The organism is Halorubrum saccharovorum DSM 1137 (assembly GCF_000337915.1).
Classification (GTDB): Archaea; Halobacteriota; Halobacteria; order Halobacteriales; family Haloferacaceae; genus Halorubrum; species Halorubrum saccharovorum.
The window spans coordinates 1-48,216 of sequence record NZ_AOJE01000051.1; the positions used below are offsets into that span (position 1 = coordinate 1).

The following is a 48,216-nucleotide window of genomic DNA, read 5'->3' on the forward strand; positions in this document are numbered from 1 at the left end:
CGGCGTACCGCTTCAACGGCCCGATGACGGGCTCGGGGAGTGACGCCTCCTTCCACTCGCGACTCTTCCGGAACACCGTGACGCTGCTGTCCGTGAACGACACGTCACGCCACCGGATGCCGTTGCGGCCCTCGCGGTCCTCCTTCGGCGCGGAGAGGAACTCTGACCCACGCAGGCCGGTGTAGGCGACGACGTACACGAGCGCCTGTTCGCGACACCGCTGGTAGGCCTCGAACCGCGCTCTCTGTTTGGCCTGCCACGTCTCGCTCTCCGGGTCGCCCCGGTCGGCGTGGGAAACCTCGATCGCGCCGAGGGCGTCGAACGCCTCGGAGACGCGCCGGTCGACGAACTGCGTGATCAGGTCGCGGTGGATCGGCTCCCANGCGTCGAACGCCTCGGAGACGCGCCGGTCGACGAACTGCGTGATCAGGTCGCGGTGGATCGGCTCCCACGCCTGCTGGTCGCCCGGTCGGCGCCCGTCGTTCTCCGGAAGCGGGTCTTCGGCGTCGGACTCGCGGGCGTAATGCCGCGGGATGTACCCCTGCGCGTGCGCCCACCCACACCACGAGGCGACGTGCGCGTAGTAGGTGAGGACCGTCCCGGCAGCGTAGCCCGCGGTCGAGAGGTACCGCGCGTAGTCCGAGAAGACCGTCGTGTCGAGGTCTGCGAACCGGACGGTGTCGCCGTCGACGACGCCCGCCCACGACTCCGGCGGCGAGGCGTTCGCCGAGTCGGCGGTCTCGCCCAGACACCAGCGCCGGAATCGATGCAGCTCGCGCTCGGCGTCAGTTCGGTACGCGCCCTGCTCGCCGGCGTCGCCCTTCCCCTTGTCCGTGAGGTACTTCGTGAACGTGTCGTCGATCGCTGTCTCGACGGAGCGGCGGCCCGTCATTGGCCCTCCGTAGTGTGGGGGTTGTGCCGTCGGAACGCCACTCCAGCAGCGCCGATCGGGCTGGAGCGGGCGTCGATGGAAGCGTCGGCCATGATTCTGATTCTGCCTCGTTTGGGGCCACGGGTGGGGGCCACTAAGAGTTTACTCTGTCTTACTCAGGTAAGACGATGTAACGTATTCGGGACTATTTGCGGGACTGTTTCGTCAGAAATCCCGATTTCGGTGTTCTGGCGGTTCGTACCTCCGGTCAAGAATCTCATAAACCGTATGTCGCTAATATAGAATACAGGCGCTCTCGCTTAGGCTCGCGAGGGTTTGAGCCACGCCTCTCGCTCGGCGACCTCGCGAAGCTCCTCACGAGACAGTCCTTCCACGTCAGCGTGGCACTGGAAGCAAACTGTGATCAGGTTCGAGAGGGCGTGACGGTCGTCGGGGTTGGAGAACTGGTCTCTCGGGATGATATGGTGGACTTCCAGCGATTGTCCGGTGAACTCTACGTGGTGCGCGTTCCGGATGCTACAGACCTGACAGCGGTGATTATCGCGTTCGAGCGCCTGCATCCGGCGCCGTTTCCACAACCGCGTCTCGCCCGTGTGACCGCCGCCTCGGTACGAGCGACCGGCCGGCAGATCGCGATCCCACGGGTCGACGCGCTCGGTAAACTCGGGGAGCCCCTTCGCGCTCGGATCGGCTTGTCGACGCTCCAGTTCTCGACGAAGGCCGGCGATCGGGTCGTCGTCGGTCACGTCCCGCAGGCCGGCGAAGAGGTCGACCGACTCGCCAGCGTCCATCGAGGAGCCGCACTCGGGGCAGGCCGCCGGCTCGCCACGCGAACGCCACTCGTGGGCGCACTCGCCGCAGGTATTGTCGAACGGCGAGCCCCACGCGATCCCGTTCCGGGCGTCGCGATCAGTCCGCACGGTCGCCTCCGTTCTCGGGTTCGGCCGGCTCGTCAAACTCTTCGGTGAGCGCGCGACTCGCTTCCCACACGCTCGCCATGGCGTCAGCAACCGCGTCGTCGGCCTCCGGGTTGTCCGCCGGAGGATTGCCCGTCTCGACTTCAATCAGCGTCTCCGCCGTCTCACGCGCTTCCTCGACCATTGCTTCAATCTCTTCGATCGAATACCGCCCCGAAAGGACGGCGTAGAAGAACGTGTTGGCAGCCGTCTGCGCTTTCTCGTCGTACGAGTACCGTGCCTGATTCACGGCCTGCGGCGAGTAGGTGTCCGTCATGAACGGGACCAATTCGGGAAGGTTCTCACCGATGAACGTCATCCGGACGCCCGTCTCGGTCTCGAAGTCGCGGCAGAGACACGCGATCGCCCACTCGCGAGCCGTGATCGTCGTGTACTCGCGAAGGAACTCGTTGGCAACGTCGTACTCGACGCTGTCGATCCGGGTGAATCGCTCGTACTTTCCCGGCTCGTCGAGGTCGGGGAGCTGGTCGTCGACGCCGTCCGCGTCGCCGCCGGTGCGCTCGGCGTCACTCATCGGAACCACCTGCGAGCGCGGAACTGCGAGCCGAGCCGTCGCTGATCGTGGACTGTGCCTTCCGGGACCCACCGCTGCGGTGGCGACCCGAACTGTCTTTACCGGAGGGGTAATTCGTACTCATGCCGTTTGCGCGGCAGGTCGGGGGCGTTCCTGCGCCCGCGGCCATTCTGAGACCAGTATCCTGCTCTCGTGGCCGACTTCCCGCCTTAGTTACACCGACGCCCCGGCGCCCCTTAACCCCCGGTTAACCGGAGTGAAAGTGAAGGGGTGGGTGCCGATCGAGGGCGCCGTAGAGTTGTCACTTGCCCCTTTTACCTGCGAGGACGGGCTCTGGATAAACGCGCCCGTAGTAGGCCAGCACGACCAACACGACCCACAATCAGCCAGCAGTCCGGTGCGCTCGGCGGTCACGTCGACCGCGGGGGAGTACCGAAGGCGACTCGCTCAGTAGTCTCGAAAACCCGTTGTTGTGACGAGACGCCGCGTGCCGCCACACGCGATCGTCAGTGACGCGCGACCGAGGCGACCGGAACAACGTCGAGGGAAAACTCGCCGTCGACGGCGCCGGCGACGCGCCCGGAACGCTGTCACGAGTGGCGATCCACGATCTACAGCGAGCCCCTCTTGATCCGGCAGAAAGCGTCGCGGTGCAACCCCGACGACGCCGTTGCCGGCGCTCGTGCGGATGGGATCGCGCATGGTGGGCAGTCGCAGTCGTGCGGTCGGGGCGGGTGTTTCTACGTGGTGAGGTCGACGTGTACGGTGTCGAGCGTGGTGTCGGCGTGGACCCTAACTCTTTAAGACGATTCCGTGAATAGACAGAATTGGTTGTAGGTGGAGACGCCCTAGTTGGCGCGCTCCACTACCTCACCCCGATGAGCCGCGCGGCCAGCATGACGATCTCGGCTGTCATCTTGATCGTCCGCAGCACGTCGAGGGTGTGCGGAGACTCGTCGTCCCCGTCCGACTCGTCGTCAGTGTCGGCATCGTCGGCCGACTCGATCTTGTCATCGTTGCCACTCATGAAGCGGGCTGATGCGAGGAACAGGAACGAACGGTGGTTGTAGGCGGAGACGCCCCGTTCCTCGTGCACAACCCTATGGCGCTATCACCTAAAAAGGCACCCGATCGGACCGGCACGGAAACGCCGATATCGAGTAGTTGGTAGGTCGCTACCTGCCGGCCAGCTCGTCGTACTTGTCGAGGACCATGTCGAGGTACTCGTCAGTCATCCGACGGGGGTTCTGGACGGTGTGAAAGTCGTCGAGGATGAACGCAACCTGATCGCGATCGAGTCCGTACGCGTGGAACGCACCAGCATCAAGTTCGGCCTGGAGACGCTCGCGTTCAGACTCGTCCGTCGCGGCTTCGATATCGAGTCGATCACGCATCTCCGCGAACGCGTCGCCGTAGCAGTTGAGCTTCGCCGCACGAGTCCAAATGTGCTCAAACCACTCGTCTCCAGCGGTGAGGCGGGGGACCTGAGACTCTGTTATTTTGTACATGACAAGGTTGCTATCAACTTTTGTCCTCATCAGAAAGTCAAACGGGATGCTGTTTATTGCTCCAAGAGCGTAGAATAACTCCTCATCAGAGAAAATGCGTTCGTAAACAGAATGGAGTGGAGACTCTGATAAATCGTCCTCTTGCGGATTGATTTCGAACAGCTCGAATGTGTTAATCGCATGGTGGCACACAATACCGGGAGGCAATACAGATGCGATCATTGTCCGTTCATCCGAAGAACGTGCGATATTGCGGATTACAATACGGTAATCGGTACAATCTAAAAGTACATCAGATGGGTTAAGCGGTTCACCCCTGCGATCTTCTAGGAGATCATTCACAAAACTAACCTGAGATCCGCTCCCATCAAACGCGTCATAAAGCCTGCTCTTGAGTCCCCGAACTTTCTTTTCTCGGATCCTTCTCTTCGCACTTTTTTCAGGGTTGGTGTCCTCGTCGACACTCCAAAACTCAGGAGATTCAATTTCGAAGAATGATGGATCATACTGGAATTGGAATATATTGCTTCCACCATACACAGGGTAGTCGCCAGACGACTCAGTTTCAACAAAGCGGTCTGAGTCGTTTGTACGGTCTAATTCTCGATACGGAGAGCAATACCACGGTGAGTTCTCAGATTCACCAATTGGAGAATGTGAGAGAATTGTGTCTAATACGCCAACTTCAGCCTGTTCGTTAATATATGGAAAGATACGAGCTTCGGGAGAGTATTCGCGGAGGACCCTCCGAGAGAGAATGAGTGCTTGTTCCTCAAAGTTTTCTAGAACTTCAGTCCCGATTTGCTGGAAAGTTGCCTTGAGTTCATCGGTTCGCCCGGAATTTTTGAATGCAATAACACCAAAGTTGTATCGTGTGTCTATTTCATCAAATATTCCTCTGTTTTCAAATGTGACAAGCGAATTAATAGTTGTCTCATCCAGTAAATGCATACGGAGATCCTTGGTTGAAACACCATTGAAAATCGCACCAGGAAGAACTTGAGATACATGCCCACCATCTTTTGCTAGTTGGAAAATACGCTCTAAGAATAGAGCAGAGAGATCGTTTTCGGTACCCTGTGTCTTGCCAGCAATCGAGGGGTGCTGCATCTGGTAGTCAGGAGATTCATGGAAATATTGTGTTACAATCTGGATTTCATGTTTGTAATTTTCCCACCCCTGTCTAATCTCACTGTCTTCAAGGAGGCTGTCTTGGCGCTCCTGTTTAGCTTCGGGCAGAAGCCCGGAGAATGATTCATCATATCTTGTAAAGTAGTCATCTCGATCAGGAGTAAGCATATCCCACGGCGGATTCCCCACGATCACGTCGAAGCCGCCTTCGGCGTACACCTCTGCAAACTCTAACACCCAGTGGAACGGCGTATAATTGTCAAGATCGTCTTCGGTAACGTCGTCGACAACGTCCCGAAAGTCCTCCAGAATCTCGTTGTCGAGGTCGGCACGATACTCCTCTAACAACTCGTTCGCGTTCTGACGGTGCTGCTCGGCGCGCTCCGGGAACGCATGGTACTCTTCGTGAAGTTCTATCTCCTCGATCACATCCTCATACCGAGACCGAACGCTATCCTCGCTCCACCGCTCGAACGTGGCGACGCCGTCTTCGGTCTCCTCGGGGAACCCGACGTAGCCGATCAGCGAGTTTCCCTGTCGAACGTTGAACGTGATATTCGGGAGCGCCAGCTCGTCGGTGTCGAGTCGTTCCACGTCCTCGGCCTGCAATTCGGCGACGAGCGAGAGCCACAACCGGAGCTTCCCGATTTCGACAGCCGGTTCCATAATGTCGACGCCGTAGATATTGTTCTGGACCGTCGCCTGCTTTACGCGGTGTCGGTTCGGATACTCCTCAGTTTGCGCCCATAGCTCCTGGCGAATGTTGGTGATTTCCTCGACGACAGACGTGAGAAAGTGCCCGCTCCCCATACTCGGGTCGACGACGTAGAAGTCGTCCACATCGGCGAGCAATTCCGTGATCAGATTCGTAGAGCCGGGGAGGGCGTCGATCAGCTCGTACAGCGTCTCGTACTGTCGCAGTTCGGCCTCGGGCCAATCGCGCTCCTCCATGAGCACGGCCTCGAAGCGTTCTTTCAGCGCCGGTCGGACCGTCTGTTCGGCGCTAAATCGGGTAATTTCTTTCGGGGTGTAGTACGCGCCCAGATCGGCGTTCTGGTCGCCGGGATCGGTCGTGAGGTAGTTGATCGTCTTCTCGAAGACCGAGCCGAGGACGCTCGGGTCGATATCCGTCGGGCCACCGTCCGCGGAGAATTGGTAGCGTTCGAGCAGATTGATTATCGAGAGGAGGACGGAGTCCTGTACGTCGAACTGGCGCTCGTCCACGTCGGAGTCCGAGTTAAGCTCCGGACGGAAGAGCCCACCATTCAGGTAGGGAATCTCGGCGTAGAGGTCGATATCGGAGACCTGATCGGAGCGTTCGTCGGGTTTGACGTTGAGTACATCGTAGAACAACGGATCGAAGAACGACTTGTAGAGCGACTGCGGGTAGATACCGTCCTCGTACGTCTCGACGATCGTGCTCAAGAGCCCCGGACGGACGATTTCCTTGTCTTCAAGGAATTTGATGAAGATGAGGCGGTTCATCAGGTCGACGGAGAACAGCCGAGTTTCGTCGCCTGTTGCGTCAGAAGGTGGTTGGACGCCATCACCCACCAGCGATCGCGCACGGCGTTCGTCTTCGCCCTCAGCGACGCCGAACACGTACTTGATGTAGTCGTCGTAGAACTCGTCCGTTATCGCTTCCTGCTTCTCCTTGATGACCTCCTGGGCGTCGTCGACGATCGACCGAAAGTTGTCGTATGCGAAGGTGCGGATGAGTGTCGCAATTCGCTCGCGATCGTCGTCGGTGACGGCGTCCGTTGGTGACGCAGTTCCCGTGGTCGCGTTTTCGTAGAGCGTGAGAAAGACCGGGCGGAGGTCGACTTCGGAGATGACGTTGTGGGTGTACGAGTCGGCGTCGTACCGGATGAAGATCCACCGGATGCCGTCCGTCGCGAACCCGTAGTCGGACTCAAACTCGCGCTGACTGAGCCACGATTTGACCTGATCGAGCCCGTGACCGCGATTTTCGAGCGGCTTATTCAGCGGCTCGGCTTCGATCAGCAGCCGCGACGAGTCGATATTCGGAATATCGCGTAGCGAGACTGCGTAGTCCGCCTGTTCGCCACGGGTCGTCGAGAAGTCGCCGGCCTCAGAGCCGTAATCAGTGTAGCCGAGTGTGTTCAACAGCGGTTCGATCACGCGGTCCTGTGTGATCGGTTCGGGATCGAGGCGGTCCTGAGAATATTCCGACTTGAGGATGTACGAGCCGGGGTCAGAGGTAAACACGCCGTCGAGAATGTCGTCGTCGATCTGCTCACGAAGCCGACTGATCGAGTCGGCGATCGTCTCGATGAGGGCGTCTTCGTCCTCGCGGGTGACCTCGGTCTCGAAGTCGTCAAAGTCAAATTCAGTCTGAACGTCCCGAGCCGACATGGTGGTTGTCCGGTTCTACCGCGGGCACAAGAAAGTATAGAATCAGGTGGGAGACAGCTAGTTCGAGGAACACGGTCAGAGTGGTTCGACTCGCTATTCGTCCAGAGATAGATCAGGGAGATCGAGCGTTTCGGGGATATCTATCGGCACGCCTTCTCGGCCCACAGAATGGAACAGTGGCCGAAACAGCTCCTTCACGTACTCTGTGCGGAGGTCGTAGGTATCCCCGTCCTCCGGATCGTGGGCGGGGAATGAGAGAACCGGCGCTTGAATATAGTCATCAGTCACGGGAGATGTGGGACGGTTCACGTTAAATTGGGCTCCGTCAAATCCAACATACGTAGCAGTCATTAGCACCTTCTGATCCTCCCGTTGGTCAGCAAGCAGCGATAGAACGACCGCCAAATTCCCCGTAATAGCGTTTGTTAGTGAGCCGCCCGAGATGAATTGACTGTTCCCCTTCTCGTAACTTGCACGAGAGGTGATGAACTCAAGCGTGGCATTTTCATATAAACATACCTCGCTACCACCCTTCCCGCGTTCTGGGGCAGGATCAGTTGTAGAAGCTATGCGATCAGTCATTAGTTCTGGATGACGTGGACGACTAGAACCAGAATTAAGACGTACATCACGATCTAATAATTCCGGGACAGGAAACCTCGTTGCTGCCTTTGAAAACGCTAATTTCGGAGCAATATGGATAATCGCGAGCGGATAATTCTCTTCAGATCGCACGTCATGCTCCGGGTCAATACGCTGTTCGTGAAATTCTGCAAATCGTTCGGTATTATCCAGATACTTGTTCCGAATTTCGCGGATAGGGTGTCTGTTCTGGTGCACAACAGAGTGTCACTAGAGAACCAAATTAAATGGTGGCCGTAAGGTGAAAATGAACACGACGACGAACAGATTTGATAGGCCTCATAGTCGTCTACAACTCGTCGTCCCGCCATTCGCCCGTCAGCGGGTGGTCGTACTCGTCGGGGTGGAAGCGCCCCGTCCGCATGACCCAGTGCGAGCCGTTCGCTTCGAGCGCGTCGTCACGGGCGAGCGCGTCATCGAGGAGGTCGCCGACGGCGTCGGCGTCGACGCGATCGTCGTCGCCGGCCAGCTCGCGAAGCTCGTCGCGATCGGCGCCGGGGTGGGCGGCGATCAGGTCGAGGAGGGCTTCGTACTCACTCGGCATCGGTATCGAGCGCCTGTGTCCGGCGCGTCTCCAGTAGGTGTCGCGTCCCGACGCCGGCGTCGAGCGGTGCCATCACGAGAAGGCCGGGCGCGGCGTGACACGGGAGCCCGTCGCCGGCCTGAAAGCCCGTCCCGGTCGTCGGCACCTGCACGCGGTAGCCGTGGCCTGAGTGCTGAATCCGGGTGTCGATCCCGCGGTGGATCGACTCGGTCTCGTTCGCCGCGAGCGCGACCAGCTCGGCGCGGTCGGCCATCGGGACGCGGTCGGTGTCGCGATCGAGCACGAGAATCAGGTCGTCGAACCCGTACGCGACAACCGCGGCGCGGTGTCGGGTGTCGCCGTCGGCGTCCTCCTCTACGAGTCCGGCACTCCGGGCGGGTTTCGTCACTTGGAGCGCGAGGCCGTCACCCGTGTTCGTCAGTTGGTTCGGCATCTACTCGGTCACCTCTTCGACCGTCGCGATCGTCCCGAGCGTCGGGTACTCCCACTGGACAAGTTCGCCGTCCTCGACGTATTGGACCGCAGCACTGAGGATCGGCGTCCCCCAGCCGTCGTCCATCTCGACGACGCTGACTTCACCCATCTCCGTGGCGTATCGATCTGGCTCAAGATTAAGATCCGGTGCGTCGGGAAACTCGATCGTGAATCGAAGGTACCCTTCACCGTACCCCTCCGCAGGATCGTACTCGAAGTCGTCACACGTCACCTCAAACATCCGGTCGTCATCGAGTGTGACGCGATACGTCGAGTGCTCCGATCGGTTCTCGAACAGCGTTTCAGCTACGTCAGCCGTTGAATCATTCATTCGTGGTCACCTGCGCGCCGCGAGTCTCCCCGCTGCGCTTGCTCGTTACTATATTATAGTAACGTAAAAGCGTGCCGGCGCGTGCGGTTGCCGCCCACTTGTTTTTCTTTGCTCCAGCCAAACAACCCGGTATGAGCGATCACACGCCATCGACGGAGAAACCCCTCACAGAGGTCATCGTCGGGATCGTCGAACACAACCGGGGGTACCCGAAGCCGAACATCGGCGTCGTGCTCTCCCACGCCGATCGCGATACAGAGGGGCTGGGCGACGCGCTCGATCAGCTCGTCGAAGAGGGCCGAATCGTCGAGCACAACGGGGGATACTGGCTCCCCGAACACGCACCCGACAACCTGTAGCTATAGCGTTGTTGAAACCCTAAACAGGTAACACATTCTGACTCGGTTCCGGTCAGTACAGGTGAGACACAGAACGCTCAGCACAAATAACCAAAACCACACACCCAGATGGTTAGCACTTACACACGGGGCTCTGTTGAACTCATATTCTTCAGGAATATTCTCCTCTGAAACAGTTGTCGCTGAAGACTATAACAATCCTTGCTGTGTGGAACAGTGTGAATACACTCGTCCTCTGCTAGGACGACTCGTTCGTCGAATTTGTCTCGGTGCCGCAAGCCATGAGCGTTGACAGAGTATTCACTGTGAGTTCTCCCTCAGAATCAATTTCTGCACGTGTTGACGACTGGTTACAGTCAAAGTTTTCGGGCGTCACCTGCTCGCTGGCCGTCATCCCTGTTTCGAGTACATCAACCGATAGCGTGTATGTCCCGCTCTCAGTGAGGGTAATCAGTACTGTACTCTCAGGTTCGACCGTGTAGAGCCCATCAAACTGTGCTGTCGAGTCGCCCTCAACGAGCATTCTGGCCGTCCACGTTTCGTCCGACGGATTCCGGAGCATGAACGTGTGGGTGAACTGCCCCGTATCTGCGGGAATCGGATCGTCACCAAGTGTGTGCGATACGACCTCGTCGGAGGGGGCCGTTTCGGAAACAACACCAGGACACGCCATGCGCGTGGAAATACTCGTTGAGTCGAGTGTACCATCCTCCTGAACGTTGACCGTCGTTTTGGTCACGTTACAGGTGAATTGGTGAGGATCGAGAGTGACTACTTCAGTCGCATCCAACTCGGGAACCGCTACCCGAACGGTGTACGTGCCGAGATCGGTCAGCGACGCAACGATACTCGCGTTTGCTTGGAGCTCCACCGATTCCTCAAACACTGTCTCGCTGGCGGTCGAAATTGTAATTGTCCCGTGATGGGTCTCCTCCGTGGGATTTCCGAATGCGACGTGGTGAGCTGTTCTGAGACCACGCTCTGCGATCGATCCGGTCCCGATAGTTCGCTCAGCGGTGTCACCGGCTTTGATAAGTGTCTGCTCCGACATTTGGTCAGTATCGTCTTGTGTGCTCTCGGAAGTGTTCGATTCTGGTTCAGAGTCTGATTCGGACGATGCGCTCAATGCTGCTTGGGAGGTACAACCCGCTGCTGCTGTTGAGAGGCCAATCCCAGCACTTGCCAGAAACAGTCTACGTTTCATACCCTACCATTAGACGGGGGAGACATCGTCCTATCCCAGATTCAAAGGCATCTTTGAGTCCCAGAAAGCACTCACGCGGGGGTGTGACTCTGTGTTGGACGATACGTCCGCCAGTACCACGTCACAAAGAGAGACAAGATTAGAACAATACTCACTCCCAGAATGAACCCGCCAGGGCCGGTTCCGAACGTAACGAGTGTCTCCCACAGAGTTGGATCCGGCTGTGGAGGTTCTCCGCCCCGAGATACTGGTACGGGTGTTGATACTGACCAGCGTGCGTGAACGATGACACTGACAACGCCGACGATACCGACTGCGCCGAAGACACGACGCAACGCGGTTGTAAGTGACGGGGCTGTTCGTTCTGCTCCCGCAAAAAGGACAAGCGCGCTATTTGTCGGAGCGTACACATCCATCTCGCGCCCTTGCTCGGAATACCACGTCTCAATGACCTCCACTAACTCTGCGTCTTGAAGCCGGTCGAGGTGGTAGCTAATATTCTGTACTGAAGAGTCAATCTCAGCAGCAATGTCCGACGCCGTCGTCGGTTCTTCATAGATCCGATTAAGGATACGACGGGCCGTTGTTGACGCGACTGCCGATAGAATCTGCTCCGCAGATTCGTCTTCAAATTCAATGAGTCTAGGCTCTAATCCGCGATCAGATGCTGATCGGGGTGTAGGTTTTAGAGGTAGTAGTGAGGACATAGTCGTCCTATTTGTTTACGCTCTAATATGACTAATGAAGACTCAAAGAGACGTTTGTGTCTGAGTTGCCGAATTGCGCAATCATGGCTCTGTTGGCACTCTTCAGCGACCGGCTGTTTCAGACGATAGTGTGTCTGAAGAATGGGTTTCAGCAGAGTCGTAGCAGTAGAGTCGTAGCTTACTGACTCTTCGCCCACACGACGCCGGCGCACGTACACGTCGCGTCGTTCGAGGGCAGCGCCCCACACTCCGGACACACGTCGCGATCGCCTTCGTACAGTCGCTGGAACCGCTCCACGGGGACGAACCCGAAGGCCTCGAACAGCGGGCGACTCGTCCGGCCGTCGTGTTCCCAGCCGAACGCGAACGCCATGTCGGCGTCCTGATCGCGAGCCCACCGGAGGCGACGCTCGAACAGCCGGCGACCGAGGCCGAGCCCGCGCCACGACTCGTCGACGACGCCGAACCAGAGCCACGCGTTTCGGTCGCCTACGAGCGCCTCGGCGTCGAACCCGCCGTCGGGGAGACTCTCCATCGTCTTCGCGGGCGTGTCGATCGTCACGAGGCCGCCGCCGATCTGCACGACGCAGTCGCGATCGGACGGGTCGTGCTCGACGACGACACCATACGCGTCGAGATGGTCCGGTTCGGCGTCGACCTCCCAGCCGGCAACGCGACAGAGCGGGTACGGCAGGCGTCCGGAGGAATACCGATCCCCGTGTTCGTACTCGGTGCCGAACCAGCGTGACCAGAGGTGCGCGAGGTAGAACGCATCGCGCTCACCGGCGGCCTCGCGAACGGTGACGTGCCGGAGCGGGTCGTCGACGGCGGTTGTCCCGGTCGGGTGGTCAGCACCCATCGGCCTCACCGCTCGCGACGTGGGACGTGATAGGGGGTTGTGCTCGCATACCCGTTACTGGCCGGTCAGCGGTCAAAAAGCCCGGTCGCGACAACCAGCGCTACGTCTGAAACTCGCCGTGAAGGCCGAGGTGGACGGGATCGAACGCGAGTCCCTGGTCGGCGTAGTACAGCGCGAGGTTCGCTTCAAGGTCGGTCATCAGGTAGTGATCGAGGACGCCCCGGAACCGACTAACCTCCTGATCGTCGCCGGTCCCGAGCGCGTCGAGGAACGCCGGCGCAAACTCCTCTCCGAATCGCGTGTTGTCAATCGGCGCGCCGTTCCAGACGGTCTTCGGAACCGGAAGGTCGTAGCTATCGAGGCACTCTTCGAGCGAGGGCCACTTGTCGTTCGGCCCGCAGGCCGCCTTCCGGTCGGTGAACAGGTCGACGTGGTGGCCGGCTCGATGAAGTTCCGGCGAGCCCGGCGCGGGATCGAAGTGCGCGCTTCGCTTGTAGAGGAAGTCCATGTCGAACCCGACGCCGTTGTAGCTGACGAGCGTGTCGCCGTCGAGGTTATCGATAAACTCGAACGCCCGCTCGACGAGCTTCTGTTCGTCGTCGACACCGCGTTGCCTGCGAGCAAAAATCTCGTACCGAGCTTCACCCCCCGACGAGCCGACCTCGTGCTGGCCGACGCCGATCGCGACCGTCTCGCCTTCGTCGGGGTCGTAGTGGGTCGTCTCGATATCGAACGTCACGAGCTTGTCGTGGTCACCGTAGTCGCCGTCGTACTTCATGCGCTCCGGGGGACCACCCGGATGTATATGAATGTTCGGTGAGACAAGACCGCATTTTTAAGCTATGCGTCATACACGGATCTGTCTCGTCTGCTGCTGTCAGCACATGTCCCGACATTTGCCATGGATCCATAGCAAACTATCGAAGTTCTGATTAGTCGTTGTGTGGGTTCGCACCTCGCGCGCGGATCGGATCCGACTCATATCACGCCGACTTGCACGCTTCGACGACGAGTTCGGCGGGAGAATTACGGCCGATCGAACCCGTAATGAATCCTGTACTCCCCGATTGTTTCGTGAAAAGACACCTCTTTAACCTTCACAACTTGCTCACGATCAAGGTAGGTCTGGAACGTTTCGGTCATTCCCGGCTTAGGGCGATCGTGAAGCTTCTGTACAGACAGAGTGGGTACCCCCTTTTCACTAACTTCATCAGCCGCTTTCTTCGGGCTCGCGTAGCTGAATCCATCGTCTGTAATTGAGTGTACCCAATACCCCATTTGTGGAACCATGTTCGAGTCAACGACCACGATCCGATCGTCGCGAGAGAGGTCATCAAGTCCGTAAATCCACTTGCGATTCGCCTCGTGTGTAATGCTCGCTTTGCGCAAGTGAGTGAGGTCATGGTCTGGAATTGAAGCCTGTTCACCCCTCTTCAACCAGCTGTAGATGCCGTGACAGTAGCGGCACAGAATATAGTGAGGAACCTTGTGACACTGGCTATCGGTTTTTAGATCGCTCCCACAAATATCACAGGTATGAACTGTAGAAGCGTCAAATGATGAGACCTTCCCCGGATTGACCTGATTACGGAGGTGGCGAATATCCCGAATACTCGGTTTCTTTCCCTCACGGAGGTTGTGACATGGTCGGCAAAGTGCAACCTGATTTGAGGGGTCATTGTTGGACGGATCGCCATCCCGGTGGTGTACCTGAAATTCAGTCCGGAGTTGTGACTCCACCCGTCCGCAATCCGGGCACTCGTAGCTCTGTCGGTCGTGGCGCTTCCAGTACGCTCGCCGCGCTTTCTGACGTGAATCTGACTTCGGGATCGTCATTAAATCAGACCGCTCCCACGCTCATCGTCCAGTTTCGTGATCGCGTCATCCTCAGCGAGCCCGTCGATGACGACCTCAGGGCGCGCTGAAAGCGAGTATCGGTAGTGTCGGCCTCCTCGCTGTCCGCGGTTGACCTCCTCCATCTTCGCGACGCCGTTAATCACGAGGTCGTTCAACAGATCGCGAACAGTCCGCGCGGTGACCGTGTCAGTCTCTGCGAGGCGGCAGGCGTGCTCGTACCACGCGTAGAACGCGTCCATCTTCGCTGGCAGTTCTCCCTCGTTATCGAGCGCAAGGAGTGTGTACGCAACGAGTTTTCCCTGCGGCGACAGCGACGCGATCTCGCTGACGATCGCCCCTTGTTGGATTTCTTCTTCGGCGCTCCGGACGTGTTGTTCGGTGACCATGTCCTCGTCACCACTACGCGCCAGATCGCCGGCCGTATATAGCAGATCGAGTGCCGTCCGGGCGTAGCCTGAGCGCTTCGCGGCGAACGCGGCCGTGATCGGGACCACGTCGTCAGTGAGCACGCCATCGTGGAACGCGTCGGCGGCGCGATCTTCGAGAATCGTCCGCAGTTCGTTCGCGTTGTACGGAGGGAAGTGAATCTCGTGTTCACAGAGCGTCGATTTGACGCGTGGATCGAGCGAGTCACGGAACGTTGAGTCGTTCGTAATCCCGATCAGTCCGACCTTCGTGTCGTCGGGATCAACGAACTTCGCGGAATTACGGTTGTTACAGCGTCCGAGTTTGTAGAGGACGTTGTCGCTCGTCCCGATATTGTCGATTTCGTCCAGTGCGATCAGGACGTGCGTGGTGTCGGCGTTACGCAGCTCCTCGAACAGCATATCGTACACGTCGCCCTCGGGATACCCAGTCGTCGAAATGCTCGATCGCGGCGTTGACTCCCGGAGTACGTTCACGAGATTGACGGCGACCTGGTAGCTCGTATTGAGGTCGCGGCACTCCATTTGGACGGCTGTTACGTCGACGCCGTCGACACCCTCGGCGTCTTCGCGAACGCGATCGAGCACGAGGTGGGTGCCGACGGTCTTCCCAACGCCGGTCGGACCATACACGAACACGTTACGCGGTCGCTTTCCGCGAACGACTTCGGAGAACATCTGGAGGTACCGATTCAGCACTTCGTCGCGTTCGAGAATCCGATTCGGGTCGTAATCATCCCGAAGCACGTCCTCATCGAGAAAGATTCCATCCTCGGGCGTAAGGTGACCGAGCTTGTCCATGGCGGGTTCTCACACGGATTGTATATAAAACCGGGGCTTCGACTGTTTCGAGTGACCCCACACAGACACTCCACCGTTTCGAGTGTTCCGGGTAAAACATGGGGCGGGGTCCGTCTCGGGTGGAGATTCTCGACCTTGTGTGACGCCAACATTTATCACGGATGTATGCGTACCACATCCGTAGAACACTTTGCTGTACTTGTGCAGTGGATATAGTTGAGTAGTGGAGACGTGAATCGACCGAAATCGTCAGTGTCGCCTATCCTTGTTCTCTCGAACACTCGAAGCAGTGGAGTGTGGGTGGTTCCGGGGCGCCGTTCGCGAACAGGGCGTCATATCCCAGACGAACTGGAACACGAGGAGGCAGCGGTCGCGATCACTTGAACACTTGAACGAGTGGGGTGTGGGTCGGGCCCACCGTGATACTGAGTCGTCTGAGACACTCGAACGAGTGGAGTGTCGGGGTCCGTCAGGTACTGGTGTCGATCGGCACTGGTTCGTGGTTGAAGACACTCGAAATGGTGGAGTGTCTGAGTATCTCGGGCGGACGGGATGAGCGAGACAATCGCCGCGTCGCGTCCACTTTCACTTCCGGCACGGATCAGGCTGGGGGTTAACTACCCGAGGGCAGTATGGGGACACGCGGCCCACGGGTCGCTCGCGGCACAACCCCTCACGCTCCCTCTGCACGTCGGCGGCGCTTTTCTCGTCGCTGACGTGTGGTTTCTCCTGATCGAGAAGGCGATTGAGACAGCACCGCCTCCACGTCGTCCGATCAGCTCGTCGACGACGCCGTCGCTACAGAATGTGGGTAGTAAGGGGGTGTGCCGGCTAAGCGACAACCCTGCGTTGCCGCACTCGGAGATTTCTGTTCTAATGTGATAAGCGCTTTGGACATTCGTATCACATAATGAACTAATACGTTAACTCGCGTCAAAGTTGTCACTGCCCAAATTTACCGGTGTCAAAGATGACGGAAGGATATCGATGGATAATCCGCGTGACACACTTGATGACGTGCGATTCTCGGATATTGTCAGTGACGGCGCCGATATCCCCGGCGTCGCCGACCGGCTCAAGTCGATCGCCGCCGCCGAACGCGAACAAGGGCGGGACACGACCGTCGACGAGCTCCTCGCACAGAGCCGCCGAAATGACGCCGCGTACCTGATGCCGTCCGATATCGAGAAGGCCGAATGGGTCGCCGACCTCTACGAGCGCGAAGGGCGCCCGGACGAGCACGCACGCGACTTTCACTATCGACTCGTCAGTGGGGAGTACAAGCGTCGAAACGGCGAGCCGTACGTGAACAGCGATACCTGCTGGAAGGAACTGAATGAGGCGTTGAAGTGGGCGCGAATCCTCCAGAAGATCGAGCCGGGCGAGATGGAGAACACGCGGAACCACACCGTGACGCCGACCGCGTTCGACGACGTGGAGCGCCCGCTGCCCGAGTCGGGACCGTCGCTCGATGACGCGAGTGCGGACGTGGAGGTCGACGACGGGTTCCGATCCCCGCGTATCCCGCAGGAGGTCACGCTCGCACGCGGCTTGTTCGACGACGCGGACGAGTTTATCGCGACCGCCGCGAAGATGATCGCCGACCAGACGTTTCGCCGGGTGTACTTCTCCGAAAGCGCCGAACAGCGGTACTACATCGAGGTATGGTGTGAGAAATCGGGTGTCGTGCCCGAGGACCTGGTCGGCGAGTACGGCGCGACGATCCGCGAGTCCGGACAGGGCGAGTTTTCACTCGGCATGGTCGAGGAGGCCGTCACGATTGCGTCGAAACGCGATCAGGACCTCGCGGTGATCGTCGTCAGTGACTATGACGCCGCAGGGGCCGATATCCCTATTTCGGGTGCCAGAAAAATCGAAGTGTTAGCCGCTCTCAAGGGGATTGAGGCCGAAGTCGTTCAGGGCGCCGTGACGAAACAACAGGTCGAGGAGTACGGCATCCCCGGCAATCCGTCGGCGTCGAAGGTGCCGAAGGGGCTGGAGGAGGGGGTTCGAGGCGCGAAAGGCTACGAGACGCAGAAAGAGTTGTTCCGCGAGTACGCCGGCCAGTTCCCGGTCGAACTACAGGGGTTCACGTCGACGGAACCCGAGGCGTTCGAGGACGAACTGGAGGACGCGCTCGCGACGTTCTACGACGCCGACCTCGGCGACCGGATCAAGGCGGAGGTCCGGGAGGCTCGCGAGCGAGCGCAGCGACGACTCGCCGACGCGTTCGCGGAGCACCGCGCGGAGATACAGGACGCACTCGACGAGTTGCACGAGGGACTCGATCGGTACGACGACGAGATGGGGCCGCACGTCGATGCCGCGATCGACGGTCTCGAACAGCTCGCCGCGCAGGAGCAGCGCGTTCGCGAGGAGTGCGAGATTCGCGAGCGTCGCGACCGCGTCGAGAGCGTCGTGGATCAAGTCGATCACCGCGCCGTCGTCGCGGAGGTGGACGTACCCGTGCCTGAGCCCGAGACGCCGGGGGTTGCTGACCCGATCCTCGACACGCGTCGGTCCTTTCTGGAACAGTTGCAGGCGTACAAGCGACACAATATGCGCTCTGGGAGCGACGACGATCGCGACGGCGCCGACGACAGCGCGGAGTAGATCGGCGTCGACAACCGCGGGTGCTAGTCGTTACTATACGATAGTAACGTGTGAGCCGGACGGTGTCGACGGTATCGGTTCCGGTACCGTGTTCGGTATCGCTCGCGGTATCGCAACCAGTATCGGATTCGGTACCGCTGACGGTATCAGTACCGGTATCGCTCGCGGTATCGCTATCGGTACCGGATTCGGTATCGCTATCGGTATCGTGTATGAATGGGCGTCTGAGTCGCTTGCTGTTTGGATTTGCTGTTCTGCCGCTGGCGGTCTGTCGTCGACGACGCCGGTCGCTCCGTGATTGTGGGTGTCTGTGTGTCCTACCGGAAGCAACAGAAACAGCGCGGACACCGTAGTATCATCTGGCAATCTGATATGGGATCGGGCGCGTGATGATTAAGTATTAAGCTGTAGGAGGGTATGCGACGCGAAACGCGAAACAGCAGATACAGAAACAGTATATTCCTTCTCAATCGTAGTCGTTGAGAGCTATATGTGCCGAACACACATTTCGGAGCGCGAGTGAAATTTCAGCCGACAAGCCGATCGAGTTTTGTCCAGTTAATGTCCAGCGCCCGGTGACCGACCTTCGTAATCTCCCACGATTCACCACGACGCTCCAAACAGGTCGCGAAGTCGTGTCGTTCCGATCGCCACCGACCGATCGTTCCTTTCGGAACGCCACTCACCTCAGCGATCCCGTCGAGAGTACGGACTTCCTCAGGATCGGCCCGCATGACTGCGTCGAGTACTTGAAGCATATTGCTCCGCATCCCCTTCTTCGCCTTACCTATCCACGATTCCAGCGGCTTCGGGACGTTGTTTTCGTCAAGGACCCGTCGCTTTTCTTCATCCATCTTCTCATCTTTATTCTCAAGAGAGAGTTCGCGTGACGCCGTGTCTCGGTTGCGAGTCAGCGAGAGATTGCTCGGGATATCGTGCTCGCGTCGGTAGTCGACTGTGGCCTCGCAGAATTGGGTCGGGAGCTGTGTCTGCTGATCGAACTGCTCACGGCTCATGGACACGGGAACGGTGCTCCAGATTTCGTCGAGGAACAGGTGCCACTCACCGTCGTCCGGGAAGTCGTCGGCGTCCGGGTCGATCGGCTTGACGTACCCCGTTCGTGTGTTTACGTACGCCTCTTTGTCTTTGTGTTCGCTGATCCAGCCACTTCCGCGCCCCTTGAACACGTGCGCACCCCACGCCACCGCGTATCGATCACGCCAATGCTCGTCGCCGAGACCGAGTCCGCAGCGCGCACCCCGCCAGTTGATCGGCCAGTGTTCACCACCGTCTTTCACCAGCATACCCCACCCGACATTGAACGACGTGAGCTGTTCCTTTTGTCGTGGCGAGAAGTTGTACGCCTTGTCCAGCGTCATCACCTCTTCTTCGCCGAGTTGGAGCAGTATCTTGAGAGGCATGTTTGTCCGGACAGCTTTGTACACGTCATTCAGTTTCTGCGTCGATCCCAGCATCATAATTCGTCGACTCCCGCCCCGAGTAGCGATTTCATAGACCGTCGCTTGGAGCGCTTTCACCTCCTGCTTGTACTGGGCATTTCCGATCACTGACGGGGCGATATCTTTCAACTCTCGAATTTCCAGCAGTGCCCGCGGCAACCGGGAGTTTTCGTCGCGCTTCCGGAAGATAAGGCGGAGCCACATGTTCAGCACGATGTATTTCAGCGACTCATTGCGCGGTTTGAGGAAATTACAGTTTAGAACTGCGACGCGCTCCTGATCACGGAACACGGCGTCCATATCGAGATTCGTCTCTGCGTTGGGGCCGGCAATGAGTCCTTCACCCGCGAGCATTAGCAGTGACTCAGCCGCGTCATTGAGCGCTTTGTCGGCGTCCATCTCGTAACTCACTTCTCGGACGGATGGATCTGCCTCAACGCGCTCTGCATCTTTCAGCTCACGATCGCCTTGATCATTCTCGTCGAACTCGTCGTCTCGTAGCTCGGTGACCGTGATCGTCGCCTCCAACTCTTCGGCGTAATCCTTGAGACGTTCGACGAGCCCCTCGACGCCGTCGTTATCCTCGATCGTGTTTGAGAGTGCCTGTCCGATCCGTCGCATTGTGTTCGAGTCTGCGGACTTGAGCCCGGCCAGCCGAATAACGTCCATTGGAGTGAGATCGGCAATGTTGATCGTGAAGCGGGTGAAGTTGCTGGGCAGGGTGTCGGGGACGCCTGAGGTCGCCGGGACAAATACCTCGGCGTCGTACGCCTTTGGTTCCTGTCCGAAGTCGTCGAGATTGTCCTTGATGGGCTTCTCGTCGTTCGGGATCGCCGTCATGGGTGTCTCGTTGCGCCCGTCGTCGAGGCAAGAAAACCACTTGTAGCCGTGTTCGTCTTTCAGATTTCCGCAGAGGCTGGTGATTGTCGAGTCTTTTCCCTTCCGCGGGAGTGCGACAACGAGGACGTGTTCACAGTCCTCGTGATTGATAGTTATCTCTTCCTCCATCTCATCGAAGGTCTCGTCTTTCCCGACCCGTTTCCGTCCGATGGGTTTTGGGTCACCCTCGATGGGAGAGGACATGCCCGGAATGTCGAGTTTCTCCAACCTGACGGGGATAAACCGCGTCTTGTTTGCGTACGAGTAGATGTAGCGGAGCGCCTTCGCAACCTGTACCTGCGTCTCAAACTCCTCACGAGGGGGTGGAGTCTGACCTGCCGCCCGGCTGTCTCGGTGGTCCTCGAACCGGATTTTCGTTGAGGCGTCGAGAGTGTCGTCGTGCGGCGCGAGGAGGTCGTCGATCCGGTCGNTCCTCGAACCGGATTTTCGTTGAGGCGTCGAGAGTGTCGTCGTGCGGCGCGAGGAGGTCGTCGATCCGGTCGTCGTGGATCAGGAAGTAGTGGATCGTTTCAAGCACCGCTTCGGCGTCGTACGGGCTATTGCCGGCGAGTGCATCCTCGGCTTCGGCGATCAGGCTACGGACGACTGCCTCGATCGAGCGGTTGTCCTGCTCGACGCGCTCGATCAGACTGTCTGAAATCTGCTTGTCGATCGCTTCGCCGACGCTGATCGAGTCTTCCGGCTGGACGCTGCTGGCGCTACTCGGGTCGTGAGTCTCGGAATCGTTGTTTGCGTTCATGGGTATGAATGTGAAAATCTGCGAGCCGCGGGTGGTCGTCGCTCAGTCCGACAGCGACGCCTCGGGGGCGTGCAGGTCGACCGCGGGCAGGTCGAAGTCCGGCGCGTAATCGGGCTGGTACAGCGACGAGAATTGCGCGTCGGTCGCGATCGCCTCGGGCGTGACGTGCTCAGTCCGCAGGCGGACGACCGACATGGACTTTTGGCCCTCGGTGGGCGTCTCCACGTCGACGTGTTCCTCGACGAGCGCGTACGGCACGACCGACTCGTAGGCGTCGGCGACGAGCCGCGGGTCGTACCCAACGCCGCCGATCCGGTCTTTGTCGCGGCGAATGACGCGGTCGGCGAGGCGGTTCTTCGGCAGTCTGCGCGACGGCGACTCCGCGACCTCCTGAATCACGCGGTCGCGGATTTCGGCTTTCTCGACGGCCTCCTCGTACCCTTCCAGGTTCGGGAGGTACTGCTGGAGGTTGCGCGCGAACTTCTGCTGAATCGTGGGCGGGATCGGCTCGCCCTCGATATGGGCGTGGGCGACCTCGGAGAGCGTCCACGCGAGGCGCAGTTCGTTGTAGTCGGCGTACACCGTCCCGCCGACCCAGCCGTAGTACGCGGTCACGTCGTCGGTCTCGGCCTTCTTCACGAGGACGGCAATGTCGTCGTAACTCGCCTGCTGGCGACTAGAGCGGACGGACTTCGCCCGGCGCCGACGCCAGTAGTGGGCGCCGACGTACCACGCGGAGCCGACGACGAGTGCGGCGGCGCCGATCAGGAGATACACCCAGAGCGCGGCCCAGAACTGCACGAGGACGAGCCCGGCGAGCGTGGTGATGGCCGCCGGGACGGCGAACGACCAGAAGAGGTCGCGTCCGTTGAGCGTGCTCGCCAGTTCGAGGCGACTCAGACGGGCGTGCTCGCTCGGGTCCGCGTTGGCGCGGTCGTCGACCACGAGGTCGGTTTCGTCGGCGGCGTCTGCGCTCTTCTGAGCGGCGTCGACGATGTCGTCGTCGAGGACGTGTGTGTCCCCCCAGTTGATATCGAGCGCGCTGTACGGCGTCTCGAAGGCCGAGAGAATCCGATCGCACGCGGAGTCGACGCTATCCGCCGGGGAGACGACGACCGTCGACGCGCCGTCGGCGGTTTGCGCCTCACTCGCGAGGCGGTGACACGTCTGTTCGGAAAAGCCCGTGCGTGCGGCGGCCTTCTGGGCTGACCGTGAGCGTTGCGTCACGCGGATGACCGCGAACAGCAGCAGGAGGATGATTGCGTAGCTCCAGACGCTCGTTCCGAAGCCGACGAGCTGCTCCATGAACCACGACGAGTCACCGCCGGCGTCGACGCCGGACGAGACCGCGAGGAATCCGGCGCCCGCGAGGACGGCGGTCGCGAGGAGCATGACGATCGCGCCGACGCGCGTCCCGATCGTGTTCGACGGCCCGACCGCGAAGAGGATCAGTCGCTTCTTCGCACGGCTCGGGAGCGAGCGGACGTTGCGCGCCTGATCGCCCAGCCACGGGAGCGCGTGGTCGCGAGCGAGGGTGTGCATCGTCGCGGCGTACGACCGGGCGAGCGTGGACAGCGTTGACGCGAGGTCGGTGAGCGACTCGCGGACGGTCGTCTCCTCCTCGACCTCGACTGGCCCGGCGGGGAGGTTCGGCGCGGTCTCGGGGATCGGGTCGAGGTCGTCGGCGTCGACCGGCTCCGCCGATTCGGTCGCGGCGTCGGCGTCANTGTCTCGGGGATCGGGTCGAGGTCGTCGGCGTCGACCGGCTCCGCCGATTCGGTCGCGGCGTCGGCGTCACCGTCGACGGTCGCCTCGGTGAACAGCCCCCAGTCTTCGTCCCCCAGCGAGTCGTCGCGAGGGTCGTCCTCGGGAGTCTCGTCGGGCATTAGTAGGACGCCTCCTTCTCACGGACCTCTTCGAGCAGGGTCTCGACGGCGTCACGCGTCGCGTCGTACTCGTGGCCGAGCCCGTACTTCGCTTCCATCCGGACGCAGGCGGCGCGGATGCACGTCAGCGCTTCCTGCGGGTCAGCGAGTCGATTCGTCGAGAACGCCTTTGCGAGCCACGAGTCCCGGATGTCGTCGGCGTCGATCGCGGCGATCGCCGGCGCCGTCTCGCCCCCATCGGTGGCGGCGTCGTCCGGGGCGTTGTGTGGCCCGCGCTTCGCCAGTTCGGCGAGTTGGCGCACCGAGTACACGTCGAAGCTATCGCGCCAGTACTGCGCCTGCTGGTCGTTCACTTCGTCCATTTGGCCGATGTACTCCTCGTTCGACGCCTGCACGTGCTCGCGGAACGCCGACCGGAGCTGTTTGTCCTTCCGAGCGGTTTCGCCGGCGTCGTTTTCGATCCGGTCGAGCATCCAGCCGTGTTGCTGTTCGCGCTTGAACGCGGCGAGCGCGAGTGCGATCAGTGCGAGCACCCACGCGAGCGGGTTCTGCACTGCGAGGACGACGACGCCGAACAACTGCTCGGCGCGTTCAACGAGGAACGATTCGATGATTTCGACGCGGTCCTGTTGCCACGAGTGATACTCGATCAGGCCCTCCGGCGTCGCCTCGAACCCGCGCTCCGTGGCGGGCTCTTTCATCTCCTCGATGAGCGACTGGTACTCGGCGTAGTCCGAGGCGGCCACGCTGACGCCCGTCTGTGAGGCGGTGAGGCCGATCGTCTTTGTCGAGCCGTCCGCGAAGAACAGTTCGACCTCGTAGTAGCTCTCGCCGTCCGTCGGCGCGGCGTCGTCCGCGTAATCGACGCGGAGGGTTTGCTCGCCTTCCAGCAGTTGGGCGTCAGCGGCGGACTGCTGGACGCGAGCGCTCTCCGCCGGGGCGGNACCGCGAACGGCCCGGTGGTCGCGTACTCGGCGTCACTGTCAGTGGTCTCGACGCCCATCCAGTCTTCGCCGAACGTCACGGGCGTGACGCGCAGTCCGGCGGCGGTGCCGGGCGTGCCGTCGTCGGCGTATTCGGGTGGCTGATCGGTGGTGAAGTCCGGGTTCTCGCCCGTGCCGTTCGCGGTCGTGTTCGTTGCTGTCGCGTTGCTGTCCGTCTGATACTGGATCGACGGCGACGGTGCGTCGGTGTCGGGGGCTGCGGCCGCCACGCCGGCAGGGAGTCCTGCCGTGAGGACGAGCAGCGCGGCGAGAATGGCTCGGGTGTTCATTGGCTACCTCCGTCGGTCGCGGCGCTCGGCTGCGTGCTGGCGCCGTTCTGTTTGGCGTCGGGAATGTTGACGTGCGTATCGCGTGGGTTCGACTGCGCGTCGGGGTCGGATGACGCCTGACTGATAATGTCGCTGACCTGCTCGATCTTCTGGAGGACCGCCTGTTCCTCCTTGTACTGGCCGCTCTTGAGGCGGCGTTCCAGTTTCTCCAGTTCCTTTTCGAGGACGGCGACGGTCGACTCCAGCGACGTGAGCCGAATGTCCTTCCGGCGATTCGCTTCCTGCATGTCGACGAACTTGTCGTACGACAGCTCGATCGGCGACGAGTAGACGTAATCAGCCTCTACGTCCGGGCTTTGGGTCGGCGTCTGTTCGGCCGTCCGCGTGATCCACTCGTTCTCCCCGATTTCGATCGCGTGCTGGGGAATCTGGTGTTTGATCGGCTTCCCTGGTGCGCGGTGGGTGCCGTCGAGGGTCGCGTCCTCGGCGACGTGTTTCGTGCGGCGGAACAGGCCGAAGACTCTGGTTCGGGCGTACTCGGTGACGACGGCGTTGCCCTCGGTGTCGGCCTCCATGCTACTGACGTTGATCGGGACCGACTCCGTCTGTACGTCACCGCTCTCGGTCTCGTAGACGACGTGGTGGGTGCCGACCGACTGTTGGGCCATGTTGACGCCGATAATCCCCACGACGGCGCCGACGGCCACCTGTCCGCCCGTGATGAGTTGGTCGGCGAACATCACCTCCGCCGGCGAGCCCGTCCGGATCGTCTGGAACGCGAAGATACCCACGATGAGGAAGATCCCGCCGATCGCACCGAAGAGCACCTTCGCCGTCATGCTCAGGCCGCTCGCCCGAGCGCGAATCGGGATCGAGGAACTGCCTTTGACGTGCTCGGCGTCGGGGTCCCCGTTATCGATGTGTTCTGTGGCGTCGTCGAAGTCCTCGCGCATCTTCCGCCGAGTGTACCAGAGCGCGAGGAGGATGACCACGACGGCGATCGTGACGGCCGCGATCGTCTCGATCATCAGTAGGCCCCTCTGTCATCGTCGTCCTCGGAGAGGTCGACCTGTATCTCGGCGCCGGGGCTGTCCATCATGCCCACGTCGACCTCGATGCTCAGGTAGATATCCCAGCCTTCGTCGACGAGCCCCTCGTACCGCGTCTCCCACTGCGTGATCCACGCCGGGATGCGGTGACAGTCGTGCAGCGTCGCGAGCCCGCGAATCTCCCGTTTGAACGTCGCGCCGTCAGTGGCGGACTCGGAGATTCGATCGAGCTCTTCTTGCGGCGAGCGCCAGGTAATGATCGGGCACCCACCGCCGTAGTGCGGGCACCCCTCGCAGGCGTCGGGGAACGCGTCTTCGGCGTTCTCGACGCGGTCGTGATCGTACATCCGGTACTCGGCCTCCATCTCGGAGAGTTGGTGGTCGATGTAGTCCGAGACGGTGCTCGCGGGCACCTGCAAGGATTTTTGGATCCACCGCACGGCGCGGCGTTTCAACTCGTCATCCTGAATGTGCTTGACGCGACGCTGGAGCGTGTCACGCAGCCATTCGAGGTTGGATTCGAGCCCGGAACTGTTCAACTCGTCCAGATCGAAGTCGTCGGGTGTCTGGGTACTCATGTCTGATTAGTCGTCGGAGGGCGCCGGGATCGACGTGCGGACCTCGGCGTCGATCGCGGGGAGGTCGAGTGTCTCGCGGTCACACGTTGGCGGGGTGATCACGACGGCGTCGTCGACGACGCGGACGACGTACGGGTCGTGCGGGTCGAACGGAAACGCCGAGTCGCGAGCGGTCGCGACGGAGATGTAGAACTGTATCGCGCGGTTGACGGGCGTCACGCGACCGGCGTCTTGAAGCATGGTCGATGCTGGACTGACGGTCGGTGGCTGTACGAGTCGCTGGGTGGGTGTGTACTGTGCATATCGTGAGGAATCAGGGCGCTACGGCGATTGTAAGGCGCTTACAAAGATCGAGCGTTTAAAAAGACGATCGGGCAGTGGGACGTGGTTACCCATTGAGGGCCGCGCGAAGGCCGCCCTCCTGTTTGTACCGGCTGTAGTTGCCTCGGGCGAGGTACCACGCGATCGCGACGATGATCCCGCCGATGATCTGGAGCCCACCGATGATCATGAACACGCCGACAAGCGTCCAGAACGAGCCCATGACGGTGCCGTACGCGCTCGTTGCGGCGACGGCGCCGGACCCGCGCCGGCGGAACAGGAGGTGACCGAGTGCGACCGCGACGGCGATCGGTACGAGGATCATCAACAGAGAGTTGAGTGTCGTCATCAGTCTCGCTCGTCGTCGCGACGCATGGAGTCGCGGATCTTGCGTTGTGCTTTGGCCTGTCCGACGCCCGACTGCCGGCTTTTGAGGTAGTCACCGACGAACGGGAGTCCGTAGCGTCCACCGATGAGGAGGAACGCGATCGCGGCGCCGATGACGAACCCGCCGGGGTTCGCGAACGACACGAGGACGGCCAGCGCGGCGATCGACCAGAGCAACCAATCAGCGGTGCTCGTCATGGCGTCACCCCGACAGCCGTGAACGGCCCCCACTCGAAGCCGTCGAGGACGCTCGATCGATAGCTCGTCACCTCGTAGCCGATTCGTTCTGTGGCGGTCGGTTCGACGGTGAGCGAGACGGTGCCGGGTTCGTTGAAGGTGACCTGAATCGCGTTCACGGCGCCGTCGTCGTTCTCGATCGGCCGGTAGAACACCGGCTCGCCCGTGCCCTCTGCGAGCGGGGTCGGCTGGGGCGTCTCCGCGCCGGCGAGCGTGTACGTCGCGTGCCACTCCTCGATCCGGTCACCCGTCTCCGGGTTTTCCAGATCGACGGTGACGATTTCGCCCTCGCTCCCGGTCACCTCGTACGTGCGCTGTTTGAGGCGGTCTTCCTCCCAGAGCTTCGTGACGCGATCGCGAATGGTGTCGGCCGACTGTTCGGCCTCACCCGTCCACGAGAGTGACTTCACGCGGAGCTGGCTCGGCGTGAACAGTACGTCCGTCTCCGCCGGGACGACGACCGTCACCTTCGTGTGGGTCTCCTCGGCCTCGAAGTCGTGCTGGGCCTGCCAATTCGCGGTTACGTCGTCGTTCTCGACCGCCCGGACGGTGCCGAGCGTCGCGGGTTTGACCAGTTCGTTGCTGATCTGCACCTCGAACGCGACGGCATAGCTGTTCGGGTTTTCGAGCCCAACCCGGACGAACGCGTCGTCATCCTCGATCGTCGCTCGCGTGTTCTGTTTGATTGCCTGTGCGCTGCCGGTCATATTGGCGCTCTCGACGACGGCGTCATCAGTCCGGAACTCGTCGTAGACGACTTCCATCTCTGGCTCTGGAGCGTCGTCTTGTGCGAGCGTCCCGCCGGCAGCGACGCCGACGAGACAGACCACGAGGACCGCCGCGAGAAGCGCCCGGAGTGTGTTGCTGGTCATTGGATGTTGGATGTTACTATCGTATAGGAACGTGCGTGGAGGGTGTTGACATCCTCCATGCGCCCAAAGGCGCTGGAATCCTCGCGCTCGGGGTCTGACATTAGCGCCACCCCCGACGCGAGCGACTTTCTCCTATCCGTGGATACTCTGGTCTGTGCGCACTTCTTTGGGACGGTGAGAGCGTGGTGACTCCAGCCATTCGTGGCTGTCCCACTCGAATCGCACGGGCCGTGCCATCGGCCTTGGTACGTCTGTGTGTCGTCTCAGGAACGACTCGCTTGCAACGAGGTCTGCGTGTCCCTCGAACCCGCAGGAACACGTGAGTGTGTCTTGGTGTCGAGTCGTGTCCGTTGTGGAACCGCAGTTCGGACACGTCTGGCTCGTCCACGCTTCCGACCGGACTTCGACCGTGATGTCGTACTCCTCGGCGGTACACGCCAGCCGGTCGAGGAACGCTCGGAACGCCCAGAAGTTGTGCGTCTTCTGGTTTGCCCGCACCGACCAGTGCGTTTCGAGAACGTCGGTTAGGTCCCCGACATACACCGTGGAGACGCCCTCGTTGTACAGCCGTTCGAGGAGATCTCGTACCAGCGCGTTCTGCGCGTGGTCGCGCCTCCGTGTCCGACCACCGTACAGTTGCCGAATCCGATTCGAGGAGTAGCGTCCCTCGGGGAGTTTCGACTGTAGCCGGGCAATTTCTCGCGTCGTGTCGCGAAACTGGTCGAACAAGTCGCGTCCGTGGTACAGGTATTGCTGGCCGGTCGTGGTCGTACAGGCGGCGAGGTTGTTCGCCCCAATATCCAGAGCGGCTTCTTCCGAAGCCAGTGGTGTATCCAGTCGAGAAGTGTCGATCGTGACTGGCTGAAAGGCCCTGAATTGGTCCGAGGACTCGTCGTAGTACAGTTCCAACCGACCATGTTTGCCGTCCCACTTCGGGACGCCCGCCACTTCGAGACGAAGGCGCTCGGTGTGGCCGAGTCCATACTCCTCCTTGAGTTCTTTCCCGACCGGGATTTCGAGGCGTGAGCGGTCGCCCATTTCCAGCGTGTACTGGTCGTTGCGGACGTAGGTGCGCAACGTGCGCCCGTCTTCCTCGTTGCCCCAGTATCCGGGTGGAGAACACTTTTCGCCCTTCTCTTTGAGTGAGAAGAACGAACGCCATGCGCTCTTGTTCTTCCGAATGAGCTGTTGAGCGGTGGCGCTTCCGAGAACGCCGACGTAGCGTTGGCGGTAGTCGGCGGTGTCCCAGACGGATTTGCCGTCGAAGTAGTTCTGGCGGCGTTCGTAAGTGAGTTCGTTCCAGAGACTGGCAGAGGCGTCCAACAGCTCGTGAAGCAACTCCGCGTCCTGCTCGGAGCGGGGCCGCACGACGAACGTGTTGGTGCGCCTCATCAACTACTGGTTGTACCGGAACGCACATAACTATTCCGTTCATGTGATACTGTATGGTCGCTGTCCGAATCGAGTTTGACGACGATGAACAGTACGAGCGGTTGAAGGAACTGAAGAAGCACCATGGTCTGACGTGGAAGGGATTGCTCCTCGAAGGGGAGAAGCGTGTTCTGGAGCAGAAACCCGAGTGAGTGTCGTCGGTGGGTTGTGTAGTTCTGTGATCGCGCAACCCGAACCTGAAGGCGGGGGCATGCGCTTGGTTGTATGTCATCGGGAGACCCAGCGCCGGAGCGCAGCCCACCGGTTGCGGAGCCACTCGTACAGCCGGACGCCGGCCTCTCCGGTGAGCAGGTCGGAAACGAACTGGTCGATCCGGTCGGCGGGTAAGGCGGCTCTGAGCATGAAGAACAGGACGAACGTCGCGATCGCGGCGACGACGACCGACCCGGCGGTGAACGCGGCGAAGACCGTGACGCCGAGCAGGACGATGAACGTCGCGATCGACGCGAGTTGCGCGCTCAGTCGCCCACCGCTCCGGAGTCGGTCGCGAAGGTCGATCGACGGCAGACTGTCGCGCCACGTCATACGGGTCGATCACCTCGGGAGTCGGTCAGCGGCCATGCCCGGTCGACAGGCGGGATCAGGCGCGCGGCACCGATCAGGAACGGGATGATGAAGATCGGCGCGACCCACGTCAGAAAGCCGATCGAGACGATGACGAGCATGACCGCGACGACGACGCTCGCCGTCATTTGCTCGTAGGGCGTCGCCCGGTACCCGGCCGTCCGCGGCAGTTGTTCGACGACCCACGCGATCGTCCCGGTCACGCGCTCCCAGATCCACGGCGGGATGAGGTCTTCCGGGGTGGCGCGGCCGACCACCTGCCAGACGTTCGCGAGTGTCTCCCGGACGACGCGGAACGGGTAGGTGATCAGCGCCCAGAGCGTCGCGAGAGAGGGCATTACGACCCCTCTCCGTCCTTATCCTCGAACCCGTCGAACCCGTCATCGAGGAGCGTCGATTCGGCGTCGGCGCCGAACGGGCCGGCGTAGCGCGAGAGCGTGCCCGCGTTGTACGCGCGGTCACTCGCGATCGGCTGGCCTTCTGCGACGTACTCGGTGACGAACCGGTCGGCTTCGTCGGCAGTGTTCGTTGCGAGGAATCCGGTAAAGCGGTGTTCGTGGTCGGGCGTTGCGCTCGTCGTCTCCGTCGCCGTCACGTTCGTCCATTCCTCGGCGGTTTGGTTGTACTCGAACGTGAGGAACAGTGGCTCGGACAGCTCGTGTCGCTCGTCGACGAGTCGAATCTCGTGGACAGTCATGTTCGCGACACTCGCGTTTTCGGCGTCCGTCTGTTCGTTGAGGTACGCGACAATCTGCGTGGAATTGCCGTTGATCGTCGCGCGGGTTTGTGCGGCCTCGGCTTCCAGGTCTGGCGGGTCGCTCCACGGCGCCGACCGCGAGGCTTCGTAGCTCACGCGGTCGAGGAGGCCGTTTCCGACGCCGGCGCCCCACGATTGTGCGGTCTCGGCAGCATCAGCGAGTCGATCAGTTAGCGATTGATTCTCCGTCTCGTCTGAGTCGTCATCGTCGGTCCACAGATCCCCGAACGGGCTGCCGGCCGCCGCCACGGGGGCGACTGCAACGGTCGACAGCATGAGGATCGCGACGCCGACGGCGACGACGCGAGTCAGTCGGTGTGTCATCGGAGTGAATGGTGTGCGAGAAACGTCGCGCCCGTGCAGGCCGTGAGCGCGGTCACGAACAGGACGAGTGTGGGTGTCCCGAGCGTCGGCGGCGACGCGTACAGGACGACCAGCCCCGACCCGAGTGCCGTGAGGGTGCCGGGGAAGGCGACGAACGCGACGATCGCGATCGCGACCAGTTGTTTCGGCGAGCGCTCACTCGCGTGTTCGGTGGGTGGTCGATCGGTCATCGGTCAATTATCACGGCTTGAGCCAGTGGTAGCAGTCGTACAGCCGCCAGTAGATCCGGCGGGCGACGGTGCCGACACGGCTCTCGTGTGCTTGGTGGCCCGAGTCCGACCGCGTCCGGGATTTATACCGGCCGCGATCGTCTCGATCAGGTCTGTTCGGCATGGGTAGGTGGTCACCTCCAAGCCCGCCCGCGGCGTTGCACCGCGGCGTCGGCGTGGGTACCGAGCGGGTCGTCTGTCTGTGTGATCCGATCAAGGACGGGGGAGCGACGGGGTCACCGACGGACCCGGCGACCCAATGACGATCCACCGGATATTGTCGGTTGTCCAGAGCCAAAGGCCCCAGAGCACACGCCCAGTTGGGTCGTCATTCTTCGAGATTTCTGTTCCGAGCACGATTCCGAGTGGGATCGTGACGATTGCCCGGAGCACTGCTAGAATGACGAGCACCGGATACAGCACGACGAGTGCGAGAACCAGGAACGGGACGCCAATGAACAACCGGAGGAGTCCATCAGAGCGACTCGGCCCAACCAGTCTCGCTAGTTTATCTCGGATCATACGCCCCTCTCCCAGCGATCGACTTGGTAGTCGGCTGTCCACTGGACACTCGATCCGGACCCGAACAGCGCGTGATTCGCGTTCGACTGAAACCACGTGAAAGTCTCACTCGCAAACGCGAATCCCGGCGCACCGCCACTCCATCGAAACAGAGTGGTGTCGAAAATGATCGAACCCGGGATACTGATGACCATCCACGCCATCCAGAGCGCGATTGCGAGCGGGAGCGCGACAACAAGGATGACGACCGACCACAGGCCCGCTACAATTCGGCTGAGAGCCTTGTTTAGCAGGGACCGTCTGGTTTTAGTCATGATTCCGAAACTGTCCTCCGGTTGCAATCGATCCACCAGCGTGGACTGTCTACGATACGTCTGCGGTTGACTGAGTCGTCCCTCAACATTTTGGCACCTCCAAACCCGCCCGCGGCGTTGCACCGCGGCGTCGGCGTGGCTACCGAGCGAGCGGACGGAAGGGGTGCCGGCGCTCGTTACTATCCGATAGTAACGTGCAACCGGCGGGGTAGGGGTGGTTGGTCGGTTGGTTCTGTTACGGCGACCAGCCCATCCAGCCGGGCCAGTCTTCGACACCGAAGATCCAGAGCACCAGATCGTAGTTCCAGACGAGCGTGGACTTCGCCCACGGGCGCAGCCACTCCATCCGACGGCCCACGGTCAGTTTGAGCGTGATATCGCCGATGAAGTAGATCAGCCCGATTGCGCCGCCGATCGACGCCGGAATCCACCCGAGTGCGAGGTACAGGATGCCCATCGTGAGGCGGGCGAGTGCCCACGCACGATTCTCGCCGACGCTGTCCTCAAGACTGCCGAAGGCGCTCATCTCACACCCCGGCCTGTCCGAGCACGAGGGCGTTCGAGTCGTCAGTACTGTCGTCACCGAACGGTCCCCAGTCGAGCGTCGGAATCTCGAAGGAGAACGGCGAGTCAGCCACGCGGAAGGCGTCGACCCAGCCGAGGTCCGCACTGAGCGAGCGGATGCCGAGCCCGGAGCCCTCGTACGCGCTCGCGACTGTCGACACGTCAACGCTGTCGAGGTCGGTCGCGCTCTTCGTCGCGAACGTGATTTCGACCTCACTGGCGTCCGCGTACGCCTCACCAGTGGTAAACTCGATCTGGTCAGTTGAAGAGTCGTAGACAGCGTACGAGTCGCCGTCCTCGACGAAGTCCGCGCGCTCGTCGTAGCTGATCAGGGTGACGCCCTCATCGTGACTGAGAGCGAGGTTGTGGATGATGTCGCCCGACTCAGCGTCCTCGGTCGCGGCGTCGATTTCTTCGGCAACGCCGTCGTCGCTCGCGAAGATGCTGATCGTCGTGTTCTCGCCGCTGATCGACCGGGTGGAGGTGACCTCGTAGGTCGTCTCGTTCTCCACGTCGCGGTACTCGGCGAGCCACGGCTCATCCGTCTGCGTGGTCACGTCGAGCACGCTTGGCGACGCAATCTCCGCCGGGGAGATGTGCATCTGCGACCGGTCGGCCTGATTGTCCAGCGTCGCCGTGAACGTGTTGACCGGCGCGTCCGCGTCGAGGTTCTCGACGGCGAACGTCAACTCGGCCGTGTCGTTGTAGTCCAGTTCGACGCCCTCGTAGGCGTCCTGTGTGACGTTGAACTCGTAGGTGCCGGCCGTGTCGGTGCCGGCGGCGGTCACCGTCGTGAACGCGTCACTCGACGAGCCGAACGACGCGACCGTGGTGTCGCCGTCACGAACCTCCAGTTCGAGGTTGTCAGTGTTCGCCTCCAGTTCGAGCACGCTCCCCATCGAATCGTCGGCCTCGTACGTCACCGTCGCGTTCTGTGCGAGGGTGGAGGCGCTCGTCACGCTCGGCGTCGCGCCGACCGTCACGGTGAAGGTGCCCGTCGCCGGCCCGAGCGTCGTCCCGGCGGCGGTGTCAGTGGCCGACACGTCGACGGAGTAGTCGCCCGCGTTGTGCGGGTTCTCGACGCCACCAACAGTCACGTCGACCGTCTCAGAGGTCGCGCTGTCGAGCGTGTACGCGCTATCGAGCGTGACCGTGAGCGTCGTGTCGNTGATGCCCGAGACCGTCTGATTCGTCCCGCCCCACGTCACCGTGACGTTATCGGCGGATACGTCGGACACGTCAGTTGCTTCGTAGTCGATCGTCAGTTCGTCAATGTCCCCGCTGTCCGTGTCGTCAGAGAAGGACACGGTGTGGGTGGTCGTTGCGCCGGTGCCGCTGTCGGTCGCCGTCACGGTCACACTGCTGACGGCCGCGGCCGGGGCGGCGAACGCGCCCAGCAGCATGACCGTAGCCAGTGCGACAGCGACGGCTGTCGTCGTCGAAGTGTTGTTGAACATCAGTGGAAGAAGTCGGGTTGGTGAGCGAGCGATTCGGTGTGATCGTGGGGAGGTGGGACCGGCGGCGGCGGTCGATCCCGCCCGCCGTAGCTTTTGGTGGACATTGGTCTAGCGGTGTTTACTCCGGAGTTCGCGGGCCGCGGATTCGTCTGAGGCACTGATGTACGACCGTGCTGTTTCCATGTCCTGCCAGCCAAGGATACCCATCAGTGCATACGGCGAGACATTCCTCGCGGCAAACAGTGAGCCGGCGGTCGCTCTGAGTGCGTGCGGGTAGACGTTGTGGCTGATTCCGGCTATCTCGGCCGCCCGATTCACACGCCTGTTGAGCGTCGCTTTGCTCACCGGGAACTTGTCGTACTCGTCGACGAATCTCTCGATGCAGAGCTGGACACGCACGTCGTGGTCGAACGGGATCGACCGCTCGGAGTTGGGCGTCTTCGGGTTCCACCGTCGATCGAGTGCATCCTCGAAGGAGATGTTCGTCTCTGCAACGCGCTCAGACGCTTTCTCGTGAAACGTGTCGTCCGGGAGGTCGTCGCCAAATTCGTCGCGGAGCGCGCGGGCCTCGGCCTCGATCGTCGTGTTGTGCGTGTCGAGGTAGTCACGAGCGCGGTTCCGACAGTAGCCACACGCATGATCGCCTTTCCCGAAGTCACATGGGTCGTATTGCGGGATTTCGATCATCCGGTCGTGAGTGTTCACCCACTCGGCGCGGAGGTGGGCTGCTTCGCCAGAACGAAGACCCATTTTCGCGGTGAGATTGATGATCAGTCTGGTCTCGAAGTCTCGGGGCGGCTCCATCTCACGCGCCGCTCTGAGGAGCAACTCCAGCTCGCGCTCGGAGAGGGCGTCTTCTCGGCTGTAGCGGGGCATAATTAACGAGTATCAGTTTTTAGGTGTGAGATACACGGACACCGACTCAGGCACTCCCGATATCTCCGACTCTGGAGATAGCGTCCACAGCATCCTGATACACTACTGATGCTCCGTCCCAGTAACCACTACTCGTTATTTCAAGAACGCCATCAGACGAAGTGTAAGGGAAAGATGGGCTGTCATATTCTCCTATTTGCGCACTATCGGGATCTTGAATTGAAACGTGATAATCCGTATTTGGTTGGATATTCTCTGATAAATTCGTGAATCTGAACGTATCTCCAGGCGCTAACGATGAGATATCTTTTTCCTCAAGAATCACCCCGTCTGAAATCCGTCGGAGTTTGGCATTTTGAACGCTTGAAGGAGTATTTGAAGAGATCTCGGCCCCGATTTCTGGCCATTCCTCGCTCGATGAGATGACTACGCCATAATCTGCGGTGCTCGATCCACTTTGTGAGTTGTCAGCGGGCCGTGAGACCACGCTGTCAGGTATTGCAGATCCACCGCCACCGTCGCTGCTCGCCGTTGGCTTGAACAGGAAACTCGCGTCGAGGGCGCCGAGGAGCTTCCGCCGCAGTGCCTCTTTGACCGGCCACCGGACTACACCGGGTGCCCGGAGGGGCGTCTGTTGCACCGTCATTACCGCACCCGTTTGATATCGTAGTTGACCGTCGGATTGCCGACTGACGTGCCGTCCTCGACGATCTCCAGTTTGTACGTCCCGGCGCTACTGTCCCAGAACAGCCGGCAGGCGAGCTTCACGTCTGCACCCGGATCGTCGACGCCGATCGCCGGATCGAACGTGGCGCCCGACGCCGAGAGCCCGAGGTCGACGATCGCGCTCCCACTCGACAGCGTCACCGACCCCGAGGCGACGACGCCCTGAATCGCCATGTCGCCGCCGATCGAGAGCGAGGCGAAGTTCGGGTCGCCGCCGAGCAGCGCGTAGAAAGAGTCGTAATCGGTCTCCTGCGCCTGTACGTCACCCGTGCGACCAAATACGGAATCGACGGGGACGTTGTAGCTGGAGAGCTGCGACCAGTTCGCGCTCTGGGAAGGATCGCCACCGGAGAAGATGTAGCCGTCGTCGGTGTCCTCTTCGATCGCCACGTCGCCTTCCTGTATATCCGTCAGCGCGAGGCGGTCGGATTGGCTGGCGACGACGTACACCTCGGTGATCGCCAAGTCGGGGACCTGAGACGTAAGGAGCGTGCCCGTATCGGAGAGGCCCGCGAACCCACCGGGCGTGTTGAAGTTCCCGACGTTCAACAGGTCACCCCCACCGAGGTCGGCGTCGTCCTCGACCAGTTCTGCCGTTCCGTCGTCGTTCGAGTCGACGAGCCCGGTCTCAACGCTGCTGCCGCCGCTCGGGGCTCTGCCGTTGACCCGTACCTCGCTGTCTGAAAGCTTCTCTCCGTTCTCGTCTGTCGCCGTGATGTTTGGATTATTGGTTGCCATGAGTGGTTAGGCCGTCAGTTGGTCAAAGATGCCGACGCCGATCCGTATCTCCCAGCTACTCGACGCCGGTGGATTCTCGCCCGTCTCATAGACCAGCGCGTCGTCGACGGTGGTCCACTGACCGGCTTCACTGCTCCCCCTGTCGTCAGCGTGCGGGATCTGCGTGTTGCCGACCGTGAGGATCACTTCGTCCGGGTCGGCGTCGGCAATCGGGCCAGTGATTGCTGGGTGTTCTGTGAGCCGGACAAACTCCGCGTCGCTGTACTCGGTCGCCTCTTTGGGGAGTTCGCGCTTGAACACGAGTTCCTCATCCGTTCTGAGGAACCCGCTGACCCACGCCAGCAGCGCTGCGAGTCGCGATCGAGCATCCCGGAGATAGATCCGGATCGTCCCTTCCGTCCCGGTTGGGAGGACGACCCCCTCACCGGGTTCAGTCACTTCTCCTACGCGTGTGTCGTCGGCGTCGACGAGTATCTCTGCCGTCGGTGGGAGGACCGCGTCGATCACGTCGATGACGCGGACGGACAGCGGATCCGTGACGCCCGACACGTCCACTTCGGCCATGCGGAGCGTCACCTCCTCTTCGCTCTCGTCGTCCGTCTGTGCGGCCGCGTTGTCGCCGAACAGTCCCAGCGCGAGCACCCCGGCGAACATCCCGAGCAGTCCGCGCCGCGTCGTACTCGGGTCCACGTCCGGCGCCTCGATCCACTCCGGGGCGCCGTCGGCACGGCGCCGGACGCCCTCTCCGGTGCCGGCAGCCACCGAGACCGCGAGAAGACCGCTGCCGTCGTCGTCACCGGGGAGATAGTCGAGGCGGTCGATCGAACAGACGCCGCCACTGTTGGGGACGCCCAGATAGACCGGGCCGAGCGCGGCGCCGGTCGGCGTACACGACAGTTGCTGCGGGATCGCGATATCGTTACTCGCCGAGCGGATGATTCCACCGCGTGGCGGGTCGACACTCGCGTTTTTCGGGAACGTGAGGTAGGCCGTCATTGCTCCTCCGCCTCCTCGCGGCCACGCTCAAACTCGCGTGTTGCTCGCCCGAGCCCGTTCCCGACCGCTGCGATCCGGCCCGCGCCGAACAGGAAGAGGCCGATGATCACGATGATCCCCAGTTCAAACGGCCCCATTGTACCCCCGGGCGGCGGTCAGATCGGTCGGAATTGGCTGTGCGTCGGTGATCATGTGTTGGGTGTGTGCGGCTGTGAGGGTGTGTTCAATGGGTGGTACGATTCGGGGTGTCGGCTCGTGAGGCGGTGGGTGTGTTCGTCGAGGCGACCGCATCGTCAGCTCGTACGCATCGGTTTTCGTGCCGGACTGTCCCGATATGCTGAGTGTCAGTGTCATTGGTCGATTTCCCCCGAGCCCGCAACGTCGATGTACTGACCGAGTCGCAGGTACAGTTGCGCCGCCTGATAGTCAGTCGTCGACTCGTCCCACCATGACCCCCGGTCCTGTACGGTGCGGGGGCTCCACACCGCCTCATCAGCCGTTGGGTCGAAGATGCCCTGCGTCTCCCACGTCCGGAGGTGCGAGGCGTTGTCGTCACCCTGCACGTCGCGGAACGACACCGACTGTGCGGGCGTCCCCTCGACGACTGCGTAGTTGTGCCACGGGACGATGATCCGGAGTTGGATATGCGTCGGTTCGGCCACCTCTCGCGCTCGGAGTGCTCGCGTGAGACGGGCGCCCTCGACCGTGTCCGCGAGGTGGTGGTAGAAGGTGTACGTCACTTGGTCGATCGCGCCGTCCGAATCGACACGGACGATCGTCGGTTCGTGGTCACCGAGGTGGCTGTCCGCGTCGAACAGGATGCCTTCCTGGTGCGTGAGTTTGTGCCAGTAGTACGCATATTGGTAGTCGCTATCGTCGTATCGCACCCGGTGTCCGTACAGCCCCATCGACTGTTGCATCGTGTCCCGATCGGCGACGAACGCCGGGCGGTATTTCTGGAGCCACTCTTCGGGGAAGTCGATCGACATCCCGTATTGGTCCTCGCGCTCTGCCAGCGTCGGCGGGCGGTCATCAGTGGTCGTGTCGGTGTCCGTGCCGTCCGTGTCTGAGTCGTCACCCCCGACAAAGGGGAACCACCCCGGGAGGAACGCGATTCCGGCAGCGCCGCCGCTCGCGAGGAACTGGCGTCGTGTTCGTGTCATGAGGACCCCTACAGGAACGTCGCGATCCAACTGCCGCGCGCCGCCGCTTCGCCGCGGAAGATGGCGTCGCGCGTCTCGGCGTCACTCGTCAGTACGTCCGACGGCTCTTTGTCGGCTGGATCGTTCTGGAGTGCCGCCTGTATATCGAGGAGGCCGTGTCTCGACTCCGCGGGCGCGAGGTTCGGCACCGGGCGGGCGGTCTCCCTGAGTCGCTCTGCGGGCTCGTCGACGCCCTCGGCCGCGAGCAGTGCCGCCGCGCCAGCCACGTCGGGCGCGGCCATGCTCGTTCCCGACAGCGTGGTCGTTCCGCCGGCGAGGTCCGCCTCTTGCGCCATCCCCGGCGCCGCGATATCGACCTCGACGCCGCTCGTCTCGCCCTCTGAGAAGTTGACGGTACCGGGGCTCGGGCCGACGTTCGCGAACGCCGCGCTTCGCACGTCGGTCGGGTCGCCACTGCCGGGCGTATCGGTCGCGCTCACCGACAGCGTGTTCGGGTCCGCCGCGGGGTAGGCGACGAACCGCGAGACCATGCGGTCGTTACCCGAGGCGACGACGACCGTGTTGCCGTGTTCGGTCGCGTACGCGATCGCGTCCGCCAACTCGGCCGTGTAGAGCGGCGAGCCGAGACTCATGCACGTCGCGTCCGCGCCGGCGTCCGTTGCGGCTCGGACTGCGGTCGCGATATCCGCGACGGCGCCGGAGCCGTCTTCGTGGTCCAGTGCGCGCCCGATGTAGAGGTCGGCGTTCGGCGCGACGCCGCGGTAGGGTTCGGGGGCGCTCGACGCTGCGGCCGCCGTCACCCACGACCCGTGTCCGGACGCGTCATCGAGGATTTCGACGCCCTCCANGGGTCGCCCGCCGTGACGAAGTCCGTCGACTCCTCGTGGACGCGGGATTCGGTCGTCTCCGTGCCGTCGACCGTCACCGTGCGCCCGTAGATATCGCTGTCGTACGTGAGCCCGGTATCGACGACCGCGAGGAGTGCGTTGGTGCCGTCGGCGCTGGTGTCGTTCGCAATCGCGCGGCCCTGTTCGAGCGTCGTCGTCTCGGCGTCAAACGCGAGCGCGGACTCCGAGGTGTCGTCGCTCGCCTGAAACTCGGTCGCGTCGAACGACTCCTGCCCCTGGAGCGTCGACAGGATGATCGACTCGACGCCGGCGAGCTGTTCAAACTCGCGAGCATCCACCGGGATGTTCTGTGGTGCGACGAGGCTCGTGACGACGTTGAGGTCCGCCGCCGCCACCCACGGCTCGTCCGCGACGCCGTTGGTGAGGTAGCCGCCGGCGACCGTCGCGATCGGTGCCCCGATCGTCACGGTGCCGCCGTCGCCCTTCGTGTGCTGGTACTCTCGCACGAGCGTCACGTCCTTGTCGTCGCCTGCCCACTCGGTGAGCGCCGCGTAGTCGTCGTCAGTACTCGCTCGGAGCGTCCACGACGGGTCGGTTGCGTACCGGCGGATCGAGTGCTCGAACGTCGCGAGTCCCGGCGCCTGCGCGCTGACGAACTGCCGGGCGAGCGGGGAGAGCGAGTCACTCGTGAACGCCCCGGCCGCAAAGCCGATCGGGAGTGTTGCCGTCGCCGAGATACCGGCGCCCGACGCGAGGTACTCTCGACGAGTGACCTCGTGGGCGTCGGTATCTTCGCCGTCGTGCTGGTCGCTCATGCTGTCACCTCCGTCACTGCGGTCGCCATGTCACTCGGCCCGAACACGACCTGCCCGGCGGTCGCCTCATCGACGGCTGGTGGAGCGGTCATGGTTAGTGGGAGTGCTGTCTGTGGGGTGGTCGGCAGGATCGTCAGCGGGAGGTCGATGCCCCAAATCGCGATCTGGTAGCTCGCCCGGTCGAGCAGGCTCGGGTTGCGCTTGACCTGCACGGTCGTCGTCCCGTCCGCGTCGGTGTAGGTCTCGACAACCTGGTGCTCGGCGCCCGACTCCGAGGTCCGCGTCTCGAACGCCCCGAACGGCGTCTCTTCATTCGCCGTGATCGGTTCACTCGGTCCCCGGAGGACGAGCGCATTTTCAACGCCGAAGTTCGCCCACACCCGCAGCGAGACGTGCCTGTCGACCGACTGCTGATTGCCGCCGATGACGACCGATATGTCCATGCTGTCGACTGTGAGTTGTTGGGCACGGATATCGAGCGAACTTGGCGACTGATCGCTCGGCGCCTGTGCGACGATTTCGGCATCGGCGCCGTTCACGCTGATCGATCCGCTTTCGAGGCCGTTCCCGGCGAGGAGCAGGTTGCCACCGATGCCGTCAGTCACCCGGACGGTCGGCGGCGTCGACGACGGATTCTCCTCAGCCGCGAGGCGGAACGTCTCGGTGAACTGTCCGCCGATATCGTTCGTATAGGTGAGCCGGACGGTGTGCGTCCCCGCCTTGTTGGGTGACCATGTGAACCGCTCGCCATTCTGCGTGACGTTGAGTGTCTGACCGGTGGGGTCGTACACCGTCACACTCTCAGCGCCGTCGTACCCCTCTGCGGAGGAGCGCGGTTCAATGGCGACCGATTCACCGACGCCCGGTCGAAGCGTGCTCACGTCGATCGCGTCCAACTCGGGAATCGCCCCCTGATACGCCGGATTCGTGATCGTGTCACGCGAGGAGCCGAGTGTGCCCTCCGTCGAGACGCCCTTCACTTCAAGATCCGCGACGGCGCGATCGCTTGCAATTTCGAGCCCCTCTACGACAACCTGATCGCCGCCGAGCACGCTCGCCGACTCGACGCTAATGTACTCCTCGGGGACGACCTCACTCGATCCGTCTTCGTAGTTCGCAATGACCGTGACAGAGTCTGGATCGAGGGATTCAGCGAACGGGAACTCCGCGAAGATTTCGCCATTGTCGATTTCTGAGGTCGGTGGTTCGGCTTCGAGTTGCCCCTCCAGTTCGGCGATCGCCTGTTCCATCGCTGCGAGGTCATTCCGGAGTTGCTCTTCGGTCGCGTTGCCGGCGTCCTCGACGCTCTCTGCGTCTCGCAGTTCCTCGACGCGCTCTTCGAGGTCGTTGTTCGACTCGATCAGGTCTTGCAGTTCCTCGTGGCGCGTTTCGAGGTCCGTCTTGTTGAGTAGCTCCGGATTGTCACGGAACAGCGACTCTAACTCGGCGGTCGACTGGTTGAGTAGCTCGTTCTTGAGTCGTTCCGTCTTGTTCGCGTACTCCGAGATGTTCGGGTTAAGGCCGGTGTCGAGTTTGGTGAGCGTCACCTCGATCGTCGCGTTGTTCGGGTCCTCGATCTTACTCAGATCGACCCGCTTCGGCTTCTTCGAGACGTAGATCGGCTCATCAACGTTCGACGCGAGTTCCATGATGTCCGACGTGTCGTTCGTCCCGTAATCGCCGACGCCGTACCCCGGCCCGCGGTAGCCTTGTAGGTAAATCTCGGTCCCGGAAACACTCGGGAACTCATCTACGCGATCGCGCTCAAGGTCGTTGATATCCTTCCCCGATTCTGAGAGCCCGACGTTAACGTATCCGTCTCCGTAATCGAACGCATCGTAATCAAGCGGCATTGCTTCCTCTTCATGCCGCTGTCTCGTCAGTTTCTCATTGGCGATCACGCTATCCCGCGCCATCGTATCGCCTTCGAGGTAGTTCTGGAGTGATTCGGCCTGTTTGGTCAGTTGGTTCGCCTCGGTCCGCATCTCCGTGGTGAGCACGTCCGTCGCCTCGCCCACCTTGATCACGTAGCCCGGCGTGTCGCTTCCCTGCACGGTCACGAGGTAGTAGCCGTCCGGGACCTCTGCCGTCGCGTAGTTGTGATCGTACGACAACGGCGGGATGCCGCCAGAGTAGGTTTCAGTCGCTGAGACCGTGTGATTGTCGAGTGTCTCGCCGGTGGCGCTGAGTCGTTTCAGGTTGAACGTCGGCTCGTCGGCGATCTCACCGTAGTGTTCCGAGGTCACCCCGTCGTCCGTCGGCCCCATGTTCGCACCAGCGCTGCCATCCCACGCGTACAGGTAGATCGTCTCGCCTGACTCAAATTCGAGCCGTGGGATCAGATCGTGGGTGTCCGCCCACCCCGCAATCCCCATGTCGCCTTTCGTGTGCGCTGTTGGGTAGAGTCCGGAGGGTTGCTCGCCACCGTAGAGGTCGGTAAGGTCGCCGTACGAGAGATCGGCTTGTGTCGGCGGTGTCCACTGATCGGGTTGTACGTCGTCCAGCTCGTCGAGGATTTCCTCCGCCCGTGCCTCTTTGTTCTCGACTTCGTCACCGAGATTTTCGCTTTGGACCGACCACGCCTCGATCTCGGCGTTGGGGACCGGGTCGCCGTTCTGATCGACGGCTCGGAGCAGTGGGGCGGTGTCTTCCCAGCCGGGGAAGGGGGAAGAGGAGGCTTTAGATATCGAAGGGTTTGAAATTATCCCGGATATTGTCTCACCATTCCCTCCACCGAAAGTGGCAGAACCCGCTAATGCATAGAAATACGTCAAGTCTTCAGAAGCACTAGCACTAACAGAAGTTTGATTAATTAAATTTGACTTATTTGAGCTCTCATAAACCTCAGCAGACATAGTTCCTCCACCAATTGAAAGTGAGTAATAATATTGAGTATTTGTCTCATATGTGTGTAGCTTGGATGTTGTATCATTGTAATTACTCAATAAGACATCTCCATTATTATCCCATATTATAGTAGAGGACCTTGTGTCAAAATAATCAGTGTCCAAATTGTCTGAGTTTTCAATAGTTTTGTATGAAAACCCTGTATGGACCCTCCCAAATCCGTTTTGATTATCTATTTCCATTCCGAAATCAACATTTCCAGAATCACCCCCCCACTGTGTTCTGGCGTGGGAAGGTGTTTCTTTGTCAATTGTATAGTCTATCTTTGAATCGGAGACAACATTTATCTGGGTATCACCAATGGATTCTGTTTCAAAATTGGTGAAATTGAGACCATCTGGTTGAGCTGAAACACTGCCTTGATCATTCGACTCGATTGGTTGTGTCCCGACGAACGCGACCCCGCCGACCATGCTCGTTACCATGAGCACCGACAGCGCGATCGACACGACCACATCTCGATCCGGGCGCGGAACACGTCCCATATCCACGGTCACGACGGCGAGCGCACCGAGCGCCGCCAGGATCACGGGCGCCAGCGTCTCGCCAACGATCCCGACCGCCACGTCGGGCGTCCCGAGGCGCACCCAGATCCCGAAGTTCCACACGACGGGCGCGATCATGACGCCGAGCAATCCGCCTGATACGACCCGCTGTTCACGTCCGTACTGATCGAGCGCGTCGAGCCCGACGTACGCGAGCGTCACCACGCCGACAGCAACGACGCCAGTGACGCCGACGCCGATCGACTCGAAGAGCCACGCTGCGATCGGATTCTTCTCGACGGCGAGGCCGAGCAGCGTCTCGGTCAGCGCCAGATCGGCGATCAGGAATAGCAATGCGACCGGCAGCACGCGGCGCGGCGACAGTAGGCGAGCGATTCGACTGGTCGATGACGAGTGTTCGGTGGACATGAATGGGTACCTCACGAGCTACGAGCAGCGGAGACCAACAACAAGCGACGAACGCCCCGGCCCGGACTCGAACCAGGCGACCGACCGAACGGGGTGAGACGATCAGCGGGAAAAATAGTGCGAGCCCTGTCGCTCGCGAGAAATACAGACAGAGACAGTATGAATGATGACCCGGCAACAGTCATCCGAGGTGTGCCACACCGGCACAACCCCCTTACAAGTTGTCGCTCAATGTGGCACGGGATGGACGCCCGCTACCGGGTCACGACAATATCGGAAACCGATTCGTAAAGGTGTTTGTGTTCGACGCTGGAAGATCGGTGCCCTCGTGCGGTCAGTAGTTCCCGGCCGCGACGAATTCCCGTACCGAGTCGTTACTAAGGAGCTTCCGGACGATCAGCTCGCAGATATCGGAATCGCTGCGATCACCACGCGCTTTCAATTCCGCGGCCAGTTCGAGCGCAGCGTCGCGCTCGCCGGCGAGGGGCTCGGCCTCGATCGCGGCGATCAGCTCCTCGACGAACGCGAGAAACTCCTCGGCCGGCTGATCACGCGGAATCCCGCCGAACACGAGATATCCGTGCTCGGGGTTGACCCGCCACTGACTAGTCGACGGCTTTCGGGCGGCGGTGTCGGTCTCGGGCGTGACGAACCCCGACGCCGGCGGTGGGTACTCGCTCGGATCGCTCAGGACGACTTCTCCGTTCTCTTCGTGGAGCGCCCATTCGGCGTCGGGCGACTCGTTGAGCGCGTACGGACACAGCATCGTCGCCTGCCCCTTCTGGAGCGTGCCGACGATCCACTCGTCCTTGCTCGTGCCGCGATCGAGCGTTTGGAGGTGGTGATCGTTGCATGTGTCGTCGAGCGGCTCGCGCTCCGGATCGTACTCGTCGTCGACGCTCGCGAAGTAGTTTTCACGAGGGTACGGTGACTCCCGTGCGCTCGGCGATCGCGGTGTCGATGCCTCTCTGCCGCGTTGTGTTTCAGACATGATGAGGGGGTTGTGCGACGGCGTCGACGCCGTCAGCGTTGGTGGGTGCCGTGGCTATTCGTCCGAGAGCAGAGTCGGCCCGTCACCCGGTGTGACGAGTTCCCGACGACCGAGCCGGCGGCCGCAGTCGGCGGGGGTATAGGGGGTTGCCGTCTGCCTCTCAGTTATCTTGATAGTCACGGCCAACCCTCTTAAAAGATGTTGTGCCAACTCTCTGGCGGGATCGCGTCCGTGGCGCCGGTTGGCTCTACGTTACTATATTGTAGTAACGAGCGGGGCGTCGTCGACGCGATCGCGTCGGCCGAGATTCGTTACTATCTCATAATGACGTGCGCCGGCCGGGTTCTGTGCTCGGCGGCGCGACGTGGGTGACGTAGCCCTCGAACGATCGGTACCGGTTATCGGGTGCTGCGGCGTCGTCGAAGCGAATCTGGAGCTGGCGTGTGCCGGTCCCGTAGTCCAGTTCGAGCACGCCATTCGTCGGTTGGATCCCGATCCAGTTCCCACAGAACACCTGCATATCGGAGAGTGGCGCCTCGAACGAGTCCGCCGGGTTGCGACCGCGGTCGGCGATCGACGCCGCGATCTTGAGCCGTTGTTCGGGGAAGTCTTCTGTCGATCGCTGGCGTGCTTCAAGGACAAACCGGTCGCCGGCCGTCAGTTGGTTGTAGGGCTTCGCGTACCGGAACACAGAGTCTTTCGCGTCCGTGTAAAGTCGGTCGCTCGGTTCGCGGGGTGTGTACGTGTCGCCCTCTGGTTCTTCCTCCGGGATTTGCTCACAGAACTGTTGGACGATCGGGAGACACGACGAACACAACGAGTGGGCGATTGTCGTGTCCGTCCCGTGTGGCCGATAGGCGAACTGTGCCGGGATACCGTCAGTGGGCTCGCCGCAGAACTCGCAGCTCACCGGCATCTCGTAATCTTCCTCGAAGTGTTCGTCGACGAGGCCGAGTACCTCGAACACGCACGTCCCACAAAAGTGATACTGGCCGTGGCTCGGCGCCGGCCGGTCCGACCCGACGGCGTCGTTGAGCCACACGTCGAACGACGTAGCTGCGTCAAGATACACCTGATCGATGCCGCGATCACACCCGTCGCACCGCTCGGCCGGCGGCGATTGTTGGTCGTGATTGTCTCGATCCATTACTGTTTGATTCGTGATGAGTACCCTTAGAACCGGGTGCCGACAACTACGCGAATCCCAGTTTTCGAGGTGTTAGCGAAACCCTACGCGTTCCCCGTCTGGTGATTTTGGAAGGTGTTAGCGAAACCCTACACGGATTCAGTCGCTCGCCGTCGCCATCTGATCGGGTGTTCCGGAGGTGATAGGTTCTTGCTCTGGCTCTGTCTCTTATACACATCTCTGATGGCGCGNCGACGGTCGCTCGGGGCTCGGGGTCGCCGCCGATCCCCAGCGGGTCGTCACCGACGAACGCGCAGGCCGCGTTGAGGAGGGCACGCCACTCCGGCCGGGCGTCGGCGACGCGTCGGAGCCGGGTGCGGTCGAACGTCCCGTAGGTCGCGCCGATGACGGGGTGGTCGGGGTCGCCGAGCGCCCCCGTCGGTTCGAGCGCGACGGCCGCCTCGTACACCGCACCGCGCAGCGACTCTTCCCGGCCGTCGGCGTCGGCGACGCGATCGCGGTAGCTACTCTCGTCGTCGACTGCGGCGTAGAACGGTAGTGCATCCGGCCGCTCACCGGGCGTGTCAGCGTTAAAGTCGGCCTCGCGGTACGTCAGACAGACGACCCAGCCGGATTCAGTCTCGCGGATCAGGTCGAACGCAGCCAGCTCGTCGCGGTGCGAGCGCTTGTCGCCGTGGCCCGCGAACGTCCCGGTCGCGACGCCAGCGCGATCGCACAACTCGCGTTGCGAGAGCGGGCGGTCGGTCGACAGGAGTGTGTGGATGATCGCCGATTTCGTGCCTTTCGACCCTCGCTCCGGGATGATCCGGCTCTTCGGAAGCGTCGAGAGCGCGTACTTCAAGTCGTCGACGCGGACGTGCCGACCGTCCTCGGAGGACTTGAAGAACAGCGCCTTCGACACGTCGTGGATCGAGCCCGTGAACGCCTGCATGACGCTCACTGCCTGCCGAGTTGTCCGCATCGATCGCAGGCTCAGGATACGTGTCGTGGCCGTGGCGACCCGCTCGCGAGTGAACGCTGCCTCGATCGGCATGTCGACGACGAAGTCCGCGTAGTGTTCCGACTCCGTCTGCATCGGGAGGCCAAACTCGCCGGGGTGTTCGAGCGCGTACTCCAGGTCGTCGGTGAGGTCGGTCGCGCCGTAGCCCTGAATCGACCACTGCCCGATATGCGTCCCGGTCGGGTCCGCAGCGTCGACCGTCGGCGCAGCGCCGATCGCTTCCCGTTTCTCCTCACGCGGCTCGAACTGAACGCGTGACTGCGTGTAGAGGCCCATCTTCGAGGCGATCGTCGCCATCCGAACCACACACTGCTGGAGGTCTTTCCGGCCGCCGGTCTTCATGTCGCTCGTCACACGGCCCGGCAGGCGAAGGATCCGCGTCACGTCCACGTCGAGGAGGTCGTAAATCCCCGTGGCCGTCCCGATCAGGCCGTGCGCGAGTTTCATGGTCTCGCTCCGGAGGTCACGCTGTTCCTCGGAGAAGTCGCCGTGCTCGATGTTCGCGGTCAGCGTTGTGAGGTCGTCGAGACCTGCCTCCAGTGCCTCGACGTAGTCTCCACCGGTGTAGGACTGTTTCAAGTAGCCGAGACACCGCTTGTCTCGAAGTTCCGCCTTCACACCGTTCAGGAGGGCGTCGAGGTCGCCCGCCTTACCGTCCAACCGGTCGGGCGTCAGCACTTGCTCGAACGCGAGCGGGCTCAGTAACGCCCTTGCGACGGACACCGTGTACTGGAGCGGCCCGTGCCAATCGGCGCCGACGACCAGCTCGTCACGGCCCTCGTGGTACGAGTAGATCGGCGAGCGGTTGTCCTCCTGCCGGGTGACCGTCCACTCCTCAAAGGCGGCGTTGTTCACACCTCCGAGGGGCACATCATCCACACCCACACCGCCATTCGGCGCCGACGCCACGGCGGCATGATGCTCCCAGCGATCGAGGGCTGTCTCTTATACACATC

At 61.4% G+C, this 48,216-nt stretch carries 43 protein-coding genes; 3 read left to right on the forward strand and 40 right to left on the reverse strand.

Annotated features, from left to right (window positions below):
* Window positions 1-1,191 precede the first annotated feature (1,191 nt).
* The 8 genes from C471_RS09245 to C471_RS09280 all read right to left on the reverse strand — a co-directional run bounded on the left by C471_RS09245 (window position 1,192) and on the right by C471_RS09280 (window position 9,389).
* Window positions 1,192-1,812, reverse strand: coding sequence for an HNH endonuclease (locus tag C471_RS09245; protein WP_004048483.1), 621 nt, complete (start codon window positions 1,810-1,812; stop codon window positions 1,192-1,194).
* Window positions 1,802-2,383: a DUF5806 family protein gene (locus C471_RS09250; RefSeq protein WP_004048484.1), complete on the reverse strand. Its 582-nt coding sequence runs from the start codon at window positions 2,381-2,383 to the stop codon at window positions 1,802-1,804. Before C471_RS09250 ends, C471_RS09245 begins: the two co-directional genes overlap by 11 nt.
* 865 nt (window positions 2,384-3,248) lie before the next feature.
* Window positions 3,249-3,410: a hypothetical protein gene (locus tag C471_RS17425; RefSeq protein WP_204365935.1), complete on the reverse strand. Its 162-nt coding sequence runs from the start codon at window positions 3,408-3,410 to the stop codon at window positions 3,249-3,251.
* A 148-nt stretch (window positions 3,411-3,558) separates the two neighbouring features.
* Window positions 3,559-7,398, reverse strand: coding sequence for an Eco57I restriction-modification methylase domain-containing protein (locus C471_RS09260; RefSeq protein ID WP_004048486.1), 3,840 nt, complete (start codon window positions 7,396-7,398; stop codon window positions 3,559-3,561).
* Between the two features lie 93 nt (window positions 7,399-7,491).
* On the reverse strand, window positions 7,492-8,238 hold the full coding sequence (locus C471_RS17005; RefSeq protein ID WP_152421861.1) for a hypothetical protein: 747 nt from the start codon (window positions 8,236-8,238) through the stop codon (window positions 7,492-7,494).
* Between the two features lie 91 nt (window positions 8,239-8,329).
* Entirely contained in the window at window positions 8,330-8,584 is a 255-nt protein-coding gene (locus C471_RS09270) for a hypothetical protein (protein ID WP_004048487.1), read from the reverse strand.
* Window positions 8,574-9,017, reverse strand: a complete 444-nt coding sequence (locus tag C471_RS09275) for a hypothetical protein (RefSeq protein ID WP_004048488.1) — start codon at window positions 9,015-9,017, stop codon at window positions 8,574-8,576. Before C471_RS09275 ends, C471_RS09270 begins: the two co-directional genes overlap by 11 nt.
* Window positions 9,018-9,389 (reverse strand): hypothetical protein, encoded by a 372-nt coding sequence (locus C471_RS09280; RefSeq protein ID WP_004048489.1) that lies wholly within the window; start codon window positions 9,387-9,389, stop codon window positions 9,018-9,020.
* 131 nt (window positions 9,390-9,520) lie between these two features.
* Here C471_RS09280 and C471_RS09285 point away from each other — a divergent pair, with 131 nt between their 5' ends.
* Window positions 9,521-9,748 (forward strand): hypothetical protein, encoded by a 228-nt coding sequence (locus tag C471_RS09285; protein ID WP_004048490.1) that lies wholly within the window; start codon window positions 9,521-9,523, stop codon window positions 9,746-9,748.
* 238 nt (window positions 9,749-9,986) lie between these two features.
* Here C471_RS09285 and C471_RS09290 read toward each other — a convergent pair whose 3' ends face one another.
* The 6 genes from C471_RS09290 to C471_RS09305 all read right to left on the reverse strand — a co-directional run bounded on the left by C471_RS09290 (window position 9,987) and on the right by C471_RS09305 (window position 15,601).
* Window positions 9,987-10,799, reverse strand: coding sequence for a hypothetical protein (locus C471_RS09290; RefSeq protein ID WP_239638645.1), 813 nt, complete (start codon window positions 10,797-10,799; stop codon window positions 9,987-9,989).
* 224 nt (window positions 10,800-11,023) lie between these two features.
* Entirely contained in the window at window positions 11,024-11,659 is a 636-nt protein-coding gene (locus C471_RS16360; RefSeq protein WP_004048492.1) for an ArsR/SmtB family transcription factor, read from the reverse strand.
* Window positions 11,660-11,837: 178 nt separating this feature from the next.
* Entirely contained in the window at window positions 11,838-12,518 is a 681-nt protein-coding gene (locus C471_RS09295) for a GNAT family N-acetyltransferase (protein WP_004048493.1), read from the reverse strand.
* A gap of 100 nt (window positions 12,519-12,618) precedes the next feature.
* Entirely contained in the window at window positions 12,619-13,296 is a 678-nt protein-coding gene (locus C471_RS09300; RefSeq protein ID WP_004048494.1) for a ribonuclease H-like domain-containing protein, read from the reverse strand.
* Between the two features lie 248 nt (window positions 13,297-13,544).
* Window positions 13,545-13,826 carry a hypothetical protein gene (locus C471_RS17010; RefSeq protein WP_152421862.1) on the reverse strand — a complete coding sequence of 94 codons (282 nt, stop codon included), beginning with the start codon at window positions 13,824-13,826 and terminating at the stop codon, window positions 13,545-13,547.
* Window positions 13,827-14,353: 527 nt separating this feature from the next.
* The gene (locus C471_RS09305; RefSeq protein ID WP_004048495.1) at window positions 14,354-15,601 is read right to left on the reverse strand and encodes a Cdc6/Cdc18 family protein; all 1,248 of its coding nucleotides are present in this window, start codon (window positions 15,599-15,601) and stop codon (window positions 14,354-14,356) included.
* 987 nt (window positions 15,602-16,588) lie between these two features.
* Between C471_RS09305 and C471_RS09310 the strand changes: the two genes are divergently transcribed.
* A complete protein-coding gene (locus C471_RS09310) occupies window positions 16,589-18,214 on the forward strand; it encodes a hypothetical protein (RefSeq protein ID WP_152421863.1) in 1,626 nt (541 codons plus the stop codon).
* A 527-nt stretch (window positions 18,215-18,741) separates the two neighbouring features.
* On the opposite strand, the gene C471_RS09315 is transcribed toward C471_RS09310, so the two are convergent.
* The 10 genes from C471_RS09315 to C471_RS09365 all read right to left on the reverse strand — a co-directional run bounded on the left by C471_RS09315 (window position 18,742) and on the right by C471_RS09365 (window position 29,308).
* Window positions 18,742-20,781: a hypothetical protein gene (locus C471_RS09315; RefSeq protein ID WP_160163137.1), complete on the reverse strand. Its 2,040-nt coding sequence runs from the start codon at window positions 20,779-20,781 to the stop codon at window positions 18,742-18,744.
* A gap of 574 nt (window positions 20,782-21,355) precedes the next feature.
* Window positions 21,356-22,855, reverse strand: coding sequence for a hypothetical protein (locus tag C471_RS09325; protein ID WP_004048499.1), 1,500 nt, complete (start codon window positions 22,853-22,855; stop codon window positions 21,356-21,358).
* A gap of 343 nt (window positions 22,856-23,198) precedes the next feature.
* Window positions 23,199-23,945 (reverse strand): hypothetical protein, encoded by a 747-nt coding sequence (locus C471_RS09330; protein WP_004048500.1) that lies wholly within the window; start codon window positions 23,943-23,945, stop codon window positions 23,199-23,201.
* Between the two features lie 523 nt (window positions 23,946-24,468).
* Window positions 24,469-25,500: a hypothetical protein gene (locus tag C471_RS09335; RefSeq protein ID WP_004048501.1), complete on the reverse strand. Its 1,032-nt coding sequence runs from the start codon at window positions 25,498-25,500 to the stop codon at window positions 24,469-24,471.
* A complete protein-coding gene (locus tag C471_RS09340; protein ID WP_004048502.1) occupies window positions 25,500-26,099 on the reverse strand; it encodes a hypothetical protein in 600 nt (199 codons plus the stop codon). The genes C471_RS09335 and C471_RS09340 overlap by 1 nt, the downstream gene beginning before the upstream one ends.
* Before the next feature lie 6 nt (window positions 26,100-26,105).
* A complete protein-coding gene (locus tag C471_RS09345) occupies window positions 26,106-26,339 on the reverse strand; it encodes a hypothetical protein (RefSeq protein ID WP_004048504.1) in 234 nt (77 codons plus the stop codon).
* A 148-nt stretch (window positions 26,340-26,487) separates the two neighbouring features.
* Complete coding sequence (locus tag C471_RS09350) at window positions 26,488-26,769, reverse strand: hypothetical protein (protein ID WP_004048505.1); 282 nt, start codon at window positions 26,767-26,769, stop codon at window positions 26,488-26,490.
* On the reverse strand, window positions 26,769-27,005 hold the full coding sequence (locus tag C471_RS09355) for a hypothetical protein (protein WP_004048506.1): 237 nt from the start codon (window positions 27,003-27,005) through the stop codon (window positions 26,769-26,771). The genes C471_RS09350 and C471_RS09355 overlap by 1 nt, the downstream gene beginning before the upstream one ends.
* A complete protein-coding gene (locus tag C471_RS09360; RefSeq protein ID WP_004048507.1) occupies window positions 27,002-27,916 on the reverse strand; it encodes a hypothetical protein in 915 nt (304 codons plus the stop codon). Before C471_RS09360 ends, C471_RS09355 begins: the two co-directional genes overlap by 4 nt.
* A gap of 132 nt (window positions 27,917-28,048) precedes the next feature.
* Window positions 28,049-29,308 (reverse strand): IS200/IS605 family transposon protein TnpB, encoded by a 1,260-nt coding sequence (locus C471_RS09365; RefSeq protein WP_004048508.1) that lies wholly within the window; start codon window positions 29,306-29,308, stop codon window positions 28,049-28,051.
* Between the two features lie 53 nt (window positions 29,309-29,361).
* On the opposite strand from C471_RS09365, the gene C471_RS17690 reads away from it, so the two are divergent.
* A complete protein-coding gene (locus C471_RS17690) occupies window positions 29,362-29,499 on the forward strand; it encodes a hypothetical protein (RefSeq protein WP_004048509.1) in 138 nt (45 codons plus the stop codon).
* A 76-nt stretch (window positions 29,500-29,575) separates the two neighbouring features.
* Here C471_RS17690 and C471_RS09370 read toward each other — a convergent pair whose 3' ends face one another.
* From C471_RS09370 to C471_RS09450, 16 genes are all read right to left on the reverse strand, one after another.
* Window positions 29,576-29,893: a hypothetical protein gene (locus C471_RS09370; protein WP_004048510.1), complete on the reverse strand. Its 318-nt coding sequence runs from the start codon at window positions 29,891-29,893 to the stop codon at window positions 29,576-29,578.
* Window positions 29,890-30,270, reverse strand: coding sequence for a hypothetical protein (locus C471_RS09375; RefSeq protein WP_004048511.1), 381 nt, complete (start codon window positions 30,268-30,270; stop codon window positions 29,890-29,892). The genes C471_RS09370 and C471_RS09375 overlap by 4 nt, the downstream gene beginning before the upstream one ends.
* Window positions 30,270-31,013: a hypothetical protein gene (locus tag C471_RS09380; RefSeq protein ID WP_004048512.1), complete on the reverse strand. Its 744-nt coding sequence runs from the start codon at window positions 31,011-31,013 to the stop codon at window positions 30,270-30,272. The genes C471_RS09375 and C471_RS09380 overlap by 1 nt, the downstream gene beginning before the upstream one ends.
* Window positions 31,010-31,243 carry a hypothetical protein gene (locus C471_RS09385; protein ID WP_004048513.1) on the reverse strand — a complete coding sequence of 78 codons (234 nt, stop codon included), beginning with the start codon at window positions 31,241-31,243 and terminating at the stop codon, window positions 31,010-31,012. Before C471_RS09385 ends, C471_RS09380 begins: the two co-directional genes overlap by 4 nt.
* Window positions 31,244-31,253: 10 nt before the next feature.
* A complete protein-coding gene (locus tag C471_RS17435) occupies window positions 31,254-31,406 on the reverse strand; it encodes a hypothetical protein (RefSeq protein WP_160163139.1) in 153 nt (50 codons plus the stop codon).
* Window positions 31,407-32,353: 947 nt separating this feature from the next.
* Window positions 32,354-32,644 (reverse strand): hypothetical protein, encoded by a 291-nt coding sequence (locus C471_RS09395; protein WP_004048516.1) that lies wholly within the window; start codon window positions 32,642-32,644, stop codon window positions 32,354-32,356.
* 1,603 nt (window positions 32,645-34,247) lie between these two features.
* Window positions 34,248-35,015: a site-specific integrase gene (locus C471_RS09405; protein WP_004048518.1), complete on the reverse strand. Its 768-nt coding sequence runs from the start codon at window positions 35,013-35,015 to the stop codon at window positions 34,248-34,250.
* Between the two features lie 46 nt (window positions 35,016-35,061).
* Window positions 35,062-35,661, reverse strand: a complete 600-nt coding sequence (locus tag C471_RS17015) for a hypothetical protein (protein ID WP_152421864.1) — start codon at window positions 35,659-35,661, stop codon at window positions 35,062-35,064.
* Window positions 35,661-36,479, reverse strand: coding sequence for a hypothetical protein (locus C471_RS09410; protein ID WP_004048519.1), 819 nt, complete (start codon window positions 36,477-36,479; stop codon window positions 35,661-35,663). The genes C471_RS17015 and C471_RS09410 overlap by 1 nt, the downstream gene beginning before the upstream one ends.
* Before the next feature lie 6 nt (window positions 36,480-36,485).
* Window positions 36,486-37,475, reverse strand: a complete 990-nt coding sequence (locus C471_RS09415) for a hypothetical protein (RefSeq protein WP_004048520.1) — start codon at window positions 37,473-37,475, stop codon at window positions 36,486-36,488.
* Complete coding sequence (locus C471_RS16370; RefSeq protein WP_004048521.1) at window positions 37,472-37,612, reverse strand: Sec-independent protein translocase subunit TatA/TatB; 141 nt, start codon at window positions 37,610-37,612, stop codon at window positions 37,472-37,474. The genes C471_RS09415 and C471_RS16370 overlap by 4 nt, the downstream gene beginning before the upstream one ends.
* Before the next feature lie 213 nt (window positions 37,613-37,825).
* Window positions 37,826-38,638, reverse strand: coding sequence for a hypothetical protein (locus C471_RS09420; protein ID WP_004048522.1), 813 nt, complete (start codon window positions 38,636-38,638; stop codon window positions 37,826-37,828).
* Between the two features lie 8 nt (window positions 38,639-38,646).
* Window positions 38,647-39,438, reverse strand: coding sequence for a S8 family serine peptidase (locus tag C471_RS09425; RefSeq protein WP_004048523.1), 792 nt, complete (start codon window positions 39,436-39,438; stop codon window positions 38,647-38,649).
* Between the two features lie 859 nt (window positions 39,439-40,297).
* Entirely contained in the window at window positions 40,298-44,122 is a 3,825-nt protein-coding gene (locus C471_RS17020; protein WP_152421865.1) for a hypothetical protein, read from the reverse strand.
* Window positions 44,123-44,456: 334 nt separating this feature from the next.
* A complete protein-coding gene (locus C471_RS09445; RefSeq protein ID WP_004048527.1) occupies window positions 44,457-45,113 on the reverse strand; it encodes a hypothetical protein in 657 nt (218 codons plus the stop codon).
* Window positions 45,114-45,432: 319 nt separating this feature from the next.
* Window positions 45,433-46,260, reverse strand: coding sequence for a hypothetical protein (locus tag C471_RS09450; protein ID WP_004048528.1), 828 nt, complete (start codon window positions 46,258-46,260; stop codon window positions 45,433-45,435).
* Window positions 46,261-48,216: the final 1,956 nt, after the last annotated feature.

What these genes read in the sequence shown, in the direction of transcription:
- C471_RS09250 (WP_004048484.1), bottom strand. Translation starts at nt 2,383, where the DNA reads ATGAGTGACGCCGAGCGCACCGGCGGCGACGCGGACGGCGTCGACGAC.
- C471_RS17425 (WP_204365935.1), bottom strand. Translation starts at nt 3,410, where the DNA reads ATGAGTGGCAACGATGACAAGATCGAGTCGGCCGACGATGCCGACACT.
- C471_RS09260 (WP_004048486.1), bottom strand. Translation starts at nt 7,398, where the DNA reads ATGTCGGCTCGGGACGTTCAGACTGAATTTGACTTTGACGACTTCGAG.
- C471_RS09270 (WP_004048487.1), bottom strand. Translation starts at nt 8,584, where the DNA reads ATGCCGAGTGAGTACGAAGCCCTCCTCGACCTGATCGCCGCCCACCCC.
- C471_RS09275 (WP_004048488.1), bottom strand. Translation starts at nt 9,017, where the DNA reads ATGCCGAACCAACTGACGAACACGGGTGACGGCCTCGCGCTCCAAGTG.
- C471_RS09280 (WP_004048489.1), bottom strand. Translation starts at nt 9,389, where the DNA reads ATGAATGATTCAACGGCTGACGTAGCTGAAACGCTGTTCGAGAACCGA.
- C471_RS09285 (WP_004048490.1), top strand. Translation starts at nt 9,521, where the DNA reads ATGAGCGATCACACGCCATCGACGGAGAAACCCCTCACAGAGGTCATC.
- C471_RS09290 (WP_239638645.1), bottom strand. Translation starts at nt 10,799, where the DNA reads ATGTCGGAGCAGACACTTATCAAAGCCGGTGACACCGCTGAGCGAACT.
- C471_RS16360 (WP_004048492.1), bottom strand. Translation starts at nt 11,659, where the DNA reads ATGTCCTCACTACTACCTCTAAAACCTACACCCCGATCAGCATCTGAT.
- C471_RS09295 (WP_004048493.1), bottom strand. Translation starts at nt 12,518, where the DNA reads ATGGGTGCTGACCACCCGACCGGGACAACCGCCGTCGACGACCCGCTC.
- C471_RS09300 (WP_004048494.1), bottom strand. Translation starts at nt 13,296, where the DNA reads ATGAAGTACGACGGCGACTACGGTGACCACGACAAGCTCGTGACGTTC.
- C471_RS09305 (WP_004048495.1), bottom strand. Translation starts at nt 15,601, where the DNA reads ATGGACAAGCTCGGTCACCTTACGCCCGAGGATGGAATCTTTCTCGAT.
- C471_RS09310 (WP_152421863.1), top strand. Translation starts at nt 16,589, where the DNA reads ATGGATAATCCGCGTGACACACTTGATGACGTGCGATTCTCGGATATT.
- C471_RS09325 (WP_004048499.1), bottom strand. Translation starts at nt 22,855, where the DNA reads ATGCACACCCTCGCTCGCGACCACGCGCTCCCGTGGCTGGGCGATCAG.
- C471_RS09335 (WP_004048501.1), bottom strand. Translation starts at nt 25,500, where the DNA reads ATGATCGAGACGATCGCGGCCGTCACGATCGCCGTCGTGGTCATCCTC.
- C471_RS09340 (WP_004048502.1), bottom strand. Translation starts at nt 26,099, where the DNA reads ATGAGTACCCAGACACCCGACGACTTCGATCTGGACGAGTTGAACAGT.
- C471_RS09345 (WP_004048504.1), bottom strand. Translation starts at nt 26,339, where the DNA reads ATGCTTCAAGACGCCGGTCGCGTGACGCCCGTCAACCGCGCGATACAG.
- C471_RS09350 (WP_004048505.1), bottom strand. Translation starts at nt 26,769, where the DNA reads ATGACGACACTCAACTCTCTGTTGATGATCCTCGTACCGATCGCCGTC.
- C471_RS09355 (WP_004048506.1), bottom strand. Translation starts at nt 27,005, where the DNA reads ATGACGAGCACCGCTGATTGGTTGCTCTGGTCGATCGCCGCGCTGGCC.
- C471_RS09360 (WP_004048507.1), bottom strand. Translation starts at nt 27,916, where the DNA reads ATGACCAGCAACACACTCCGGGCGCTTCTCGCGGCGGTCCTCGTGGTC.
- C471_RS09365 (WP_004048508.1), bottom strand. Translation starts at nt 29,308, where the DNA reads ATGAGGCGCACCAACACGTTCGTCGTGCGGCCCCGCTCCGAGCAGGAC.
- C471_RS17690 (WP_004048509.1), top strand. Translation starts at nt 29,362, where the DNA reads ATGGTCGCTGTCCGAATCGAGTTTGACGACGATGAACAGTACGAGCGG.
- C471_RS09370 (WP_004048510.1), bottom strand. Translation starts at nt 29,893, where the DNA reads ATGACGTGGCGCGACAGTCTGCCGTCGATCGACCTTCGCGACCGACTC.
- C471_RS09375 (WP_004048511.1), bottom strand. Translation starts at nt 30,270, where the DNA reads ATGCCCTCTCTCGCGACGCTCTGGGCGCTGATCACCTACCCGTTCCGC.
- C471_RS09380 (WP_004048512.1), bottom strand. Translation starts at nt 31,013, where the DNA reads ATGACACACCGACTGACTCGCGTCGTCGCCGTCGGCGTCGCGATCCTC.
- C471_RS09385 (WP_004048513.1), bottom strand. Translation starts at nt 31,243, where the DNA reads ATGACCGATCGACCACCCACCGAACACGCGAGTGAGCGCTCGCCGAAA.
- C471_RS17435 (WP_160163139.1), bottom strand. Translation starts at nt 31,406, where the DNA reads ATGCCGAACAGACCTGATCGAGACGATCGCGGCCGGTATAAATCCCGG.
- C471_RS09395 (WP_004048516.1), bottom strand. Translation starts at nt 32,644, where the DNA reads ATGAGCGCCTTCGGCAGTCTTGAGGACAGCGTCGGCGAGAATCGTGCG.
- C471_RS09405 (WP_004048518.1), bottom strand. Translation starts at nt 35,015, where the DNA reads ATGCCCCGCTACAGCCGAGAAGACGCCCTCTCCGAGCGCGAGCTGGAG.
- C471_RS17015 (WP_152421864.1), bottom strand. Translation starts at nt 35,661, where the DNA reads ATGACGGTGCAACAGACGCCCCTCCGGGCACCCGGTGTAGTCCGGTGG.
- C471_RS09410 (WP_004048519.1), bottom strand. Translation starts at nt 36,479, where the DNA reads ATGGCAACCAATAATCCAAACATCACGGCGACAGACGAGAACGGAGAG.
- C471_RS09415 (WP_004048520.1), bottom strand. Translation starts at nt 37,475, where the DNA reads ATGACGGCCTACCTCACGTTCCCGAAAAACGCGAGTGTCGACCCGCCA.
- C471_RS16370 (WP_004048521.1), bottom strand. Translation starts at nt 37,612, where the DNA reads ATGGGGCCGTTTGAACTGGGGATCATCGTGATCATCGGCCTCTTCCTG.
- C471_RS09420 (WP_004048522.1), bottom strand. Translation starts at nt 38,638, where the DNA reads ATGACACGAACACGACGCCAGTTCCTCGCGAGCGGCGGCGCTGCCGGA.
- C471_RS17020 (WP_152421865.1), bottom strand. Translation starts at nt 44,122, where the DNA reads ATGTCCACCGAACACTCGTCATCGACCAGTCGAATCGCTCGCCTACTG.
- C471_RS09445 (WP_004048527.1), bottom strand. Translation starts at nt 45,113, where the DNA reads ATGTCTGAAACACAACGCGGCAGAGAGGCATCGACACCGCGATCGCCG.
- C471_RS09450 (WP_004048528.1), bottom strand. Translation starts at nt 46,260, where the DNA reads ATGGATCGAGACAATCACGACCAACAATCGCCGCCGGCCGAGCGGTGC.